The organism is Alcanivorax sp. HI0007, from assembly GCF_001635525.1.
GTDB lineage: Bacteria > Pseudomonadota > Gammaproteobacteria > Pseudomonadales > Alcanivoracaceae > Alcanivorax.
This window is the reverse complement of sequence record NZ_LWEJ01000078.1, coordinates 1-42,505: the sequence shown is the minus strand read 5'-3', so window position 1 is coordinate 42,505 and position 42,505 is coordinate 1. Positions and strand designations below refer to the sequence as shown.

Annotated in this window: 39 protein-coding genes and 1 pseudogene; 22 read left to right on the top strand and 18 right to left on the bottom strand. The window is 59.8% G+C overall.

Features of this window, described 5'->3' with window-relative positions; translation table 11 throughout:
* The 5 genes and pseudogenes from A3714_RS03980 to djlA form a co-directional block, all read left to right on the top strand.
* Positions 1-298 (top strand): annotated as a pseudogene (locus A3714_RS03980) (DNA-3-methyladenine glycosylase I); the annotation flags it as partial.
* Positions 299-343: 45 nt separating this feature from the next.
* A complete protein-coding gene (locus A3714_RS03975) occupies positions 344-2,305 on the top strand; it encodes an FTR1 family protein (RefSeq protein ID WP_231866045.1) in 1,962 nt (653 codons plus the stop codon).
* Between the two features lie 138 nt (positions 2,306-2,443).
* Positions 2,444-3,343, top strand: a complete 900-nt coding sequence (locus A3714_RS03970) for an NAD(P)-dependent oxidoreductase (protein ID WP_063509032.1) — start codon at positions 2,444-2,446, stop codon at positions 3,341-3,343.
* Positions 3,343-4,125, top strand: a complete 783-nt coding sequence (hyi, locus tag A3714_RS03965) for a hydroxypyruvate isomerase (RefSeq protein WP_063509852.1) — start codon at positions 3,343-3,345, stop codon at positions 4,123-4,125. Before A3714_RS03970 ends, hyi begins: the two co-directional genes overlap by 1 nt.
* A gap of 3 nt (positions 4,126-4,128) precedes the next feature.
* Entirely contained in the window at positions 4,129-4,947 is an 819-nt protein-coding gene (djlA, locus tag A3714_RS03960; protein ID WP_063509851.1) for a co-chaperone DjlA, read from the top strand.
* A gap of 145 nt (positions 4,948-5,092) precedes the next feature.
* On the opposite strand, the gene A3714_RS03955 is transcribed toward djlA, so the two are convergent.
* Positions 5,093-6,037: an oxygenase MpaB family protein gene (locus A3714_RS03955; RefSeq protein WP_063509850.1), complete on the bottom strand. Its 945-nt coding sequence runs from the start codon at positions 6,035-6,037 to the stop codon at positions 5,093-5,095.
* A gap of 358 nt (positions 6,038-6,395) precedes the next feature.
* On the opposite strand from A3714_RS03955, the gene A3714_RS03950 reads away from it, so the two are divergent.
* Positions 6,396-6,641: a YdcH family protein gene (locus A3714_RS03950; protein WP_062817220.1), complete on the top strand. Its 246-nt coding sequence runs from the start codon at positions 6,396-6,398 to the stop codon at positions 6,639-6,641.
* 101 nt (positions 6,642-6,742) lie between these two features.
* Here the strand turns inward: A3714_RS03950 and A3714_RS03945 are convergent, their stop codons facing one another.
* From A3714_RS03945 to A3714_RS03910, 8 genes are all read right to left on the bottom strand, one after another.
* Positions 6,743-8,455, bottom strand: a complete 1,713-nt coding sequence (locus tag A3714_RS03945; protein ID WP_063525808.1) for a ShlB/FhaC/HecB family hemolysin secretion/activation protein — start codon at positions 8,453-8,455, stop codon at positions 6,743-6,745.
* 90 nt (positions 8,456-8,545) lie between these two features.
* On the bottom strand, positions 8,546-9,820 hold the full coding sequence (locus tag A3714_RS03940) for a hypothetical protein (protein WP_063508014.1): 1,275 nt from the start codon (positions 9,818-9,820) through the stop codon (positions 8,546-8,548).
* 77 nt (positions 9,821-9,897) lie between these two features.
* Complete coding sequence (locus tag A3714_RS03935; RefSeq protein ID WP_063508015.1) at positions 9,898-11,838, bottom strand: acetoacetate--CoA ligase; 1,941 nt, start codon at positions 11,836-11,838, stop codon at positions 9,898-9,900.
* An 89-nt stretch (positions 11,839-11,927) separates the two neighbouring features.
* A complete protein-coding gene (locus A3714_RS03930) occupies positions 11,928-13,877 on the bottom strand; it encodes a biotin carboxylase N-terminal domain-containing protein (RefSeq protein ID WP_063508016.1) in 1,950 nt (649 codons plus the stop codon).
* Between the two features lie 93 nt (positions 13,878-13,970).
* Positions 13,971-14,744 carry an enoyl-CoA hydratase/isomerase family protein gene (locus A3714_RS03925; protein WP_063526521.1) on the bottom strand — a complete coding sequence of 258 codons (774 nt, stop codon included), beginning with the start codon at positions 14,742-14,744 and terminating at the stop codon, positions 13,971-13,973.
* Positions 14,745-14,798: 54 nt separating this feature from the next.
* Entirely contained in the window at positions 14,799-16,406 is a 1,608-nt protein-coding gene (locus tag A3714_RS03920) for a carboxyl transferase domain-containing protein (RefSeq protein WP_063508018.1), read from the bottom strand.
* Positions 16,407-16,503: 97 nt separating this feature from the next.
* Positions 16,504-17,667 carry an isovaleryl-CoA dehydrogenase gene (locus A3714_RS03915; protein ID WP_063508019.1) on the bottom strand — a complete coding sequence of 388 codons (1,164 nt, stop codon included), beginning with the start codon at positions 17,665-17,667 and terminating at the stop codon, positions 16,504-16,506.
* Positions 17,667-18,056, bottom strand: coding sequence for a MerR family DNA-binding transcriptional regulator (locus A3714_RS03910; RefSeq protein ID WP_063508020.1), 390 nt, complete (start codon positions 18,054-18,056; stop codon positions 17,667-17,669). The genes A3714_RS03915 and A3714_RS03910 overlap by 1 nt, the downstream gene beginning before the upstream one ends.
* 117 nt (positions 18,057-18,173) lie before the next feature.
* Between A3714_RS03910 and A3714_RS03905 the strand changes: the two genes are divergently transcribed.
* From A3714_RS03905 to rraA, 4 genes are all read left to right on the top strand, one after another.
* A complete protein-coding gene (locus A3714_RS03905; RefSeq protein WP_063508021.1) occupies positions 18,174-20,489 on the top strand; it encodes an RND family transporter in 2,316 nt (771 codons plus the stop codon).
* 38 nt (positions 20,490-20,527) lie between these two features.
* On the top strand, positions 20,528-22,741 hold the full coding sequence (locus A3714_RS03900) for a response regulator (RefSeq protein ID WP_063508022.1): 2,214 nt from the start codon (positions 20,528-20,530) through the stop codon (positions 22,739-22,741).
* The gene (locus tag A3714_RS03895; RefSeq protein WP_063508023.1) at positions 22,738-23,433 is read left to right on the top strand and encodes an NAD(P)H-binding protein; all 696 of its coding nucleotides are present in this window, start codon (positions 22,738-22,740) and stop codon (positions 23,431-23,433) included. The genes A3714_RS03900 and A3714_RS03895 overlap by 4 nt, the downstream gene beginning before the upstream one ends.
* 70 nt (positions 23,434-23,503) lie before the next feature.
* Entirely contained in the window at positions 23,504-23,986 is a 483-nt protein-coding gene (rraA, locus tag A3714_RS03890; protein ID WP_063508024.1) for a ribonuclease E activity regulator RraA, read from the top strand.
* Here the strand turns inward: rraA and A3714_RS03885 are convergent, their stop codons facing one another.
* Positions 23,987-24,220, bottom strand: a complete 234-nt coding sequence (locus A3714_RS03885; RefSeq protein WP_063508025.1) for a DUF6316 family protein — start codon at positions 24,218-24,220, stop codon at positions 23,987-23,989.
* 212 nt (positions 24,221-24,432) lie between these two features.
* Between A3714_RS03885 and A3714_RS03880 the strand changes: the two genes are divergently transcribed.
* Together A3714_RS03880 and A3714_RS03875 are read left to right on the top strand one after the other, a co-directional pair.
* A complete protein-coding gene (locus A3714_RS03880; RefSeq protein WP_062817234.1) occupies positions 24,433-24,843 on the top strand; it encodes a CBS domain-containing protein in 411 nt (136 codons plus the stop codon).
* A 30-nt stretch (positions 24,844-24,873) separates the two neighbouring features.
* Complete coding sequence (locus tag A3714_RS03875) at positions 24,874-25,464, top strand: DUF805 domain-containing protein (RefSeq protein ID WP_063508026.1); 591 nt, start codon at positions 24,874-24,876, stop codon at positions 25,462-25,464.
* 68 nt (positions 25,465-25,532) lie between these two features.
* On the opposite strand, the gene A3714_RS03870 is transcribed toward A3714_RS03875, so the two are convergent.
* Entirely contained in the window at positions 25,533-26,513 is a 981-nt protein-coding gene (locus A3714_RS03870; protein ID WP_063508027.1) for a malate dehydrogenase, read from the bottom strand.
* A 173-nt stretch (positions 26,514-26,686) separates the two neighbouring features.
* Between A3714_RS03870 and A3714_RS03865 the strand changes: the two genes are divergently transcribed.
* A complete protein-coding gene (locus A3714_RS03865) occupies positions 26,687-27,772 on the top strand; it encodes an NAD(P)/FAD-dependent oxidoreductase (protein ID WP_063508028.1) in 1,086 nt (361 codons plus the stop codon).
* Here the strand turns inward: A3714_RS03865 and A3714_RS03860 are convergent.
* Both A3714_RS03860 and A3714_RS03855 read right to left on the bottom strand, forming a co-directional pair.
* Positions 27,755-28,810, bottom strand: coding sequence for an AraC family transcriptional regulator (locus A3714_RS03860; RefSeq protein WP_063508029.1), 1,056 nt, complete (start codon positions 28,808-28,810; stop codon positions 27,755-27,757). The genes A3714_RS03865 and A3714_RS03860 overlap by 18 nt on opposite strands.
* Positions 28,811-28,942: 132 nt before the next feature.
* Positions 28,943-29,296 carry a hypothetical protein gene (locus tag A3714_RS03855; RefSeq protein WP_063508030.1) on the bottom strand — a complete coding sequence of 118 codons (354 nt, stop codon included), beginning with the start codon at positions 29,294-29,296 and terminating at the stop codon, positions 28,943-28,945.
* A 275-nt stretch (positions 29,297-29,571) separates the two neighbouring features.
* Between A3714_RS03855 and A3714_RS03850 the strand changes: the two genes are divergently transcribed.
* The 6 genes from A3714_RS03850 to modC all read left to right on the top strand — a co-directional run bounded on the left by A3714_RS03850 (position 29,572) and on the right by modC (position 35,128).
* Positions 29,572-31,095, top strand: a complete 1,524-nt coding sequence (locus tag A3714_RS03850) for a carboxylesterase/lipase family protein (RefSeq protein ID WP_063508031.1) — start codon at positions 29,572-29,574, stop codon at positions 31,093-31,095.
* A 117-nt stretch (positions 31,096-31,212) separates the two neighbouring features.
* Entirely contained in the window at positions 31,213-31,545 is a 333-nt protein-coding gene (locus A3714_RS03845; protein ID WP_063508032.1) for a BolA family transcriptional regulator, read from the top strand.
* Positions 31,542-32,492, top strand: a complete 951-nt coding sequence (locus A3714_RS03840) for a rhodanese-related sulfurtransferase (protein ID WP_063508033.1) — start codon at positions 31,542-31,544, stop codon at positions 32,490-32,492. Before A3714_RS03845 ends, A3714_RS03840 begins: the two co-directional genes overlap by 4 nt.
* A gap of 173 nt (positions 32,493-32,665) precedes the next feature.
* Positions 32,666-33,406 (top strand): molybdate ABC transporter substrate-binding protein, encoded by a 741-nt coding sequence (gene modA / locus A3714_RS03835; RefSeq protein ID WP_063508034.1) that lies wholly within the window; start codon positions 32,666-32,668, stop codon positions 33,404-33,406.
* Positions 33,396-34,079, top strand: coding sequence for a molybdate ABC transporter permease subunit (gene modB / locus A3714_RS03830; protein WP_063508035.1), 684 nt, complete (start codon positions 33,396-33,398; stop codon positions 34,077-34,079). The genes modA and modB overlap by 11 nt, the downstream gene beginning before the upstream one ends.
* A complete protein-coding gene (gene modC / locus A3714_RS03825) occupies positions 34,076-35,128 on the top strand; it encodes a molybdenum ABC transporter ATP-binding protein (RefSeq protein ID WP_063508036.1) in 1,053 nt (350 codons plus the stop codon). The genes modB and modC overlap by 4 nt, the downstream gene beginning before the upstream one ends.
* Positions 35,129-35,148: 20 nt before the next feature.
* On the opposite strand, the gene A3714_RS03820 is transcribed toward modC, so the two are convergent.
* Positions 35,149-36,258 carry a prolipoprotein diacylglyceryl transferase family protein gene (locus A3714_RS03820; RefSeq protein WP_063508037.1) on the bottom strand — a complete coding sequence of 370 codons (1,110 nt, stop codon included), beginning with the start codon at positions 36,256-36,258 and terminating at the stop codon, positions 35,149-35,151.
* Positions 36,259-36,368: 110 nt separating this feature from the next.
* Entirely contained in the window at positions 36,369-36,626 is a 258-nt protein-coding gene (locus A3714_RS03815; protein WP_063527005.1) for a hypothetical protein, read from the bottom strand.
* Between the two features lie 151 nt (positions 36,627-36,777).
* Between A3714_RS03815 and A3714_RS03810 the strand changes: the two genes are divergently transcribed.
* Both A3714_RS03810 and A3714_RS03805 read left to right on the top strand, forming a co-directional pair.
* Positions 36,778-38,346, top strand: a complete 1,569-nt coding sequence (locus A3714_RS03810; protein WP_063508061.1) for a GMC oxidoreductase — start codon at positions 36,778-36,780, stop codon at positions 38,344-38,346.
* A gap of 103 nt (positions 38,347-38,449) precedes the next feature.
* Positions 38,450-39,019: a hypothetical protein gene (locus A3714_RS03805; RefSeq protein WP_063508039.1), complete on the top strand. Its 570-nt coding sequence runs from the start codon at positions 38,450-38,452 to the stop codon at positions 39,017-39,019.
* 19 nt (positions 39,020-39,038) lie between these two features.
* Here A3714_RS03805 and A3714_RS03800 read toward each other — a convergent pair whose 3' ends face one another.
* The 3 genes from A3714_RS03800 to A3714_RS03790 form a co-directional block, all read right to left on the bottom strand.
* Positions 39,039-39,872: a DUF2914 domain-containing protein gene (locus A3714_RS03800; protein WP_063508040.1), complete on the bottom strand. Its 834-nt coding sequence runs from the start codon at positions 39,870-39,872 to the stop codon at positions 39,039-39,041.
* Between the two features lie 137 nt (positions 39,873-40,009).
* Positions 40,010-40,555 carry a YecA family protein gene (locus A3714_RS03795; protein ID WP_063508041.1) on the bottom strand — a complete coding sequence of 182 codons (546 nt, stop codon included), beginning with the start codon at positions 40,553-40,555 and terminating at the stop codon, positions 40,010-40,012.
* A gap of 68 nt (positions 40,556-40,623) precedes the next feature.
* Entirely contained in the window at positions 40,624-41,712 is a 1,089-nt protein-coding gene (locus A3714_RS03790; protein WP_231866006.1) for a diguanylate cyclase, read from the bottom strand.
* Between the two features lie 171 nt (positions 41,713-41,883).
* Here A3714_RS03790 and A3714_RS03785 point away from each other — a divergent pair.
* A partial coding sequence (locus tag A3714_RS03785) for an acyl-CoA dehydrogenase family protein (RefSeq protein ID WP_197463362.1) occupies positions 41,884-42,505 on the top strand: 622 nt, incomplete at its 3' end.

Genomic DNA, 42,505 nt, shown 5'->3' with positions numbered 1-42,505 from the left:
CAACTGGCTGGCGGATTGGCCCGCCGATGACACCGTGGGCATGTGGCTGCTACTCAAAAAACGCGGTAAACAGCTGGGGGGCAACTCCGGGGCGGCTTTTCTGCGCATGGTGGGGCGCGATACCTGGTATCCCACCGGGGATGTGATTGCCGCCCTCAAGGCCCAGAACATCATCGATAAACCGCCGGCCAGCCAGCGAGACCAACGGGCCGCCCAGGCGGCGTTCAATACCTGGCAGCAGGAAAGTGGCTGGCCCCAGGCGCATATCAGCAAGGTACTGGCCTTTACCATCGGTTAACAGGATTCCGGGGGAGCGGTGCGGTTGATGGCAGGGGGTATTTAAATGATAATGCCTCTCCTTTTCATCGTGAACCCGGTTCATTTTATGGTTTTTTTCCCCGCCAAAGTGCGTATTCCCGCGCTGCTCCTGTCCGTTCTGTTTCTTTGCCTGCCCGCCTATGCCAGCAACCAGACCGCCCTGGTTCAGTTGGTGGAATACGTGGGGGCGGATTACATCAATGCGGTGGTTGAAGGCGAAATTGTCAGCCCGGAAGAGTATGCCGAGATGGAGGAGTTCACGGCCCTGTTGGCGGAAGGCGTGGCGCAGCTGCCGGATGCGGATGGCAAGCAAGACCTGCAGAGACAGGCGGAAACATTGCAACAGGCGGTGACCGACAAGGCGGGAGAGCCCCGTATCAAGACGCTGGCCCAGTCCATTCGTGCCACCCTGGTTTCAGTTTACGGCATCCCGGTGTCGCCAAAAGCCGCGCCGGATCTGGATCGTGCTGCCACGTTGTATCAAACCCAGTGCGCCGCCTGCCATGGCCCGGAAGGTCGGGGAGATGGTCCCGCGGGTGCGGCAATGGAGCCGGCGCCCACCGATTTTACCGACCTGGCTCGCTACAACGGTCGCTCACTGCTGGGGCTGCACACAACCATCACCCAGGGGGTAGATGGCACGGGTATGGCCGCCTACGGCGACACCCTCAGTGACGAGGATCGCTGGGCCCTGGCGTTCTACGTGGGGGCAAAGGCGGTCAGCGAGGAGATGGCGGAAACCGGCAAAACCGCGTTCAACCGGATTCCCGGCATGAAGACCTCCCTCTCTCTGGATACGCTGGTAGCGCAGGCTCCGGAAGATGTGCTGAAAGAGCAGGGTGAGCAGGCCTATGCGGCGCTGGGCTATCTGCGTCGGCAGCCATCCGCGTTGTTCAATCAAAACCGCTTTATTGCCCTGAGTGATGCCCGTTTGAAAGAGGCCGGGCAGGCGTATGCGAACGGTGATCGTCAGCGGGCAAGGAGTGCGGCGTTGTCCGCCTATCTGGATGGGTTCGAGATGATCGAACAGCAGTTGGCCGCGGTGGATGGCGACCTGATGCGCCGGGCCGAGTCGGATTTCATGGCGGTGCGGGAAGCCATTGACCGCAACCAGGGGGCAGAGCGCGTCAGCGAGCGGGTGGCGACAGCCCGTACCTCCCTGGCGGAGGCCGCGGAAGCGTTGTCCGGTGACGGCCTCAGTCCGGCAGCCACATTCTCCGCCAGCTTTTTTATTCTGTTCCGTGAAGGTCTGGAAGCCCTGTTGGTGGTGGCGGCTCTGCTCACGTTCACCCGCAAGGCCAATGCCACAAACGCCACCCGGCATATCCATCTTGGCTGGATGGCGGCGTTGCTCGCTGGCGGCCTCACCTGGTATGCGGCCAACTCCCTGATCACTTTCAGCGGTGCCTCCCGGGAAATGACCGAAGGGGTGGCCGGGGTGGTCGCGGCGTTGATCCTGTTTTACGTGGGTTTCTGGATGCACAGCAACAGCAATAGCCAGAAATGGCTGGGCTACATCCGCAACAAGGTGGACGATGCCCTGGGCAGCGGAACCGTCTGGGTGTTGACGTTCGTTGCCTTTATTTCGGTGTATCGGGAAATCTTCGAGACCATCCTGTTTTACCAGGCCCTGTGGAGTCAGGTGACCTCGGCCACTCAGGCCTTTCTCTTTTACGGTATTGCGGCGGCGGTGGCATCTCTGGCAGTGGTCTGCGTCCTGTTCTTCCGTGTTGGCATGAGGTTGCCACTGAGCCTGTTCTTCCGGGTGACCAGTCTGGTGTTGCTGGTGCTCTCGGTGGTGCTGCTGGGTCGAGGTATTGCTGCCCTCCAGGAAGCCGGTGTATTGAGTGCCTACTACCTGGGTGTCCCTACCATCGAGTGGCTGGGATTCTTCCCCACCTTGCAGAGTGTCGCGGCTCAGGTGCTTGCGGTACTGCTCGGTGCGGTGTTGTGGTTGCGAGGCAACCACCGGCAGGAAGGACGATAGGCAAGCTGGCAGGGGTGCCACATCCGCCGTAATCAGGAATAATTGCCCCAGTCCATTCAGGAGCGCCAGGTTTGGCGTTCCCGAAATTTTTTCTGTCGCATGTGCCCCGGGCCATGTGCTCTGTCAATCGGCTTTCCCATGTCACAACCTGCGATCAGTTTTCTTGGTGTTGGCCTGATGGGGGCGCCCATGGTGGCGCGCCTGTTGGAGGCCGGCTTTTCCCTGACACTCTGGAACCGGACACCCGCAAAAGCGCAGGTGTTCTCCGGTCGTGCGCGCCTCGCGTCGAGCCCGGCGGAAGCCGTCGCCGGCGCGGATGTGGTCATTACCATGCTCGAAAGTGGCCAGGTGGTGGATCAGGTGCTTTACCAGAGTGGCGCAATTCGTCAGCTTCGGCAGGGCGCGCTGGTGATTGACATGAGCTCAATCGAACCGGGGCTGGCCCGGGGCCATGGGGCCCAGGTGGAAGCACTGGGTGGTGGATACCTGGATGCTCCGGTGTCCGGCGGCACCCGGGGGGCACAGGCGGGTACGCTGTCGATCATGGTGGGGGGAAGTGACGAGACCTTTGTGCGGGCGGCGGCGGTCTTTCAGCCTTTGGGGACAGTGACCCATATCGGCCCCGTGGGCAGCGGCCAACTGGCCAAACTGGCCAATCAGGCCATCGTTGGCATCACGATCGGGGCGGTTTCCGAAGCCCTGTTGCTGGCGGCGAAAGGTGGAGCAAGACCGGAAAAAGTCCGTGAGGCCCTGCTGGGTGGTTTTGCCGGCAGCAAGATTCTGGAACAGCATGGCGAGCGCATGCTGCAGCGTGATTTTGCCCCCGGGGCACCGGCCCGGATTCAGCTCAAGGACCTGCGCATGATCCTTGATGAGGCGCGCAGTGAGGGGCTTACCTTGCCGCTCAGCCAGCGTGTGTTCGAGCAGTACCGGGCCCTGTTGGCCAGCGGCAATGGCGAAGTGGACCATAGCGGCCTGTTGCTGGAACTGGAGCGGCTCAATGGCGTCCGACTTGGCAGCGCTGACGAGGAAAGCTGATGCCAAGATTTGCTGCCAACCTGTCCCTGTTATTCACTGAGCTGCCGTTTCTGGATCGCTTTGCTGCCGCCGCAGAAGCGGGGTTTCAGGGGGTGGAGTACCTGTTTCCCTATGACTGGCCGGCTGACACTCTGGCAGCAAGGTTGAAGGCGCACTCTCTTACCCAGGTACTGTTCAACCTGCCGCCGGGAGACTGGCAGGCCGGTGAGCGAGGCATTGCCTGCCTGCCAGACCGGGTGGAGGAATTTCGAGAAGGCGTCATTCAGGCTCTGGAATACGCGCAGGCACTGGGTTGCGAGCGGATTAATTGCCTGGCCGGAATTCGACCTGCCTCCCTGCCTGATGAGGTGGCGTTTCAGACCCTGGTCGATAACCTGCGTTTTGCCGCTGATCTTCTGGCAGCCCAGGGGCGCATCCTGACCGTGGAAGCGATCAATTCGAAAGTGGATATGCCCGGATTCTTTCTGGATACTTCCCTGAAAGCCATGGCGGCCATCAACGAAGCAGGGCGGGACAATATCCGTTTGCAGTTCGATCTGTACCACATGCAAATCATGGAGGGTGACCTGTGCCGTTCCCTTTCACGACTTTGTCCCCATATAGGACATATTCAGTTCGCCGACAATCCGGGACGTCATGAACCGGGAACCGGCGAAATTCATTTTGATACGGTGTTTGCCCATCTTGATGGCCTCGATTATCAGGGCTGGGTCAGTGCGGAATATCGCCCGCAACGGGACACCAAGACCAGCCTGGGCTGGTTCAGACCACGGATTGACTGATTCATGATGCAACTTAACTGGGGCGGCAAGATTATTCTCGGTCTGCTCGGGATGCTGGTGGGTGGTCCCATCGGCCTGGGCATCGGCCTGTTTGTTGGCCACATGCTCGACAAGGGCGCGGCCCAGGTGCAAAACGTTCGCCCGCAGCAGGCACAAGTCCAGAAAGCCCTGTTTGATACGGTGTTTTCCATCATGGGACATCTGGCCAAGGCGGATGGCCGGGTCAGCGAGGATGAAATCGCCCAGGCCCGGGCGGTGATGGACCGCATGCAGCTCAATGAGGAACAGCGCCGCGAAGCCATCGCCCTGTTCAATCGTGGCAAGGAGGCGGATTTCCCGCTGGATGCCACCGTGGCTGACTTCGCCAACACCGTAAAACACCGCAAGCAGCTTATCCTGGTGCTGCTGGAGATACTGTTGCAGGTGGCGCTGGCAGACGGACAGATTGATCAGGCGGAAGAGGCGATACTGGTGCGGGTGGCTGAGGGGCTGGGAGTGCCGCGTGCCCAGTTCCAGCAGATTCTCAATATGCTGCTGGCCCAGGCCCAGTTTTCCGGCGCTGGCCGCGCCCATCGGGGCGGGCAGGGCGCTGCGGGACCCTCACGGCCCTCGCTGGGGCAGGCTTACCAGGTACTGGGAGTGACCGAGTCGGCGTCCAATCAGGAGATCAAGAAGGCCTATCGCAAGCTGATGAGTGAGCATCATCCGGACAAGCTGGCAGCCAAAGGGGTGCCGGAAGAGATGATCCGCATGGCCACGGAAAAGACAGCGGAAATCAGCAAGGCCTACGACATGATCAAGGATAGCCGCGGTTTTAAATAGGCGGCCCACAACACGCAAGACGCCCACGGTTGGAGCTTTGCTTGCAAAGCGAATGTTCCAGCAACGACGTTGCTTTCATCCTTCGCTTTGCAAGCAAAGCTCCAACGGTTATCCGCCGAGTGCAGCGTGAAGCCTGTTGCGTCTCTCAATAACTCACGCTGGGTAACCGATCCACTTTCGGGATCGACCAGCCGCTGTTTACCAGATCACTTTCTCCTGTCCACCATCGGTTGAGCAGCCGGGTGGCGAGGTCAGCACGGGCCCGACCGCCAAGGCGCTGGCTGGCCTCGTGATAGGCGGGTTGGTAGCGCAGTCGCGGAGGCAAACGGCGGGTAATATCCATCAATTTTTTCAGGTGTTTCTGGTAGGCACGATGGCTGTCCAACCCGGTTTGCGGCAGGCGGAATGTCTGCCTCAGAAACTCGGGAATCTGGAACGATGCCAGCGGCAGATACTGGCCGTAGGGCAGACGGCCCGGGTAGCCCTGTTCACGGATCAGATCATGGCCAAGTTGACGGCGCCGGTCACTGACCGGCCCGGAATGGTTGAGACGCCGCTGCCACCAGCGGCGATATGCGTGCCAGTCCGCAGGGCGCCGGTTTTCAGGAATCCCCATGACCTGGGCCAGTAGCATGGTTTCCTCGAACAGCCGTTCCTGATGAGCGGAATTCAGCGGCTCAATCACTTCCTGATAGACCAGCAGACAGGAATCCATCCACGCCGACAGGGCATACAGCAGGGTTTCGCTGTCTTCCACATCAAACAAGGTTTTGCGCCGCATGCGGGGGCTGTCCAGTGCCAGTAAGGCCTGGTCCAGATTGCCAAACACCAACCTCAGCATGAAGACCTGGGTATGCTGAATCCGCTGTACCAGATCGTGGGGGTTGGCCAGTAACTGGGACAGCCGGCTGTCCGCCAGGGCCAGCAAGGCCACCCGACCCTGGGCCAGTGAAGTGAGGTTTTCGCGCATCAGTTGCCAGCAGATAGCGCCGGGGCCAAACAGACCCGCATCGGGATGCTGGCACTGTTCGCTGGCCTGGATCAGGCCTTCCTGGAAATGGTCGCGGGTCAGTAATTGCGGTAACGCCATGTGCACGCCTCCTTTGTGCAGTGTGGGTTCCCACTACCACCGAACTGCCGGTGACAACGTAGTGTCTTGGAGATCCTCTGCGTCACGCCTTTGGGCCTGAAGTCCTGGCAGGATCTGGAGGCGCTGCTGCTGTGTTTTGTCGTCACGGGCAGAGCCGTTTTCCTTCGCTGGCGACCAAACCGGGCAGATGAGGGCGGACTCAGAGGCTCCTTTTCATCTTACGAGCCTGTCTGATTGAATCTAATCGGGAAATGTGGTGATTTAATGATGTATGGGAACAGTGGCGCAGTTTTTTGTGTCAGAGGGTTAGAGGTGTTCCTACCGGGTTACTCAACGTTACGGCAAAGGAGTCAGTTCCATGCTGGGAGAGAATCACAGTATCCATCACGAATTTCCGGATCAGCGCCAGAAGATTGATGAACTGGTGAGCAATGATCCCGCTTTTCGTGCGTTGGTGGCAGATCATGACAAACTGGATAAACAGATTCGGGGTCTGGAAATGCGTGAAAGCCCCATTGCCGACTTGGACATGGAACGCTTGAAGCGGGAAAGAATTCGATTGAAGGATGAGGTGTACCATCGTCTCAATAATGGCGCGGGTTAATCTGAATATGTTACGGATTGGATAAAGCCACTCGTTGCGAGTCACGAGGTACGAGTTCCGAAAAATACGGCGTTCGCTCCTCGTAACTCGCTTCTCGCAACCTAGAAATCCACCCTTCCTGTCACAATGAACTGGACATCGTCCACCTGATCCTGGTCCACCAGCGGTGCCGCCACATCCAGGTGTAGCACCCGATCCACACGAAACTTGCTGGGACTAAGCCGCAGGCCCAGCCCTGCATTGGCCAGCGTGCTACCGCGGGGTTGGCCCTGTTCCCAGGCCTGCCCGGCATCCACATAAACGGCACCGCCCACATAGGCCAGATTGAAAATCTGCCAGTTGGTAAAACGGCGTCGCTCCACGGAGAACACCCAGCGGCGATCGCCGCGTTGGTAGTCAGTGGGATAGCCGCGCAGATTGTCGTTACCGCCAATGGTCAGTTGTTCGTCCTGCCGCAAATTACTGCCGGCATCCAGATTGAGCCGGGCAAACCAGCGATTGTTCTGGTTCAGGAAATAATAGTAATTCAGGCTCCCGCCGTAGAGCGTGCTGACAAAGTCGTCATCCTCATAGCGACCACCGGCAGACAGACCGCTGCGGAAGAGATGGTGCTGTCGTACAAAGCGGGTATTGCTGGTGCTCAGATTGAAAACCACCGATTCCGCATTACTGCCCAGGGATTCGCTGGCATGACCCACGCGCACGAAGTGATACCAGCCCAGTCGGATATCTTCCTGGCGCTGGGCGCGATTCAGGTTCGAGGCCACCAGATGCCTGTTTTCCTGATATTCCCAGGATAACCAGGGGTAAACACGGCGCTCATCCTCGGGCAGGGAGGTGGTTTCACCGGGGACATCACTGAAGCGCTCTTCCTCGTCGGTGATACCCAGTCGCCAACGGCTGACCGCGCTGTCCTGAACCCCGGGGGACCAACCCACAAAGACGTCGTAACGGTTGTCCTCCAGCCGATAGCGGTTCACGGTCTGGTCATTCTCCTCGATACGCTCGAGCAGATTTTCCCGTTGCACATCGAGGCCTGCAGACCAGCGGCTATTGAGTTGATAAAAGGGGCGAAGCAGACCGCCGGAAAGGGACTCCCCATCGCTGGCGTTGGTATAGCTGAGATTCAGCTGCACCCGGGCAGGCAGTAATGGATTGCGGTAACTGAAGAAGTGGCCGCTGCGGTCGGCATCATCGAAGTAGCCGGTGGCCACCCGCTGGCCCGTGCCAAGCAGGTTGCTCTCGGTAAAGCCGGCACTGGTGCTGTCATCGCCCCCGGAACGGGATGCCGAAGCAGAAGGGGAAAAGGTCCAGACATCCCGAACCACGACCAGCAGGTCAATACGATCTGCACAAACCCGGTGAGGCACGATCATCGCATCCACCAGGTAATCATTACGGCGCAAGAGCCGCTCGTTCTCACGGATGTGATCCCGGTCCAGGGGGTCGCCGGGACTCACGATCATCTGTTTTTCGAGGGTCGTCTCCCGCGTTTCGATATGCAGAAAATTGGCTGCACGGTACAGCCAATTATTCTCTGCAGGATCGTCCTCATTGAAGATGGGCAGCACCCTGTAGTGAATCTCGCCAATGGCGCGCCCCTGATAAAGGCCGAAATCCACGCTCTGACGGGTTTCAACAAACTCGAACAGGGACGGGTCACCCAGATCATAGATCAGTTCACAGCGATCATCAGGAAGGGGGGACGCCCAGATCTGGAACGACCAGAGCAAAAGGGCAGCTGCCAGCCAGAAAGGACGAAAGCCGGCCCGGGAGAGTTGTTTCCGCTGCGTGCCGGGACACAGTGCCTGCATGAACGAACGCCTGACCGGGAGAGTCTTCACTCTACAAACCCCATGGCGCTAATGACAAGTCGTGGTGTGCCGTCCGTGGCAATTTTCATGCTATTTCAATTTCAGACGAGTGTGCGGGTTATCCAGTTGCTGGTTGGCATAGTCGCCGGGCGCCAGCCCATGACTGTCCTTGCTGAAGTACAGGCGGGTGACGAAATAAAACTCTTTGCCAAACGGAATATCGGTCAGTGAAAACCCCACATTGGGAAGCTGGCCGGCAAATCGTTCCGGCTCGTTGGCCAGTGACGCATCGTCCTGATAGAGCAGGCGGGCAGGGGTATCAAAGCCTTTCAGGAATGCCAGCTGGGCGAGCAGATCGAAGCCCCGGCCTGTGCTGAACCAGATCCAGTTATCGCCTTTCAGCGGCTGATCGAGCATGGCGTTTTCCGCATCCGAGAGTCGCCCATCAGTGATGGCCACATGATTGCCGGTCCAACTGGTCATGAGCTGACTGTCATAGAGCCCGTTGCCGTCCAGGGAGATATCCAGTGCGGGTCGTTTCACGACGGTTTCTGCAATGCCCGGCAGGGTAAAGCGGCTGTGTATCTCCACCTGCTTGGGCATTACCAGAAAATAGTTGTTGATACGCAACACAGGAACCCTGGCCACCGTCACCGAGGTTGAGGCGTAGACCAGTGAGGCCAGGGGGCCGTTGATCACCTGTTTGACCTTGGGATCCAGATTATTGTTGTTCAGGGTAACCCGGTTGTTTTCGCCGAACAGGCCCGCGCTGAGCCGTAATTTGAGAGTATCGAGAATACTCTGCCGCTCACCGTTTTCACCCTCAAAGCCGCGGAAGTAGAAATCGCTCCATTTGAACAAATTTCCGTCTGCCATACTCAGGGCGTAGTCCGTGCTTTTGATGGTCATGGATTGCGGGTCGAACTGCACGTAGCGGTCGGTATTCTGCAGATAGGCGTTTTTCACCAGATAGAAAAAGCGGGTTTCGTCGGCCTGTTCCACGGCCAGCTCAGCGGCGACTTGCTCGGTGACCGGACCGTCCAGGGGTTGGCCGCCATCCTCGAAACGTAGCAGCAGCCGGTCCTCGGCATCGATACGGGCTGGATCCCCCACCGGGTCGGTGCTGTCGTCCTGTTCAAAATAGGGGTAACCCTGCTTCGACCACTGCACCCACTGGTGGGGGACGGGTGCCAGTCGGCCATCCTGCATGGCGAAGAACGAATACAGACCGCTCTGTTTGCCATGCAGTGCTTTGAAGCTCTCGCCGGTGAGCGTAATGATCTGGGCATGCAGGGAGCCGGACATTGCCGACAGCAGCAGGGCAACTGTTACCGTAAATATCGGCAAGGATTTATTATTCTTCATTTTTACATCACTGGGCCGGTACAACCTTACATGATGCGCCTTTAAACCGGGCCGTCAATGGCCCGGTAAACGGGTGGTCAATTTGCCAGCTCAGGAAGGTTGGAGAAGTGCTCCAGGGCTTGCGGATTGGCCAGGGCATTGCGGTTGGTCACCGGGCGCCCGTGGATCACTTCGCGAACCGCCAGTTCCACAATCTTGCCGCTCACTGTGCGTGGGATTTCCGGCACTTCGGCAATGACTGCCGGCACATGGCGTGGGGTAGCGCCTTCGCGGATGGCTTTGCGGATTCGTGCTTGTAACGCCTCGTTGAGACTGACGCCATCGGCCAGTACCACAAACAGCACAACACGCACATCCCCTTGCCATTCCTGACCGACCACAATGGCCTCGCGGATTTCATCAAGCGTTTCCACCTGGCGGTAGATTTCTGCGGTGCCGATGCGTACGCCGCCCGGGTTGAGTACCGCATCGGAACGGCCGTGAATGATCAGCCCGGTATGCTGTTCATGGGGAACCAGCTGGGCGTAGTCGCCATGGGCCCAGACGCCGTCGAAACGGGCAAAGTAGGCCTGGTGGAAGCGGCTGCCATCCGGGTCGTTCCAGAATGCTACCGGGCAGGAAGGGAAGGGCTGTCGGCACACCAGTTCGCCCTTGCTGTCTGCCAGCGGCTCACCGTTGTCGTCAAACACGGCCACATCCATGCCTAGCCCCGCGCACTGCAATTCACCGCGATAGACCGGCAGCAGCGGATTGCCCAGTGCAAAGCAGGAAATGATGTCGGTTCCCCCGGAAATGGAGCTGACCAGCAGATTCGGCTTTACCTGTTGGTACAGGTAGTCATAGCTCTCATGCAGCAAGGGAGAGCCGGTGGAGAAAAGCGTTCGCAGGGTAGCAAGGTCATGGCTTTCACAGGGTCTGAGGCCGGACTTCTCTACGGCCTGGATAAACTTGGCGCTGGTGCCGAAATGGGTGATGCCTTCGCCATCCACAAGATCGAACAAGCGGGCGGTGTTCGGGTAGGCCGGGTTGCCGTCGTAAAGCACCAGGGTGGCCCCGGTATGCAGGCCACAGATCAGCCAGTTCCACATCATCCAGCCGCAGGTGGTGAAATAGAACAGGGTGTCCTCGGGGCCCACATCCCCGTGCAACTGCAGTTCCTTGGTCTGTTGCAGCAGGGTGCCACCGGCACCGTGCACGATGCACTTGGGTTGGCCGGTGGTTCCGGAGGAGTAAAGAATGAATAGCGGGTGATTGAACGGCAGTGCAGCAAAATCCGGGGCCGGCCCGGCGCTGTCCAGCCAGGTTTGCCAGATCAATGCCCGTCTTACCGGGGTACTGGTGCCTTTGCCGGGCACTACCACCAGCAGCTCCGGTTTCAAGGCATCGTGCAGGGCATCAATGCGATCCCCAAGATCGATCCACTTGCCGTTGTAGTGGTAACCGTCACAGGCCACCAGCACGGCAGGTTCGATCTGCCCGAAGCGATCGAGTACGCCGGAGACGCCGAAGTCCGGTGAACAGGATGACCATACTGCGCCGATCCAGGCCGCGCCCAGGGCGGCGATCACCGTCTCAATCCGGTTGGGCATGTAGCCGGCGACCCGGTCGCCGGGTTTCACACCGGCGGCGAGCAACTGGGCGGCTACCTTGCCGGCGGCCACACGCAGGTCGGCGTAACTGACTTCATGGCGGGTGCCGTCCTCCAGCACGCTGATCAGGGCAGGGTGGGTGTCGTTGCGGTGCAGCAGATTTTCCGCGTAGTTCAGGCGAGCCTGGGGAAACCAGTGGGTGTCCTGGAAACGATCACGACGGGTGAGCACGGTATCGCCGGGCTCGCCCACCACACCACAGAAGTTCCACACCTGTTGCCAGAATGCCTCCGGCTGCTCCACGGACCAGGCATGCAGGGCATTGTAGTCGGCCAGCGGCTGGCCGCTGTGGTGGCGGGCCTGTTCCCAGAACCTGGCCAGTCGGCTGTGCTGTTGCGCGTCACCCGGTTGCCAAAGCGGTGCGGACATTCTGTTCTCCCAAGTGTCTGGTGTCCGGCAGCAAGTGTCCGGTGGTTTCCATCAGGTTGCTCATAGCGTGGGCCCACAGGCCGCGGCTATCAGTCGCCGGTGGTCTCTTCAAATTCCACCAGCAAGGTGCCCTCGCTGACGCTGTCTCCGGTTGCCACATGAAAGTCATGCACGGTCCCCGGCACCGTAGCGCGCAGGGTGTGCTCCATTTTCATGGCTTCCAGTGTAATGACTGCATCGCCAGCAGCAACGGCATCGCCCGCGGACACATGCAGGGCAACGATGGTGCCACTCATGGGCGCGATGAAGCCGGCTGCATCGTCATGTTGGGCACTGTCGCGGCTGGGATTGAGAGTGATTTCATGGGCCTGTCCGGCCACGAACAACAGCAGGGTGCTGTCATCTTTGCGGGCATGGCGTGCGCGCAAACCGTTGGTGCCCCAATGCAGGTTGATGGTCTGGGCATCCCGTGTCGCAACAAGGGGCGCCTGTTTGTCGCCCACGGAGGCAACGCCGTCCTGTTCGCGGACGGTGATCAGGTCGCCATCCACCTGAAGCAGGGTTTGCCGAAAACGCCGGCCCATGGGGCGCCAGCCTTGCAGACTTTGCCAGGGGGAGTCGTTGATGCTGTCGGCAGTGATTACCTGGCTGGCGGCCAGGGCCAGTAGCGCGGGTTCGGTCACCGTGGCCTCGAGCAGGTGTGGGCGGTGTTCCAGAAGACGGGTATCCAGGTCGCCATCGGCAAAGGCATCGTCGTTGAGCACCCGGTGCAGGAAGGGGGCATTGTGGTGGATGCCTTTCAGCTCCAGGGCGTCCAAAGCTGTGATCAGTTTCAGGCGGGCCTCATGGCGGGACCCACCATGGCAGATCAACTTGGCGATCATGGGATCGTAGTGATCGTCCACCCGGTCGCCATGCTCATATCCGGCATCCACCCGGGCCACCTCATGGGGCCAGCGCAGATGGCTGAGCAGGCCGGAGGAGGGCAGGAAGCCCTGTTCCGGGTTTTCCGCATACAGGCGCACTTCCATGGCGTGGCCGTGACGTTCGATCTGGTGCTGCGCTTTGGGCAGTGGATCGCCGGCGGCGACGGCCAGCTGCCAGGCGACCAGGTCTTCGCCGGTGATCATTTCCGTCACCGGATGTTCTACCTGCAGGCGAGTGTTCATTTCCATAAAGTAGAACTGGCCATCGGGACCGTAGAGGAACTCGACGGTACCCGCACCGCGGTAATCAATGGCCTTGGCGGCCTGGACCGCGGCGTCACCAAAGGCGTTCCGGGTGGCCTCGTCCAGCCCCGGCGCCGGGGCCTCCTCGATGATTTTCTGGTGGCGACGCTGTACCGAACAGTCCCGCTCGAACAGATGCACCGCGTTACCGTGATTGTCGGCGAATACCTGTACCTCCACGTGGCGGGCTGTTGGCAGATAGCGCTCCAGTAGCACCCGGTCATCGCCAAAGGCGCCACTGGCTTCGCGTCGTGCCGCTGCCAGCGCTTCACTGAATTCGCTGGCGCTGTTGACCACACGCATGCCCTTGCCGCCACCACCGGCTACAGCCTTGATCAGTAGCGGAAAACCTACCTGTTCGCTGGCGCGAACCAGGTCATCATCACTGGCGCCTTCCTCATCGAAACCGGGCAATACTGGCACGCCGCTGTTCGCCATTAATTGTCGGGCAGCGGCCTTGTCGCCCATGACCTCGATGGCTCGGGCATTGGGGCCGACAAAAATGATACCCGCGTTTTCACAGGCGGCAGCAAAGGCGGTGTTCTCGGAAAGGAATCCGTACCCCGGGTGAATGGCATCGGCGCCGGTTTCTCTGGCGGCGGCGATGACCTTGTCGATCACCAGATAGCTCTCCCTCGCCGGCGCCGGACCCAGGCAGACTGCCTGATCCGCCTCACGGACATGGGGAAGGGAGGCATCCACATCGGAGTAGACCGCCACGGTAGCGATGCCTTGCTGGCGGCAGGTGCGGATAATGCGCCGGGCGATTTCGCCTCGGTTGGCGATCAGGAGTTTTTTTATCTTTGCCATGGTGTTGCCTTTGTCCTGCCGTAGGAGCGTCGCTGGCGGCGCGATTTCGTCGTGGCTTATCGCGCCGCCAGCGACGCTCCTACGGGTAGTGGATCAGATCCAGTTGGGTGTTCGTTTTTCCAGAAAGGCACTCAGCCCTTCCTGGCCTTCTTCTCCGGTTCGCAGCCGGGCGATCAGGTCGGCGGTGTCGTCGAGCATGGTCTGATCAATGGGGCCGTGGCTGACGCGAGCGATCAGGTTGCGGGCTTCGATCTGTGCTTGGGGGGCGGCGGCGAGCAGGGCGTTGATCAGGGAATCCACGCTGTCGTTCAGCTCGCTTTCCGGAACGACCTCATGGGCAATGCCCAGCGCTACTGCCCGCTCGGCAGGGATCACTTCCGCCGTCATGAAATAACGACTGGCCTGCCGGGCGCCCATGGCCCGCACCACATAGGGGCTGATCACTGCGGGTACGATGCCCAGCTTGACCTCGCTGAGGCAGAAGCGGGCAGTATCGGTGGCCACCGCCATGTCAGCAGCGCAGATCAGGCCCAGTGCGCCCCCGAAGGCCGCCCCCTGAACCCGGGCAATGACGGGTTTGGGGCACTGGTCGATGGCCTGCATCAGCCGCGCCAGTTTCAGTGCATCGTCCCGGTTTTGTTGCGCATCCAGTTTTCCCATGGCGCGCATCCAGTTGAGGTCGGCGCCCGCGGAAAAATGTTTGCCGGCGGCCTGCAACACCACCACGCGGACACCGTCATCGCTGCCGGCTTGTTCAAAAGCTTCCGTCAGCGAGGCAATGATGCGGTCATCGAAGGCGTTGCGTTTTTCCGGGTTGTTCAGAGTGATTCTGGCCACCGAACCTTCTGTTTGTATTGTTACGCTCATATCCTGCTCCAGGTTTTTGAGCGTCGGACGTCAGACGTCGGACGTCCGACCCAATCACATCCGAAACACGCCATACCGTGTCTCTTCAATCGGCGCATTCAAGCTGGCAGAAATGGCCAGGCCGAGCACATCGCGGGTGTCGGCGGGATCGATCACGCCGTCGTCCCACAGCCGTGCGCTGGCGTACCAGGGTTGCGCCATTTCTTCGTAGCGTTCGGTCATATCTGCCTGGAAGGCGGCAGCTTCCTCGTCACTCCATTGCTGACCTTTCTTCTTCAACGAGGCCTGCTTTACCTGAGTCAGCACGCTGGCGGCCTGTTCCCCGCCCATTACGCCAATACGGGCATTGGGCCACATGAACATGAAGCGCGGATCGTAGGAGCGTCCACACATGCCATAGTTACCGGCGCCGAAGCTGCCACCGGTGATCACGGTGAATTTGGGCACGCTGGCACAGGCCACGGCGTTGACCATCTTGGCGCCGTGTTTGGCGATGCCTTCGGACTCGTATTTCTTGCCCACCATGAAGCCGGTGATGTTCTGCAGGAACAGCAGCGGAATCTTTCGCTGATTGCAAAGTTCGATGAAGTGCGCGCCTTTCTGGGCAGACTCGGAATAAAGCACTCCATCGTTGGCAAGAATGCCCACCGGATAGCCGTGGATATGGGCAAAGCCGCACACCAGGGTAGTGCCATAGCGGGCCTTGAATTCATCCAGTTCAGAGCCGTCCACGATGCGCGCAATCAGTTCCCGTGCCGGCATGGGCTGGCGGGTGGTGGTGGGAATGACGCCGTAAAGCTCGTTGGGATCGTAAGCTGGCGGCCGCACCGGCTGACGGTTGACCTGATCGGGCTTGTGCCAGTTCAGGTGCGCGATGGTGCGACGTGCCAGTTCCAGGGCGTGGGGTTCGTCGTCAGCCAGATGGTCGGCCACCCCGGATTGTTCGCAGTGCAGGTTGGCGCCGCCCAGCTCTTCGGCGGTAACCACCTCACCGGTGGCCGCCTTCACCAGGGGCGGGCCGGCCAGGAAGATGGTGGCCTGTTCCTTGACCATGATCACTTCGTCGGCCATGGCCGGCACGTAGGCGCCGCCGGCGGTGCAGGAGCCCAGTACCACACTGATCTGGGGAATGCCGCGGGCGGACATGTTGGCCATGTTGAAGAAGATGCGGCCGAAGTGATCCCGGTCCGGAAATACTTCATCCTGACGGGGCAGGTTGGCACCGCCGGAATCCACCAGATAGACACAGGGCAGCCGGTTTTCGGCGGCAATGGCCTGGGCCCGCAGGTGTTTTTTCACGGTCAGCGGGTAGTAGCTGCCGCCTTTTACCGAGGGATCGTTAGCGACGATCATGCATTCCACGCCGTGGATCTGACCGATGCCGCCCACACAGCCCGCCGCCGGCACGTCTTCCCCATAGACCCCTTCGGCGGCCAGGGCGGAAATCTCCAGGAACGGAGAGCCCGGGTCCAGCAGCAGGTTGATACGTTCACGGACCGGCAGCTTGCCGCGCTCGCGCAGGCGCTGTTCGGCGGCTTCGCCACCGCCGTGGGCGATGTGATCCAGTTTTTCCTGCAGCTGCTGGCGCAGTGTCAGGTTGTGTTCCCGATTGGCCTGAAACTCCGGGCTGGCGGGATTGATCTGACTGTTGATCTTGGGCATGGCATTTGAGGTCTGACGTCGGCTCTCTGACGTCAGACGTCCTCTCCAGCGGATGTTGTCTTGTCGTCAGACGTCCGACCTCAGACGTCCGACCCCCTTATGCTGTTTCGTTGAACAACTCACGGCCAATCAGCATGCGACGGATTTCACTGGTGCCTGCGCCGATTTCGTAGAGCTTGGCGTCGCGCAGCAGGCGACCGGTGTTGTAGTCGTTGATGTAGCCGTTACCGCCCAGGGTCTGGATCGCTTCCAGTGCCATCTTGGTGGCATTTTCGGCGCAGTAGAGGATCACCCCGGCGGCATCCTTGCGGTTGGTCTCGCCGCGGTCACAGGCCTGGGCCACATGGTAGAGGTAGCTGCGGCTGGTATTGAGCATCACGTACATGTCGGCGATCTTGCCCTGCATCAGCTGGAACTCGCCGATGGCCTGACCAAATTGTTTGCGCTCGTGGATGTATGGCACCACTTCGTCCATACAGGCCTGCATCACGCCTACCGGGCCCCCGGAAAGAATGGTGCGCTCGTAATCCAGTCCACTCATCAGTACTTTCACACCCTCGTTTTCCTTGCCGAGGATGTTTTCGGCGGGGACTTCGCAGTCTTCGAACACCAGCTCGCAGGTGTTGGAGCCACGCATGCCCAGTTTGTCCAGCTTTTGAGCGCGGGAGAAACCGGGGAAATCACGCTCGACGATGAACGCCGTAATGCCTCGGGGGCCTGCATTGCTGTCAGTCTTGGCGTAGATCACATAGGTATGGGCGTCAGGGCCGTTGGTAATCCACATCTTGTTGCCATTGAGGATGTAGCGGTCGCCTTTCTTTTCGGCGCGCAGCTTCATGCTGACCACATCGGACCCGGCACCGGGCTCGCTCATGGCCAGGGCACCGATATGGTCACCGCTGATCAGTTTGGGCAGGTACCGGGCTTTCTGCTCGTCGGTACCGTTGATAACAATCTGGTTGACGCACAGGTTGGAGTGGGCGCCGTAGGAGAGACCGACAGACGCAGAAGCCCGGGAAATTTCCTCTACCACAATGGTGTGGGCCAGGTAGCCCATGTTGGCGCCGCCGTATTCTTCGTCAGCGGTAATGCCCAGCAGGCCCAGATCGCCCATTTTTTTCCACAACGGCAGGGGGAATTCATTGCTGCGGTCGATTTCGGCGGCCAGGGGGGCAATTTCTTTCTGGGCAAAGGCACGGGCCGTATCACGGAGCGCATCGATAGTTTCGCCCAGATGAAAATTGAAAGTGCTGTTGAACATTATTGTGTCTCCAGATCGTGAAGGGCGTCCAGGCAGCGCTGCTCGGCGTCATCGAGTTCCCGCTGCATGACCTGAATATCCCGAAGTTGTTGTTCCAATTGTGCTCGGCGCTGGTGAATCTTTCCCTGCAGGGCGAGAAGCTGACTGCGGTTATCGCCCTGGGGCTGGTACATGCGGATCAACTCTCTGGATTCGGCCAGGGAAAAGCCCAGGCGTTTACCGCGCAGTATCAATTTCAGGGTGACCCGATCGGCGGGGGTGTAGACCCGAGTCTGGCCCCGTCGTTGCGGAGTCACCAGGCCCTGATCTTCGTAAAAGCGGATGGTACGGGTGGTCACGTCGAATTCCCGGGCCAGCTCGCCGATGCTGTAGGTCTGTTTTTTACTCATGGAAAAAGAATAGGGGAAGTTTACGTTAACGTAAAGTTGTTGATTTTGGCCTGTTCGGTCCGTGACACGGTGTTTACCTCTGCATAGACTTTCGTCCCAGATCAATGGGGGTAACGAATGAAAGACGCTTGGAGTCGCTGGGTGGTCGCCCATCCGGTGTGGGTACTGCTGGTCTGTACGGGCCTGTGCCTTGCCATGGCTGCGGGTATGAGCCATTTCCACAACAACAACGATCCGCGCATTTTCTTCACGGAAGAGAACCCGGATTTCAAACGTTTTGTCTCCCTGGAAGACAGCTTCACGGCCAACGAAATGGTGTTGTTCGTCGTGCACCCGAAGAATGACCAGGTGTTCGAGCCGCAGGCCCTGGCCGCGATCGAAGCCCTGACCGACGATGCCTGGACGCTGCCACATTCCACCCGGGTGGATTCGCTGACCAATTTCCAGCACACGGAAGTGGAGGGGGATGACCTTTTTGTGGCGCCCCTGGTGGAAAACGCCCTTTCCATGTCGGCGGACGAGATTGATCAGGCCCGTGACATTGCCCTCAACGAGCCGGCGTTGGTGGGGCGTCTGGTGTCGGACAAGGGCCATGTGGCCGGGGTGGTGGCCACGGTGACCATGAGCGAGGGCAATACCGAGGCCCCGGAAATCACCGCTGCGGCACGGGAAATGGCGCGGGCCTACGCAGAGCAATACCCGGATATCGACTTCATGGTGACCGGTACTGTGGTGTTCTCCCAGGCGTCAGCGGAGGCCACGGAGCAGTCCATGGCGACCACGCTGCCACTGGCTTTTGTGGTCATGCTGCTTTGCCTGTGGCTGATCCTGCGCAGCCTCATGTTTGTGGCCGTTACCGTGGTGGTGATTGCCTTCTCCATTGCCTCGGCCATGGGAATCGCCATGTGGTTGGGGATCGAGTTTTCTCCCATCGTGGGGATGGCCCCGGCCATGATTCTGACCCTGGCGGTGGCGGATTCCGTGCACATTCTTGCCAGTTATCGTCATGAACGCCTGCTGGGGATTGCCAAGACGCCAGCACTGATGGAAAGCCTACGTATCAATCTGCAGCCGATCTGGCTGACTAGCCTGACCACGGCAATCGGGTTTGCCATCCTCAATTTTTCCGAATCCCAGCCGTTCCGGGCACTGGGCAATGTGGTGCTGATTGGTGTCTTGCTGGCTTTTGTCTTCTCGGTATTGCTGTTACCGGCACTGGTGATGCTGTTGCCGCACCGTATCGAGCCCGGCAGGCAGCGGGATTATGCCCCGTGGATGAGTGCCCTGGCCGCGCACTTGAACCGTCACTACAAGCGCTGGCTGGCGGGTATGTCGGTGGTGGTAGTGCTGCTGACGGCCAGTGTGGGACTCAACCGGACCAATGATGTGTTCAATGAATACTTCGACGAGACGTTCGAGGTAAGGCGGGTCAACGATTTTGCCATGGCGGAAATGACCGGTATGCACCGTATTGATTATGCGGTGCCCTCCGGCGAATCCGGGGGGACCATGGAGCCGGCTTATCTTCAGCATCTGGATGCGCTGATGACATGGCTGGAGCAACAGGATGAAGTGGTCTATGCCACCTCATACACTAATGTGATCAAGCGACTTAACCGCGACTTGCACGGTGGCGATCCCGCTTACTACCGAATCCCCGATTCCCGGGAACTGATTTCCCAGTACACCCTCCTGTATGAACTGTCCTTGCCCCAGGGGCTCGGGCTGGAAGATCAACTGGATATCGACAAGCGCCAGGCGCGGGCCATCGTGGTGCTGAAGAATATCGGGTCAAAGCCGGTGCTGGACTTCAACGACCGGGTAGAGCAGTGGATGCAGGATAACTGGCCGGCGACCATGCAGACCCGGGGAACAGGGATGGATATCCTGTTTGGCCGCGTCACCATGCGCAACATCGAAAGCATGCTGGGCGGGGCACTGATCGCACTGGTCAGCGTGTCGGTACTGCTGATTCTGGCTCTGCGTTCAGTCCGCTATGGCCTGCTTTCCCTGATTCCCAATCTGCTGCCGGCGGCCATGGCGTTCGGTCTCTGGGGGTTGATCAATGGTGAGATCGGGCTGGCCGTGTCGGTGGTGGCCTGCATGACACTGGGGATCGTGGTGGATGATACGGTGCATTTCCTCAGCAAGTATGTCCGTGCCAAGCGAGAGCTGGGTCTGAATACCGAGAAAGCCGTGGATTATGCCTTCCGGACCGTGGGGGTGGCCCTGGTCGCGACCTCTGTGGTGCTGGTGGCCAATTTCGCGATCATTGGCACCAGTCACTTCTATCCCAATGCCAGTATGGGGCTGTTGTCGGCGATCACCATCGCCATGGCGCTGTTTGTGGACTTTTTCTTCTTCGTGCCGCTGCTGATTGCGCTGGATCGTGCGAGGCGGAGTAGCCAGCCCGGAAAAGCAGTGATAACGTAGCGCGACACATCCAAACAGGTTCCACGGAACGCGACACGGTGTCATACAAGAAAGATCGCAAGGTTCTCAAGCGCGTCGATTACGGGGCCGCCAAGAATTCCCTGATGGGCGTTCTGGCGGCCCTTCTGATTTATGCCCTGGTTTTTGCCTGGGGGCAGGTTTATCAGAGTTTCGAACTGGAAGCGCTCATCGGAGGCGGGGCCGTTCTGGCCGTCACCGCCTATCGGTTATGGCTGGTTGCCCGATTCGATGCCCTCTATGGCTCGGGGCCGGCACGCTGGCGCAAGCTGTTTGGCGTCGGTCTGGCCATGCATGCCCTGCTGTGGGGGCTGCTTCCCGCCTGGCTGGCCTGGCGGCTGGGCTCCGGCTTCAACTTCTTCGCGGTACTCCTCTATAACGTCGGCGTGACCACGGCTCTGGGCAGCTCCTGGATGGCCGGGCTGCGGGTGCGTCAGGCCTATATCGTGCTGATGTTCCTGCCCACTGTGTTGGTACTGCTGATCACCGGATCCCTGCACGACTGGGTGATTGCGATCATGATCAGCATTTATGCCTTCTACCTGTTCCGACTCTACCGCGGCCAGTATGAAACCTTCTGGCATGCCATGACACGGGAGCGGCGGGGACGCGGTGAAAGCAGCAGCCAGCAGCCGGTGCGAAGCAGTACGGAGGTGCAGCTCAGCCTCGTGTACCGGCTTGCCCATGAACTGCGTACGCCAATGAATTCCCTCATGGGCATGATGTCATTGCTGGAAGACACCCGTCTGGATGACGAGCAGAAAGATTACCTTCAGGTGGCCGGTCGCAGCGGCAAGCTGTTGCTGTCGTTGATTGATGATGTGCTGGATTATTCCCGCATCCTGTCGCGCCGAATCACCCTGAATTCCGAATTCTTCGATTTCCGCACCGCCATTGAACAGGCCCTGGAAGCCTTTGGCCCCATGGCACAGAACACCGGGCTGGAGCTGACCTGTGTCATCGACCGGTTGTTGCCCAAGCGCATTCGCGGTGACCGTGAGCGCCTTATGCAGGTGCTCAACAATCTGTTCAGTAATGCCATCAAGTTCAGCGATAACGGGGAAATCCGCCTGGATGTGGATTTCACCGTGGAAAGCGAAAGCAGTGGCGTACTGCGGGTAAGGCTCAGTGACGAGGGCGTGGGCATGGACCCGGAAACCCTGCGTCATCTGTTCCAGGATCGGTTTATCGATGAAGGGCAGGATGTCTACAGCAGCCGCCATACCGGTTTCGGCTTGCTGGTCTGCAAGGGGCTGATTGACGCCATGGGGGGCACACTGGGGGCAGAGAGTGTGCCCGGTGAAGGGTCGACCTTCTGGTTTACAGTGCCGGTGCAGATGCAACCGGACATGCGCGAATCCCAGGATCTGGTGCGGGCGCTGGATGGGGCAGAGGCCGTGGTTGTGGGAGCGGCTTCCGGCACCGTGGCCTGTTTGCAGGAAGAACTGGAAACCCTGGATTGTCAGTGTTCTTCGGCCCAGGGTTACGACCATGCCCTGCAGGCCCTGCGGGCCGGTCACCGGGAACATAGCGATTTTGATCTGCTACTGGTGGACACCTGGACGCGGCCGGAACTGGCCCTGAATCTGTGCCGTAATGTCCTGGAGGACCCGTCCCTGCGGCCGGTGCGACTGGTTCTCCTGGCCACCATCGAAGAGCGTGGTACCCCGGCGGTCCAGAAACTGATCGATAAACATGATCTGGTGGTGCTGGTGCGCCCGGCCCATCGGCGCAGTTTGCGCAGCGCCCTGGCCCGACTGGTGGGGCTGCAACGCCAGCAACCGGTGGGGGATGCCCCCATGCAAACCCGTGAGGAGCGCCTGCGCCGCAAGCAATTCCGGTTGATGCTGGTGGAAGATAACGAGGTCAACCAACTGGTGACCCGCGGCATGCTCAGCAAGCTGGGGTATCAGGTCAAGACCGTCAGCAACGGCGAGACCGCACTGGCCCTGGTGGATCAGGAAAATTTCGATCTGATTCTGATGGATTGCATGATGCCGGAAATGGATGGCTTTGAAGTCACCCGTCAGCTCCGCGCCCGGGAGAAACAGAACGATGGTCAGCGTACCCCTGTGGTGGCGATCACTGCCAACACCGCGGAAGGGGTGCAGGCCCGTTGTCTGGCGGCGGGCATGGATGATTTTCTGGCAAAACCGGTACACCTTGATGCACTGGAGACCGTATTGCGGCGCTGGTTGCCTGCCGAGCCGGATCACGATGAGGATGAAGAATGACAAGAAAAGCCTTGCTGCTGGGGGCAACGGGACTGGTAGGCCAAGATTGTCTTGCCAATCTGCTTGAGAGCGATGAATACGACCAGGTACGGGTACTGTGTCGGCGACCGTTATCGATCGAGCATCCCAAACTGGATGTGCAGGTGATTGACCTGGATGACATGCAAGCCTGCCAGTCATCGTTCCAGGTGGATGATGTGTTCTGCTGCCTGGGTACCACCATGAAAAAAGCCGGCTCCCGGCAAGCGTTTCGTCATGTGGATCATGATCTGGTGGTGCTGGCGGGGCAGATGGCCCTGCGTGCCGGCGTGCAGCGCTTTCTGGTGGTATCGGCGGTCAATGCCAATGCCCGCTCACCGTTTTTCTACTCCCGCGTAAAGGGACAGATGGAAAGGGCGCTGATCAAGCTGGAATTGCCATTGCTGGCCATCCTGCAGCCATCCCTTTTACGGGGCCAGCGTGAAGACCGGCGCCCGGCGGAAGACTGGGGAAATATCTTCAACCGGGTCATCGAGCCGCTCACCCGCTGGACCGATGCCCACTGGTTACCGGTGGACAGCCACAAGGTTGCTGATGCCATGGTGGGCATGGCGCTGGAAGGGCCGCAGACCGGTCTCTATAAATTACGCTACCGGGACTTTCTGGTATTTGCCGGCAAGTTCCGAAACCAACGGGAAATGAAAGGCGAGTAGGGCAAGCGGGTGGGCTTGATGCCAGCCTGCTGTCCGCCACAGCGAATTCGCCATTGTTTTAGGAGTCAGTATGACCTTTGTGACCTGTGATCTTTGTGACGACAACGCCGACAGTGTTTCTGTGGTAACCGGCCATAACTGGTTCAGCTATGGCGGTCGCAACGCCTTCGGCGGTGAAGTGGTGACGGTGAAATGTTTCGAGGACAACAGCCGGGTCAAGGAGCACCTTGGCACAGATGGCAAGGGCAAGGTGCTGGTGGTTGATGGCGGCGGCAGCCTGCGCAACGCCCTGATCGGCGACATGATTGCCGAAAATGCGGTAAAGAATGGCTGGGAAGGGGTGATCATCTACGGTGCATGCCGGGATGTGGACGAGCTGGCCAAGCTGGATATCGGTGTTGTCACCCTTGGCTGCGTACCCATCAAGTCCGTGCGTCGCGATGAAGGGCAACTCAATATCGAGATTACCTTTGGTGGGGTCACGTTCCGCCCGGGTGATTATGTCTATGCGGACAACAACGGCATCATCGCTTCACCAAAGCCTTTACTGTAGTTACCGCCTGATTCCCGGGTTACCGGGTGCACGGGCCAGTTTCAGGCCGAAGCTCTCTTTGGCCTGAATGTCTCTCAGGTAAAACGTCAGGTCATTTTCGGCTTCTTCGCGGCTCTCAAAGGGGCCCTCGATAGTATTTTCCCTTGTTGCGTAGTACCACTGACTGCCTTCGGTGAAAAACCGGTCACTACGAAATCTGGTGCAGGTCGTTACATCTTCTTTTCTGCGGTTCATTGTGTACCCCTCCATGGGATTATATTTTTTCTGCAAAACTACGCGTATTGCACTGCTTTGACCACAGCCGCTCGTCTTATGCCGTTATGGGGTCGAATGCGGTGGTCTTATAGGGTTTTTCTGCTATAAAGGAGGCTGGTTGCGCCACCCTATGACGGGAGCGTCAGGCAGAGGACGTCGACCCGCTGGTCGCGTATAAAAGGGAAGCCATTATGCTCAAGTCCATCAAGGTTGCGGATTATATGACCCGGCGGCTGGTGACCATCCGCCCGGAGATGTCGGTGAATGAGGCCATTCGTGTATTTCTCGAGCACAAGATTTCCGGGGCACCGGTGGTTGATGAAAATGGCAGTCTGGTCGGGGTTTTCTCTGAATCCGATTGTCTCAAAGGGGCCCTCGAAGCCAGCTATCACGGCACGGAAATCGGGCCGGTGAAGGAATACATGAGCGTGGACCTGCAGACGGTGACCGGGGAAACCTCCATTTTGGATGTGGCGGAAGTGTTTCTGGCTGACCACCGTCGGCGTTTGCCGGTGCTGGAAGGTGGCCGACTGGTAGGACAAATCAGTCGCCGGGACCTGTTGCGCGCCATGGATGATTTCAGCCGTCGCCACACCTTATAAATTATCGTCAGCATTATTCCGGGGGGAATCATGAACCAGCCTTACCAGGCGCCATCGGCGGATGTCACCGCTGGCAAAGCCGATGAACGCTATCAACCCAGATTTTTTGCCGCTTCAGGCCGTCTCGGTCGCATGCGTTATGTGGTCTACGCCTTTGGACTGACCATGCTGTCCTATCTGGCGATTGCTGTGGCGGGAGGGATCCTGGCAGCGATCATGGGAGGTTTCGAAAACGCCTCGGCCAATTCTGGCGCTACCATGTTGCTGGGCTTGCTGGCCATGGTGGTAATGCTGTTCATTCTGGTGATGACGGTGATCTACGCTATCCGTCGCTTGAATGACATCAATGCCAGCGGCTGGTTTGTACTCTTGTTTCTGGTGCCCATCGTCAATCTGATCATGGGGCTGCTGCTGGTATTCCTGCCCGGGACCAAGGGGCCCAACAAATTTGGCCCCAGGCCAGTGTCTAACAGTGGCGGGGTAATAGCGGCCTTTGTGGTGGTGACGGTGTTGTTTGTGGGCTATATCGGCGTACTGATGGCCGTGGCGGTACCGGCCTACAATCAATATGTGGAGCGGGCCCAGGCGGCTTCTGAAATGCAGTATGACTACGACTACTGAGCAAACCTGCGCTATCCGACCATAAAAAAAGGGGCTCCGAAGAGCCCCTTTTTTATGCCTGCGAAACCTTACGGCAGCAGGTGGGAAACGGCGTCACGTTCTTCCGCCAGTTCCTTCTCGGTGGCTTCCATCTTGCCACGGGAGAAATCGTTCACTTCCAGACCCTGAACGATGCTCCAGTCGCCATCCTTGCAGGTGCAGGGGAAGGAGTAGATCAGGCCTTCCTGGATGCCGTAGGAACCGTCGCTGTAGATGCCCATGGAGACCCAGTCACCGTCGGCAGTGCCGAGGGCCCAGGAACGCATGTGGTCCACAGCGGCAGAAGCGGCGGAAGCGGCAGAGGACGCACCACGGGCCTTGATGATGGCGGCACCGCGCTGCTGGACTTCCGGGATGTAGGTGCCTTCGTACCAGTCTTGCTCCACCTGGTCGATGGCTACCTTGCCGTCCACTTCACAGTGGTGCAGGTCCGGGTACTGGGTAGAGGAATGGTTGCCCCAGATGGTCATCTTGGTGATGTCGTTGACCGTTTTGCCCAGTTTGTTGGCCAGCTGCGCCATACCACGGTTGTGGTCCAGGCGGGTCATGGCAGTAAACTGACGGGGGTTGATGTCCGGCGCGTTGCGCTGGGCGATCAGGGCATTGGTGTTGGCCGGGTTGCCGACAACCAGCACTTTGATGTCCTTGCTGGCGTTGTCATTGATGGCTTTACCCTGGGCAGAGAAGATTGCTGCGTTGGCTTCCAGCAGATCTTTACGCTCCATGCCCGGTCCACGGGGACGAGCACCAACCAGCAACGCGTAGTTGGCGTCCTTGAAGGCCACGTTGGCGTCGTCGGTGCCAACAATGCCGGCGACCAGCGGGAAGGCACCATCTTCCAGTTCCATGATAACGCCCTTCAGGGCTTCCATGGCCGGGGTGATTTCCAGCAGTTGCAGAATAACGGGCTGGTCTTTGCCGAGCATGTCGCCGGAGGCGATACGGAACAGCAGGGAATAGCTGATTTGGCCAGCGGCGCCGGTAACGGCTACGCGTACGGGTGCTTTCATTAACAATCTCCTAGCTTGAATTCGGGAGAACTTATGGGGCTGAAACCAGGGGAGCCACTGAGCAATGGCAAATCCCGCCATGGGTCAGGGGTCCCGGACGGGGCGCATTATAAAGGAAGCACAGGCCTATTCATACTTGGACCGAAGTCCGCTTGACTGACTCGAGGCATGGAATGACCCAATGGGATGTGATAATCGTCGGAGCGGCCCAGGCCGGCTGTGCCGCCGCCTGGGATCTGGCGGCGGCAGGGCGGCGTGTGCTGGTGCTGTCCCGTGCCGGGGGACAGGAAAAACCCTGTGCCGGCGGAGTGACGTCGAAAACCCTGAATCGCTACCGCTTCTCCATTGCTCCCGTGGTCCGTGAGGTGGTATCCACTCTCCGGATCGGGCGCTTTCCAGGCAGGGACCGGTCGCTGCAGGCCCCGGCCCCGTTCTGTGTGATGACCGAACGGGGCGAACTGGATGCCTTTTGCCGCCAACAGGCAGAACAGCAGGGGGCCTGTTTCCGACAGACCCGGGGGATTCATGCCATCAAGCAGGATGGCAACAGGGTCACCGTAACCACCCGCGAGGGAGAGCGTTACCAGAGCGACACACTGATTGCCGCTGATGGTGCCAATAGCCCGGTGCGAAAACTCCTGGGAGAACGTCGTTACCCCGGCGCCATGGCGATTGAAGGCTGTGTGCCCCGGGATCGACTGACCCGGTATCCGGGCATGACCCTGGATTTTGCGGCAATCAAGGGGGGCTACGGCTGGCTGTTTCCCAAGGGGGATCATGTCAATGTGGGGCTTTATGTGTGGCGCCATGGCCTGGCTTCCCCCGGCCGTGAGCAGCTTGAGCGCTACAGTCAGCAACGGCTGGGGGTCAGTCCCTCCCATATGCAGGGTTACCCGCTGGGCACCTGGCTGCCCCGCGCCCGCTTGTGTCACGGGCGCATCCTGTTTGCCGGGGATGCGGCCGGTTGCACCGAAGCGCTGTTGGGGGAGGGCATCTATGGTGCTGTGCTCAGTGGGCAACTGGCCGCCCAGGCCATTCTTGCCGGGCAGCTGACCAGCTACCCGCACTGGCTGGCGGGCTGGCGGGAAGAAGTGGCTACGGTGGCGCAACTGGCGGGGCTCTACTATCGGTTAATGCCCATGTCCACCCGCATGTTGCAGGGGCATCTGGGCGAGACCCTGGTGGATGGATTTGCCCGGGGGCTGACCCTCGGGCAATGCAAGCGTCGCTGGCGGGGCGCCTCAATCGTCGGGGGTTAGCGCGCTGCCGGGTTGTTCCCGGTAGTGCACCGGGGTCACACCGAACCAGCGCTTGAAGGCCCGGTTGAAGGCACTTTGCTCCGAGTAACCCAGGTCCAGGGCGATCTGATTTACGGAACGGTCGCTGTGCAGCAGCCAGTCGCAGGCCAGGCGCCGACGCTCGTCTTCCAGCAGGCTGGAAAAGTCCGTGTTCTCCGCGCGCAGCTGACGACGCAAGGTCCAGGGCTTGATGCCCAACTGGTCGGCGATCGGCTCCAGCTGGGGGACACCCTGCTGCAGGCGTTTCTGAATCTCCAGACGTACCTGCTCCAGCAGGTTATCGCGGGCATGGTACTGGGTAACGGCCCGTTGCATGCGCGAACGGGCCACCTTGTGCATTTCCGGGTCCGCATCGCGCAACGGCAGGTCCAGCAAATCCGCTTCCAGCACGATGGCATTGAGTGGCTGTTCAAAGGCCACGTCACAGCGGAATATCCGCTGATACTCCTGCTCATCGCCCTGGGGGGGATGGTGAAACAGCACCCGGGTCGGAGACAGTTCCTTGCCGATCAGCCAGCGGCCGTAGATGATCGCGCCGGCGAAGTGGGCATCAATGCGGGCCGGGTAAGTGGAGAGCGCTTCCAGATCACTTTCCCAGATCAGCCACAGGTGTTTGTCGCGCCACTCGAAGCGTAATTTGGCGCATTCGCTGGTGACATTGGCAAAAGGGATCATCAACTCGATGGCATCCCCCAGGGTGGCGCTGGACATGCTGGCATAGCCCAGTTCGCCCATAAAACGGGGGCGGATGCCTTCGCCCATGTGCAGACCGAACAGCGGGTCACCGCTTTGCAGGATGGCCTGCTTGAGAAGCTGGTTCTCCACCGTCATGGCGATCCGCGACTGAGGATTTTCCAGATCATCGTTACTGATCCCCAGGTCCACCAGGGGGCCACTCAGGTCGACACCGGCCCGCAGGGCAGCATCCAGCAGGAATTCAAGCCAGAAAGGGGCGACAGTGCGCAATTTCAGTGAAGAGGTGAGGCTGGCGGACATCATGACTCGCGTGGTTTTTGTTATCAGTGGGTTGCACTAGATAACGAGAGGCGAGCGGCGAAGTCAACGGTTCAGGTGAGACAAAGGGGAAGGAGCGGGGGCGGCGATGCCGCCCCCGAAGCGGGCAAAGCGCGGTTATTTCGCTTCTTTGGCCAGCTTGTTGACCTTGCGGGTCAGGGAAGCGAGCTTCTTGTTCAGGGCTTCCACCTCATCACGGGTGGGCAGACCCAGGGCGGTGGCAACCTTGCCACGCACTTCGTCCAGCTGGGACGGCTGTTTCTTGGCGGCACTTTTCTTCTGGGGTTTGCTCTGGGCTTTCTGACGTTTCTCGCCGGTTTTTACCAGCGTCTGGAACAGTTCGTTGCCGTTTTCTTCCAGACGGGTGTAGGCACCACGCACGGCGGTGTTCAGTTTCTCCAGAGCCGCTTTGGCTTCGGTGGTAACTTGTTCATAGCGCTCGTTGAGTTGCTCGATCGTAGCGTTGCTCATGGGGGGCTTCCCTCCTAGAAAAATGGATTAGCAAAGCCCTCTGGCGGTGGCTGCGAGGGCGTGAACAAGTGTAAGTCAGGATTCTGACAGTGTTGTTAATGTTGTCTAACAATTAAACATGAGCTTTGGCCTACTTATCAGTAGGTAATTTGCTATGGTCTGCGGTCAGCCTTTGCCCTGTGGGCCATGGTGGCAATTCACAAGGCCGTTGCCCGGCGCCAAAGCGTGCAGGAGACAACAAGGCTGTCGGACAGAAACCGGAAAAGGACGCAGCTATGTCAGCAGTGATTCGTCAGGGCCGTTATCAGGGAGTGACCGCAAACGGTGTCACCGAATACAGGGGCATCCCGTTTGCCTTGCCACCGCTGGGTGAGCATCGTTTCAAGGCCCCCCGGCCGTTGCCGGACGGTGATAATGCGGTGGTAGCAGATCACTATCCCCAACCCTCCCTGCAGATGAAGAACCCGCTGATGGGTGTCCACGAGTCCAGCGAAGACTGCCTGTACCTGAATATCTGGGTGCCCGAAGGGGAGGGGCCCTTTCCGGTGATGGTCTGGTTCCATGGCGGCGCTTACCTGGCCGGCTCCATCTCGCAACCGTTGTACAACGGGGCGGAACTGGCTCGAAGCCAGCGGGTGGTGGTAGTGAATGCGGCCTATCGGTTGGGGGCCATGGGCTTTGCGGATTTCACGGCGGTGGCGCCGGAACTGGATGCGGACAGTAATCTGGGCCTGCGCGATCAACTGGCGGCGCTGGAATGGGTCCAGGAAAACATCCTTGCCTTTGCCGGTGATGCCGGTCGGGTCACCGTATTCGGGGAGTCTGCTGGCGGTTTCAGTGTCTGTGCACTGCTCGCATGTCCCCGGGCCGCGTCATTGTTCCACGCTGCCATCTCGCAGTCCGGCGCGGCGGATTTTGTGCTGGCGCCGGAGCAGGTCCGCAGGGTCACCGACGCTTTTGTAGCAGCATTGCCGGGCGCGGGCAGTGCCGCAGAGAGGCTACGCGACAGCACCGCAAAAGACTGGATCAAGGCCCAGAACCAGGCGGTGAAAGTGCTGGTGGATCGAGGGCTTCGCACCACCACGCCACAGTTTGCGATGAACTTTCTTCCCATGGTGGATGGGGACCTGTTGCCGCAGTCGCCGATAGATGCCATTGCCGCCGGTGCTGCTGCGGACAAGAGACTGCTGGCGGGGGTTTGCCGGGATGAATATCACTTTTTCCAGTACGCCGGCGTCCTGGCTGGCACGGTGAAAATGGATTCCCTGCGAGAGGTGGATGATCAGGAAATTCAGCGTCGGTTCGAGCGTGGCCTGCCGGGCAATGGGGCCCGGGCGTTCGAGTATTACCATTCCACGGTGAAACCGGATCCCCGCCGCAGTCCGCTGGATGTGTTTTCGGCCATGGAATCTGATCGTCTCTTCCGTGTGCCCACATTGCGGTTGCTGGATGCCCAGAGCCGCCACAATGCGGATTGTTGGGGATTCCAGTTTACCTGGCAGAGCGAACCCTTCGGCTTGCCACTGGGAGCCTGCCATGTGGTGGATGTGCCCTTCGTGTTTGGCGTCACCGATACCCCGGCGGGAATCTATTTCACCGGCGGTGGAGATGCCGCCAGAACCTTGTCCCGTCAGGTACAGACCGCCTGGGGCGACTTTGCCCACGGCAAGGCTCCTGGCTGGCACGGCTGGTCCGCCGGGCGCAAGGTGCGCCAGTTCGGGCCGGGCGAGGAGATGGCCGCCTTGCTGGACAAGGACGCTGAGACGCTGTGGGATTCCATCATTCCTGCCCCGCAGTGAGCGGGAGTATCTGACCGCCGGACATTTCTCAGGACCTGGCAAAGCGCGTAGAATACTGCCCCCGCGCGGCCCTGACGCCGCGCTATACTGGTTTTGTATCCCCGGGTGGTGAGTGCCATGAGCGTAGCAACATTGATCGAGCGCAAGGTTTCCGAGGCTGTCCCTGTGGCACATTTGGCCCTGGAAAACGAAAGTCACAAGCACAGTGTGCCACCCAATTCAGAAACCCACTTCAAGTTGGTGCTGGTAAGCGACGCCTTTGACGGTATGTTGCCGGTGCGTCGCCACCAGATGCTCTACAAGGTTCTGGCCGAGGAGCTGGCGGGTCCGGTGCATGCACTGGCCCTGCATACCTATACCGTGGCGGAGTGGCAGGCCAAGGGGGGCGAGGTGAGTGAATCCCCTGACTGTCTTGGTGGCAGTAAGCACGATCCGGAGTTCAAGGCGTGAGTCAGCATAAAGTGGAAAGGTCGGACAGCATCGTCGTTGCTGCCCTGTACAAGTTTGTCCGTCTGGGCGATTTCGAGCAGTTGCGCGAGCCCCTTCTGGCGCTGATGCTCGCACAGGATGTGCGCGGCACCCTGTTGTTGGCCAACGAGGGCATTAACGGCACCATCGCCGGTCCACGGGCGGGTATCGACACGGTACTTGGCTGGCTCCGTGAGGATCCCCGTCTGGCGGATCTGGAGCACAAGGAATCCTTCCACGACGCGCATCCCTTCCTGCGTACCAAGGTGAAGCTCAAGAAAGAAATTGTCACCATGGGGGTGGAAGGCATCGACCCCAATCGTACCGTGGGCACCTATCTGAGCCCGCAGGAATGGAACGCGGTGATCAGTGATCCGGAAACCCTCCTGATCGATACCCGCAATGATTATGAAGTGGAAGTGGGCACCTTCAAGGGCGCCATCAACCCGGAAACCCGAACCTTCCGGGAGTTTCCCGAGTATGTGAAAGAGACTCTGGACCCGGCCAGGCACAAGAAAGTGGCCATGTTCTGTACCGGCGGCATCCGTTGTGAGAAATCCACTGCCTACCTGAAAGAGCAGGGCTTTGAAGAGGTCTATCACCTGAAGGGAGGCATTCTCAAATATCTGGAAGAGATGCCGAAAGAAGAATCCCTGTGGGAAGGGGAGTGTTTCGTCTTTGACGAAAGGGTGACCGTTGATCACGACCTTAACCCCGGTGAATTTGACCAGTGCCACGCCTGCCGCCGACCCATCAGTGAAGAGGAAAAGGCGTCGGAAAAATTCCAGTTGGGGGTGTCCTGCCCGAAGTGCTTCGACGAATCCTCACCGGAACAAAAGGCGCGTTTTGCCGAACGGCAAAAGCAGATCGAACTGGCCCGCGCTCGCGGCCGCCAGCATCGTGGTCAGAATCCCCGCAAACCTTCCTGATAATTCCATTCGCGCGTCGTTGGCGCCTTGCTCACAAGGCGAAGAGGTCAATCAAGCCCGGTGCTTTCTGAAATCTTCGCTTTGCCAGCAAAGCGCCATCGGGGGGCTGCTGTCATCCATGGAGTACCTGATTCGGGTTAGACTGGGCGTTCGCTCATGGTCCTGGAGCCTTCATGAAGTGTTTGCTAGTCAGCCTGTTGTTGATGGTGGCGGCCACCGCAGTGGCGGAGCCTGTACAGGTTGCCGTTGCCGCCAATTTTTCCTCTCCGCTGAAGCAACTGGTTGAGGCGTATCGCCAGCATCACCCGGAGGCGGAGATTCAGGTCACGGTGGGGTCCACCGGCAAGCTTGCGGCCCAGATTCGTCAAGGCGCGCCCTATGATATTTTCCTGGCCGCGGACGCTCGTCGACCGCAAGAGCTTGCCTCGGAAGGGTTGATTCTGCCGGAGACGGTACGGACCTATGCGATTGGCAGACTGGTGTTGTGGTCACCGGATGCCGGGCCGGTCCTGGCCGGCCCGTCGCTGGTCGCCGGTCAGGTGTCGCCGGTGGCCATGGCCAATCCCCGCACCGCCCCCTATGGGGAAGCCGCCCAGGCGGTACTGGCACGCTTTCCGCTGCCTGAGTCGGTGGTTCTTGTGCAGGCAGAGAACGTGGGTCAGAGCTACCACTTTGCGCACAGTGGTGCCGCCCAGGCGGCATTTGTCGCCTTGAGTCAGGTGCAGGACAAGGGTGGGCGGCAGTGGCGTATTCCTGATGGCCTTTATCCTCCCATACGCCAACAGGCGGGCCTGCTCAGGGATTCCGAGGCCGCCCGGCATTTTTATGCGTTTCTGTTTTCTGCCCCGGCCCGGGGGAGGATTAACGGGTTGGGATACGGTACTGACGAGGTCGTGGATGACGATGGTGAGTGATGGCGACTGGCTGGCGCTCTGGGTAAGCATCAAACTGGCGCTGGTCACCACCGCCATCCTGCTGCTGGTGTGTACGCCGCTGGCCTGGTGGCTGGCCCGCCGCCGTTTGCCCGGTCAGGCGTTACTGGAAGCCTTGTTGGCCCTGCCACTGGTACTGCCGCCTTCGGTGCTGGGGTTTTATCTGCTGATCGGGCTGGGGCCGAACGGTCCCGGTGGCTGGGTGACCCAGTGGGGAGAGGCCCGTTCCCTGGCGTTCAGCTTTACCGGCCTGGTGATCGGGTCGCTGATCTACTCGCTGCCATTTGTCCTGCAGCCGCTGAAGAATGCCTTCGCCGCCATCGAGACCAGGCAGTTGGATATGGCGGCGGTCTCGGGTGCCCGTCCCCTGGACCGGTTCTTCTCGCTGGTGATTCCCCAGGCCCGGCAGGGCTATGCCAGCGCGGCTATTCTCGGTATTGCCCATACGCTGGGGGAATTCGGTGTGGTGTTGATGATCGGTGGCAGCCTTGCCGGAGAAACCCGTGTGGCATCCGTGGCGCTGTATGAACATGTGGAAGCCGGAGACTATGCCAATGCCCATCGGCTGGCCGGTGTGCTGCTGGTGATGTCGGTGATGATGTTGTGGGCCCTGTTCCGCTGGCAGCGCAAACAGAACGTGGGGGTGATGCCTTGAGTCTGGCATTTTCCCTGGCCGGGCAGGTGGGGCAATGCCGTCTGCAGGTACAGGCACAGCTTGCCGCCAGCGGCGTGACTGTGCTGTTTGGCCCTTCCGGCTCCGGCAAAAGTACCCTGCTGCGAATGCTGGCCGGGCTCCAGGAATGCGAGGGGGAAATCCGCTTCGGGGATCAATTGTGGCATACCGAGGGTTTCCGACTTCCTCCCTGGGAACGGCCCTTGGGCATGATGTTTCAAGCGCCGACCCTGTTTCGCCATCTGGATGTTCGCGGCAATCTGGACTATGTGAGAAAGCGCCGCGGTGCCAGTGGAGAAGATCTGGCGAGGGTGGTCGGTCAGACCCGCATTGAACCCCTGCTGGCCCGTTCTGTTGAGACACTGTCCGGTGGTGAGGCTCAGCGAGTGGCACTGGCTCGCGCCTTAATGGCCGGCCCGGAGTTGTTGCTGCTGGATGAACCCTTGTCGGCGCTGGATCATGGCCACAAGCAGGAGCTTCTTGGCATGATCAGCGCCATCGCCACTCAGGTACCGGTGATTTACGTTACCCACGACCTGAATGAATTGCTGACCCTGTCGCGGCAAGTCTGGCTGATGGAACAGGGGCGGATCGTGGCAAGTGGCAAGGCCCATGAGGAGCTGGCACGGCTGGATGGCCCGCTGGCCCAGCGGGGCGATGCTACCGCGTTGCTGTACGGAAAGTTAGACACTTACGACAGTCGGGATCATTTGCAGGCAGTGAACGTGGCGCGGCAGACATTCTGGCTACCGGCGGCCCGACCGGTGGCCGGAGATGCCACGGTGCGGCTGCGGATTGCGGCCAGGGATGTAAGCCTGTGCCGGCAGGCGCCAGAGGATTCCAGCATTCTCAATATCCACCCGGTTCAGGTGGCAGGTCTGCGTGAAGTGGGCCCGGGCCAGGTGGTGGTGCAACTGGTCCTGGGGGACCAGCGGCTGCTGGCCCGTATCTCCAGCCGTTCTGCCCGGCAGCTGGAGGTATTTCCCGGTGCGCAGTTGTATGCGCAGGTGAAGGCGGTGGCGTTGGGATGAGTTGAAAGTTCAACGGCTCTTCAGGCGGCGGCTTTCTTCTCTCCCTTGCACCCTGCCTCTTCACAGCCTGCCTGGCTGCGCCAGTCAGCGGCCAGGCCGAAGCGGAGCTCCCCGGTGGTGATGGTGCTGGTGCCGGAAAAGAAGAACATGGTCACGGTGATCACCTGCAGACTGAGAATCACCCCCGGTGACCACAGAGCGCCCAGGCCTGCTGCCAGATCCGGTACCAGACCCGCATGGACCGGCAGTACCAGGCTGATGACGATGCCGTAGAGTGCGGCAAAGAGGGCCATCATCTGGTAGACGGAGAACAGCTTGCTGCCGCCTCGGTAGTCCGCCCGCAGTGTCTCCGAATAAACCCGCCACAACTGGCTTCCCACCAGGCTCAGGGCAAAGGCCAGGGCAAACTGCTGGTGGAAGAAGAGCGCGCTGCACAACAGGGCCAGAGCTGTGTACACCACGCAGGTGATTGCCTGGATGGGGATGACCTTTACTGCCTCCATTTCGCCGGCAAAGGCGATCTTCTTGGTCTTGCCGATAAACACATGATTCAAGGTGCTGAACAGGCGCTGAGCCCAGGACGGTGAATGTCTGAGCGCTTTGCCATAACAGCAGCCGAAACTGATGCAGGCCAGCCGGCCGATGCCTTCACCCAACACATAGGCAATCGACATGGCCGCCAACATGGGCAGAATCGGTAGGGCCGTATCCCACCAGCGTTGGCTGGCCATATCCGCCAGCCAGAGAAACAGGGGGGCGATAAGAATACCGACAAAGCTGGCGCCGCCCACGGTGAAGCCATGGCGGTTCTTCTCCACGACGGTGGCGATGATCTTGGCGGCAGGCAGGCAGATGGCAAGCACGCCCAGTGTGAGCAGCAGAGCGGTTCCCAGAGCAACGCCGGCAGATGCCGTCAAAAGAATAAAGGCAGCAACGCCGAGCCCCCCGGAGATGCCGGTGAACAACCCATAAAAGGTCAGGTTCAGGCCTTGCCAGGAACCGTCACTGTTTTTTTTCAGGGGTAGCGAGGCCACGAATTGCCAGCGCTCTTCCGGTAGGTGACGGAACAGAAAGCGAAAGGTTACCCCGAACATCAGGGCACAGCCCAACAGAAACAGATCCGCAGCCATCAGCGAGCTCCTCAACGGTGGCGTCAACGAGGAGGATGGCGGTGGAACAGTGCGGAGGAATGACAGGCGCGTTACGATTGTGTGAAGGATGGGGGCGACAAGTGGACGGGCTAGTCCCGATTACGGAGAAAACACTCGGCGGCCTGAACAATCAATTCCGTAACAGAACGGTCTTCCATCAGGGCCTGCATTTTCAGGCGTTTATGCAGATCGGCGGGGATGTCAGCGGTGAGGCGGCGATAGCCATCGCGAACGGCACCCGGACGCTGCGACTTCGCGGCTTTCTTCGCAGCCGGTTTGCGAGCGACGCCGTTACGCTTGCGGGGGCGTTGCTGCTCTTCAATAGTGACGAAATCGATCTGTTCCATGGGTGCTGCAATGAGGCCGGCGAAGACAGTGGCCAGATTACTGGAAAGTGCCGCAAATAGACAGGATTGAGCGTTAATTTTATAGTGCAAAACCTTGATTAAAATAGCGTTGTCGCAAAGGCAGCGACAAGAAAAGGGGATGGGGGAGACGATGGAAAATGTGGATGTCCTGATCATCGGCAGCGGGTTCGGTGGCTCGGTGATGGCCTGCCGTATGGCGGAGAAGGGAAGTCAGGTGGTCGTGCTGGAGCGGGGCCGGCGCTGGTTGCCTGAGGCCTATCCCTCGGTTTCCCAGCGCGACTGGTTCTGGGATGAGGACGAGCCTGAGAAACAGAACGGCTGGCTTGATTTTCGCTATTTCGGCGACATGAGTATCGCCACCGGTGCCGGCGTTGGCGGTGGTTCCCTGATTTACGCCAATGTCAGCATTGAGGCCAGACCGGAGGCCTTTGCGCAGGGCTGGCCCGAGGCCATCGACTACACCACCCTCAAGCCTCATTACGACACCACCGGTGTCATGCTCAACGTCCAGGAGCTGCCGGCCAATCAGTGGACAGCACGAACCCACCTGATGAAAGAGGGGGCCGAGGCGGTGGGGGCCGGAGAGCGGTTTCGTATCGTTCCCCAGGCGATCACCTTCGATCTGGACTGGAGCCCGGAGCGTGATGATCCCTATGACTATGGCCACAGCCAATCCTGGGTGAACCCACAGGGCAAGACCCAGGGCACCTGTGTGCATTGCGGTAATTGCGATCTGGGTTGCCCGGTGCAAGCCAAGAACACCCTGGACATGAATTACCTGGCGGCGGCGGAGAATGCCGGTGCCGATGTTCGTCCTCTGCATCATGTGCGCACCATTCGGGCTTTGCAGGGCGGCGGCTATGAAGTGCTGGCCCGTGACCTGGAGGGTCATTGCTGGCGACGTTTCAAGGCGGAGAAAGTGATCGTGGCCGCCGGCTCCATGGGGTCCACGGAATTGCTGCTGCGCTGCCGGGATCAATACAAGACCTTGCCGAAACTCAGCCGCAAGCTGGGCCATAACTGGTCCTGCAATGGCGACTTTGCCACCATGGCTTTCTACGACGAGCGCCGGGTTTCGCCCACTCGCGGGCCCACCATCACCAGCGCCATCGACTATCTGGATGGCTCCGATGGCGGGGCGCGTTACTTTGTCGAAGATGGCGGCGTGCCGGATATCCTCGGCAGCTGGATGGAACGGCTGGGAAAAGATCCGCGATTCGCAGGTACCCGGCTGGGCGCTGCCATGGTCGAATACGGTGACAGCAGTGACCCCTTTGCGAAGATGATGCCCTGGTTCGGACAGGCCATGGATGATCCCGGCGGCCGTTTCTCTCTGGGGCGTCGTTGGTACTGGCCCTGGAAAAAAGACCGCCTGAAACTGGACTGGGATTACCGCCAGGCAGAAAAAGCGGTGCAGGCCCTTGCCGACAGGCATCTGGCCTTGACCGCCGCCACTGGCGGCAAGCCCATGACTCCAGCCACATGGAACTGGTTCAAGGATCTGGTGACCCCTCACCCTCTGGGGGGCTGCAATATGGCGGATTCTGTGGAACAGGGCGTGGTAGATCACCGGGGAGAGGTGTTCAACTACCCCAATCTGTTTGTGATTGATGGTGCCATGGTGCCCCGTGCATTGGGCTTGAATCCGTCGCGGACCATCGCTGCACTGGCGGAATATGCTGCCAGTCAGATGGGTTGAGGTTCGCCTGGGGCGCGCGCTCAAACCCCGCTGGACGATGACTGACCCTGCTGACCCAGATCGCCACATGGGGAAGGCAGCAACAACGAGAGAGGACGCCACAATGGCCGACGCCCGTTTTCATATTGTGTTTACCGGTCAACTGGTGAAAGGCTCGGACCTTGCCACCGTGAAGGCCAACCTGGGAAAAATTTTCAAGATGGAGGCCCCGCGGGTGGAGAAGCTGTTCTCCGGCCAGCCTGTGGTGCTGAAAAAGGATGCGGATCAGGCCACCGCCATGAAATTCCGGGCGGTACTGAAACAGGCCGGTGCCGAGTGCGAATTGCGCCCGGTGGCAGAAGCCGCGACGCCGCCGTCAGCCCCACAACCGTCGGCGCCTGTCCGCGACACGGCGGCCGCGGTCCGAGCGGACAGCCAGGGGGATGCGCAGGCCTCAACGGGCGAGCTGGAAACGGTGGGCACGATCCGTACCGGTGGCACCGGATTTTCCGGCGCTTTTTCCGTGGCGGAGGTTGGCGCAAAAATGGATAACAGCGACAAGAAGGCACCCCCGCCAGCACCGGATGTCAGCCACTTGAGCATGGCACAGGCCGGCGAAGTGCTGGGTCAGAAAAAAGAGGAAAAAGCACCCGTGGTTCCGGATATCAGTCACCTTTCCCTCAAGGATGACTGAGGCCTCCGGCCCGTCATGATCAGGGGCTGGATGCGGACTGGAAGATCGGTTCGTTGCGGTCGTCGCCCTCCAGCCGTTCCAGCAGCCTTTGCCGACTTTGCAGTGCCGGGTAAACCGGACTGTCGGGCGAGATGGAAATCTCCAGGGTCTGCATCAATTCCCGGGCACCATGGATATCCCGCTGGCGGATCATTCTCTCCAGTTGCGCAAAGGCTTCGTTATTCGTGGCCAGGGAATCAAGCGCGTTCTGTTGTTGCGGGTTGTCGGTGAGCTGGCGGGCACGGCGTATGGCCACCTTGGCAGCGCGGGTGTCACCAAGGTCAAGCAACTGTCGGATCACGTCGTAATGTTTGCTGAGATCCACCGGTGAGGGATCCGCGCTTTCCGGCTCGGCGTGCCCCGAGGGGGGTGGTGGCGTGGCGTGTGCAGGCGCCATCTGGCTGGCAGCCCCATCCTCGCTCAGGGTCAGGGTCCAGGTTCCCAGCTGACAGCCACTTTGGGTAGAAACCTGGACCTGCCACTGACCGCCCACGGCCAGGTCAAGGCCGGCAAAGGTCTTTGATGACCAGGTGCGCCAGTAGTCCGAACCTACCGCCAGGGTGACATCGACGATGGCGTCACCGTTGTAGGACCAGGTGTGATGCAGCTGCTGGCCATTGCCACCCTGGATGGCAGTGAAAAACAGCAGTTCATTGGCTGAAAGTGGGGCGGTTGCCAGTGAGGAAACGGGTTCGCGATCTTCCACGTCGGTTGTGAAAGCCGCAGTGACCAAGGTGGGGCAAGGGTTGTTGGTGGCTGTTTCAGCGAAGGCCAGTGCCGGAATCAGCAGGCCGGTGACAATGCAGATGCGCACCTTGATTTCCCCCCAGAGTGTTGTCGGGCTGCCGCTTTGTAAGAAGCGTTTTTGGGATCGCGGCAGCGCTTACCTCAAGACTAGTCGGAGAGAAGCAACAAGGCGCAGAACTGTGTCACGTTAGCGGGGAAGGTTCCCTAAGCGGGGTCCTCTCCCTGATCAGGGCCATGGAATACCAGGTAAAGCTCTTCCAGAATCTCCGGAACACTCAGGGCCATTTGCCGGACAAGCTGGGTGTTGTCCCAGAGCGTGTCCAAGGCTTCGTCATCATCCACGCCGGAGATCAGGATAAAGGGCAGCAGCAATTGCGCCATCTGTTCTTCATCGTCCTGGTACCAGGCTTGCTCATCCACGAACACCCCGGTCATGAAACCGGCACACCAGCTTGCCAGGTCCTGGCCGTCATCGTCCTGGTACGGGTCCAGCAGGCAGGGCAGGTTGATGGCATCGCCGCCCAGCAACTGGGTGACCAGCCGCTCTTTGAGACGGTTGAGGGCATCACAGACTTCCTCGGGAACCGGCATCTCCAGCTCCGCCGCATAGTCTACGGTCTCCGCCTCTGGTCCTACGGCCAGCGCGCATAGCATGCCGTGGATTTCCGTCCAGGTGGGTGCGTCATCACCCTGGTCCTGGAAATATTGGCGAACGGTATTTTTAAGGCTGGGATTGGTGATATCTGACATGGAGTCCTCCGCTGGCCGCAAGCATACCGGGAGTTGTTCAGGGGCTCCAGGCATTCCCGGTGTTTGGCTCAGGGCAGGCTGATGATCCGGTCTCGGCCGTGGGATTTTGCCTCATACAAGGCGGTATCGGCCCGCTTGGTTAACTGATCCGCCGTTTCCCCTTCCTGAAATGCGGTGAGACCGGCAGAAAAGGTCGTCTGTAGCGATGGAGCAAAATCGTAATGCTGTTCTGAAAACTGCTGGCGCAGGCGCTCAAGGGCTGCTTCGCAGGCGCTTTGCGAGGCATGGGGGAACAGCACCACAAATTCCTCTCCCCCGTAGCGGGCCAGCAGGTCCGACTTGCGCAGACTCTGGCTGGCGATCCGGCCAAAGCGGCTAAGGACTTCGTCGCCACTGTGATGGCCGTGGTTGTCGTTGACCTGCTTGAAATGGTCCAGGTCGATAATCGCCAGGTAGAGGCTGGTGTGGTTACGGTTGGCCAGGGAGATTTCCTCTTCCAGCCGTTCCAGGAAATGGCGGCGGTTGTACAGGCCGGTGAGATCATCGCGGACGGCAATGGCTTCCAGACGTCGATGGGCGTCGCGCAGGTTTTCCCGCTGGTCCCTGACCCGGGTCTGCAAATTGTGGATATAGCCCCCCATGTAAATGAACCAGCAGAGAATCAGGGCAAGAATGATCCAGTGTCCGATCAGAAACGAAAAAATGGCCTGCTGGGGGGTTTCCCGCCACTCGTAGATCTGTAGCAGGGTGAAACAGAGCAGGGTAAAACCTGCCATGGCCATCTGGCGGCGCCGATCCAGGGCGAAGATGCCGAACGTCATGACCATGAAGTAGATGCTCAGCATGGCGCCGCGCAACTCCCGGGTGTAGTGAAGGATCACTGTGGTCAGTACGATCCCCGTGGCCATCTGCACAATGGTCAGGCTGGGGTCGGCGAAGCGCTCACTGAGCCCGCTGCGAATGATCAGGAAAAACACCAGATTGATGGCAAAAAGGACCGAAAAGAGGGTCAGGTGGGGGGTATCGGGAGCAAAGGCGCTGAGCTCGACACCGATGATGGTTCCCGCCCACAACAGGCAATAGGAATAAAGAGCCATGATCTGGCGGCGCAGGCGGATGGCCCGTTCCGGTGGGTCGGCGGGGATCAGGGTAAACACGTAAGAAACACAATCCTGTAGCTGGCCTGATGGCTTTTTTTCGACTTTACCGTTTTTCTCATCCCGGGTCACAGTGATGTCATTGTGAGAGGTAGACATAAGCTGACAGACTGTGTTGCGTAAAACAATCGTTTGATTGGTTGTGTTAACCCGACACTCTGAGGCCAGACCATGTCGACCCCACTGTTCGATCTCACGCTGACAGAAGAGCAGCGTATTACCCGCGAAAGCATGCGGCGTCTCGCCCGCGATACCTTGTCAAACCAGGCCAGAGCTGCCGATGACGCTGCGGCGGCGGATGCGAGCCTGCTCGATGCCATTAGCGGTTTTGGTCTGGCATTGATGCCAATGCCGGAAGCCCTTGGGGGAGTGGGCATGCCCCGTTCGCCGCTCTCCAATGCCCTGGCCGTGGAAGACCTGGCCCAGGGTGACATGTCTCATACCCTGGCGGCGCTCCAGTCCCTGTCTGCGGTGAATGCGCTGATGGATTTTGCTGACGAGCAGCAGCAGGAGCGCTGGTTGCCGGCGTTGGCATCCGAAACCTTCGTTGGCGCCGCCGTGGCCCTCAATGAACCCCGTGCCACCTTCGAACCGACGATGCCGGCCACAACAGCCCGTAAAGAAAGCGATGGTTATACGCTGAACGGTGTGAAAAGCCTGGTGCCCATGGCGGGCCAATGTCAGTGGTTCGTGGTGATCGCTGCCACGGAGAGTGAGGTGGCGGCGTTTGTGGTGCCGGCGGATGCCCCGGGCCTGACCATTGCTGCCGAGGCTTGCATGGGGTTGCGCAGCG

What these genes read in the sequence shown, in the direction of transcription:
- A3714_RS03975 (WP_231866045.1), top strand. Translation starts at nt 344, where the DNA reads ATGATAATGCCTCTCCTTTTCATCGTGAACCCGGTTCATTTTATGGTT.
- A3714_RS03970 (WP_063509032.1), top strand. Translation starts at nt 2,444, where the DNA reads ATGTCACAACCTGCGATCAGTTTTCTTGGTGTTGGCCTGATGGGGGCG.
- hyi (WP_063509852.1), top strand. Translation starts at nt 3,343, where the DNA reads ATGCCAAGATTTGCTGCCAACCTGTCCCTGTTATTCACTGAGCTGCCG.
- djlA (WP_063509851.1), top strand. Translation starts at nt 4,129, where the DNA reads ATGATGCAACTTAACTGGGGCGGCAAGATTATTCTCGGTCTGCTCGGG.
- A3714_RS03955 (WP_063509850.1), bottom strand. Translation starts at nt 6,037, where the DNA reads ATGGCGTTACCGCAATTACTGACCCGCGACCATTTCCAGGAAGGCCTG.
- A3714_RS03950 (WP_062817220.1), top strand. Translation starts at nt 6,396, where the DNA reads ATGCTGGGAGAGAATCACAGTATCCATCACGAATTTCCGGATCAGCGC.
- A3714_RS03945 (WP_063525808.1), bottom strand. Translation starts at nt 8,455, where the DNA reads ATGCAGGCACTGTGTCCCGGCACGCAGCGGAAACAACTCTCCCGGGCC.
- A3714_RS03940 (WP_063508014.1), bottom strand. Translation starts at nt 9,820, where the DNA reads ATGAAGAATAATAAATCCTTGCCGATATTTACGGTAACAGTTGCCCTG.
- A3714_RS03935 (WP_063508015.1), bottom strand. Translation starts at nt 11,838, where the DNA reads ATGTCCGCACCGCTTTGGCAACCGGGTGACGCGCAACAGCACAGCCGA.
- A3714_RS03930 (WP_063508016.1), bottom strand. Translation starts at nt 13,877, where the DNA reads ATGGCAAAGATAAAAAAACTCCTGATCGCCAACCGAGGCGAAATCGCC.
- A3714_RS03925 (WP_063526521.1), bottom strand. Translation starts at nt 14,744, where the DNA reads ATGAGCGTAACAATACAAACAGAAGGTTCGGTGGCCAGAATCACTCTG.
- A3714_RS03920 (WP_063508018.1), bottom strand. Translation starts at nt 16,406, where the DNA reads ATGCCCAAGATCAACAGTCAGATCAATCCCGCCAGCCCGGAGTTTCAG.
- A3714_RS03915 (WP_063508019.1), bottom strand. Translation starts at nt 17,667, where the DNA reads ATGTTCAACAGCACTTTCAATTTTCATCTGGGCGAAACTATCGATGCG.
- A3714_RS03910 (WP_063508020.1), bottom strand. Translation starts at nt 18,056, where the DNA reads ATGAGTAAAAAACAGACCTACAGCATCGGCGAGCTGGCCCGGGAATTC.
- A3714_RS03905 (WP_063508021.1), top strand. Translation starts at nt 18,174, where the DNA reads ATGAAAGACGCTTGGAGTCGCTGGGTGGTCGCCCATCCGGTGTGGGTA.
- A3714_RS03895 (WP_063508023.1), top strand. Translation starts at nt 22,738, where the DNA reads ATGACAAGAAAAGCCTTGCTGCTGGGGGCAACGGGACTGGTAGGCCAA.
- rraA (WP_063508024.1), top strand. Translation starts at nt 23,504, where the DNA reads ATGACCTTTGTGACCTGTGATCTTTGTGACGACAACGCCGACAGTGTT.
- A3714_RS03885 (WP_063508025.1), bottom strand. Translation starts at nt 24,220, where the DNA reads ATGAACCGCAGAAAAGAAGATGTAACGACCTGCACCAGATTTCGTAGT.
- A3714_RS03880 (WP_062817234.1), top strand. Translation starts at nt 24,433, where the DNA reads ATGCTCAAGTCCATCAAGGTTGCGGATTATATGACCCGGCGGCTGGTG.
- A3714_RS03875 (WP_063508026.1), top strand. Translation starts at nt 24,874, where the DNA reads ATGAACCAGCCTTACCAGGCGCCATCGGCGGATGTCACCGCTGGCAAA.
- A3714_RS03870 (WP_063508027.1), bottom strand. Translation starts at nt 26,513, where the DNA reads ATGAAAGCACCCGTACGCGTAGCCGTTACCGGCGCCGCTGGCCAAATC.
- A3714_RS03865 (WP_063508028.1), top strand. Translation starts at nt 26,687, where the DNA reads ATGACCCAATGGGATGTGATAATCGTCGGAGCGGCCCAGGCCGGCTGT.
- A3714_RS03860 (WP_063508029.1), bottom strand. Translation starts at nt 28,810, where the DNA reads ATGATGTCCGCCAGCCTCACCTCTTCACTGAAATTGCGCACTGTCGCC.
- A3714_RS03855 (WP_063508030.1), bottom strand. Translation starts at nt 29,296, where the DNA reads ATGAGCAACGCTACGATCGAGCAACTCAACGAGCGCTATGAACAAGTT.
- A3714_RS03850 (WP_063508031.1), top strand. Translation starts at nt 29,572, where the DNA reads ATGTCAGCAGTGATTCGTCAGGGCCGTTATCAGGGAGTGACCGCAAAC.
- A3714_RS03845 (WP_063508032.1), top strand. Translation starts at nt 31,213, where the DNA reads ATGAGCGTAGCAACATTGATCGAGCGCAAGGTTTCCGAGGCTGTCCCT.
- modA (WP_063508034.1), top strand. Translation starts at nt 32,666, where the DNA reads ATGAAGTGTTTGCTAGTCAGCCTGTTGTTGATGGTGGCGGCCACCGCA.
- modB (WP_063508035.1), top strand. Translation starts at nt 33,396, where the DNA reads ATGGTGAGTGATGGCGACTGGCTGGCGCTCTGGGTAAGCATCAAACTG.
- A3714_RS03820 (WP_063508037.1), bottom strand. Translation starts at nt 36,258, where the DNA reads ATGGCTGCGGATCTGTTTCTGTTGGGCTGTGCCCTGATGTTCGGGGTA.
- A3714_RS03815 (WP_063527005.1), bottom strand. Translation starts at nt 36,626, where the DNA reads ATGGAACAGATCGATTTCGTCACTATTGAAGAGCAGCAACGCCCCCGC.
- A3714_RS03810 (WP_063508061.1), top strand. Translation starts at nt 36,778, where the DNA reads ATGGAAAATGTGGATGTCCTGATCATCGGCAGCGGGTTCGGTGGCTCG.
- A3714_RS03805 (WP_063508039.1), top strand. Translation starts at nt 38,450, where the DNA reads ATGGCCGACGCCCGTTTTCATATTGTGTTTACCGGTCAACTGGTGAAA.
- A3714_RS03795 (WP_063508041.1), bottom strand. Translation starts at nt 40,555, where the DNA reads ATGTCAGATATCACCAATCCCAGCCTTAAAAATACCGTTCGCCAATAT.